This is a genomic window from Micromonospora sp. NPDC093244, from assembly GCF_040683695.1.
Classification (GTDB): Bacteria; Actinomycetota; Actinomycetes; order Mycobacteriales; family Micromonosporaceae; genus Micromonospora.
Genome location: NZ_JBFBEO010000001.1, coordinates 2,122,777 through 2,179,654 on the forward strand (window position 1 = coordinate 2,122,777; position 56,878 = coordinate 2,179,654).

51 protein-coding genes (2 of these 51 running past the window's edge) are annotated in these 56,878 nt (G+C 71.0%); 17 read left to right on the forward strand and 34 right to left on the reverse strand.

Translation table 11 applies throughout. The features are described from left to right. Window positions 1–231 carry the 3' portion of a hypothetical protein gene (locus tag AB0N27_RS09635; protein WP_364365725.1) on the forward strand. Its footprint begins 57 nt before the window's first position, so the window shows 231 of its 288 coding nt (coding positions 58–288); the start codon falls outside the window, past its left edge; its stop codon occupies window positions 229–231. Window positions 232–240: 9 nt separating this feature from the next. Here the strand turns inward: AB0N27_RS09635 and AB0N27_RS09640 are convergent, their stop codons facing one another. Next, on the reverse strand, window positions 241–621 hold the full coding sequence (locus AB0N27_RS09640; RefSeq protein ID WP_364365728.1) for a hypothetical protein: 381 nt from the start codon (window positions 619–621) through the stop codon (window positions 241–243). 177 nt (window positions 622–798) lie between these two features. Next, the gene (locus AB0N27_RS09645) at window positions 799–1,365 is read right to left on the reverse strand and encodes a TetR family transcriptional regulator (RefSeq protein WP_364365731.1); all 567 of its coding nucleotides are present in this window, start codon (window positions 1,363–1,365) and stop codon (window positions 799–801) included. A gap of 98 nt (window positions 1,366–1,463) precedes the next feature. On the opposite strand from AB0N27_RS09645, the gene AB0N27_RS09650 reads away from it, so the two are divergent. After that, window positions 1,464–2,237 carry an oxidoreductase gene (locus AB0N27_RS09650; protein WP_364365734.1) on the forward strand — a complete coding sequence of 258 codons (774 nt, stop codon included), beginning with the start codon at window positions 1,464–1,466 and terminating at the stop codon, window positions 2,235–2,237. Window position 2,238: 1 nt separating this feature from the next. Further along, complete coding sequence (locus AB0N27_RS09655) at window positions 2,239–2,607, forward strand: VOC family protein (RefSeq protein ID WP_364365737.1); 369 nt, start codon at window positions 2,239–2,241, stop codon at window positions 2,605–2,607. Window positions 2,608–2,656: 49 nt separating this feature from the next. Here the strand turns inward: AB0N27_RS09655 and AB0N27_RS09660 are convergent, their stop codons facing one another. Further along, window positions 2,657–3,124: a DUF3618 domain-containing protein gene (locus AB0N27_RS09660; RefSeq protein WP_364365739.1), complete on the reverse strand. Its 468-nt coding sequence runs from the start codon at window positions 3,122–3,124 to the stop codon at window positions 2,657–2,659. Next, window positions 3,121–3,552 (reverse strand): phage holin family protein, encoded by a 432-nt coding sequence (locus tag AB0N27_RS09665; RefSeq protein WP_364365742.1) that lies wholly within the window; start codon window positions 3,550–3,552, stop codon window positions 3,121–3,123. Before AB0N27_RS09665 ends, AB0N27_RS09660 begins: the two co-directional genes overlap by 4 nt. Before the next feature lie 564 nt (window positions 3,553–4,116). Between AB0N27_RS09665 and AB0N27_RS09670 the strand changes: the two genes are divergently transcribed. Beyond that, window positions 4,117–5,163, forward strand: a complete 1,047-nt coding sequence (locus tag AB0N27_RS09670) for an acyl-CoA desaturase (protein WP_364365745.1) — start codon at window positions 4,117–4,119, stop codon at window positions 5,161–5,163. A gap of 72 nt (window positions 5,164–5,235) precedes the next feature. On the opposite strand, the gene AB0N27_RS09675 is transcribed toward AB0N27_RS09670, so the two are convergent. Together AB0N27_RS09675 and AB0N27_RS09680 are read right to left on the reverse strand one after the other, a co-directional pair. After that, window positions 5,236–5,628 carry an ester cyclase gene (locus AB0N27_RS09675; RefSeq protein ID WP_364365749.1) on the reverse strand — a complete coding sequence of 131 codons (393 nt, stop codon included), beginning with the start codon at window positions 5,626–5,628 and terminating at the stop codon, window positions 5,236–5,238. A 24-nt stretch (window positions 5,629–5,652) separates the two neighbouring features. Next, window positions 5,653–6,339 carry an SDR family NAD(P)-dependent oxidoreductase gene (locus tag AB0N27_RS09680; RefSeq protein WP_364365752.1) on the reverse strand — a complete coding sequence of 229 codons (687 nt, stop codon included), beginning with the start codon at window positions 6,337–6,339 and terminating at the stop codon, window positions 5,653–5,655. Window positions 6,340–6,488: 149 nt separating this feature from the next. On the opposite strand from AB0N27_RS09680, the gene AB0N27_RS09685 reads away from it, so the two are divergent. Then, a complete protein-coding gene (locus AB0N27_RS09685) occupies window positions 6,489–7,097 on the forward strand; it encodes a TetR/AcrR family transcriptional regulator (protein WP_364365755.1) in 609 nt (202 codons plus the stop codon). 137 nt (window positions 7,098–7,234) lie between these two features. Then, on the forward strand, window positions 7,235–7,600 hold the full coding sequence (locus AB0N27_RS09690) for a nuclear transport factor 2 family protein (RefSeq protein WP_364365758.1): 366 nt from the start codon (window positions 7,235–7,237) through the stop codon (window positions 7,598–7,600). A 61-nt stretch (window positions 7,601–7,661) separates the two neighbouring features. On the opposite strand, the gene AB0N27_RS09695 is transcribed toward AB0N27_RS09690, so the two are convergent. From AB0N27_RS09695 to glgX, 6 genes are all read right to left on the reverse strand, one after another. Beyond that, a complete protein-coding gene (locus tag AB0N27_RS09695) occupies window positions 7,662–8,894 on the reverse strand; it encodes a helix-turn-helix domain-containing protein (RefSeq protein WP_364365761.1) in 1,233 nt (410 codons plus the stop codon). Window positions 8,895–9,156: 262 nt separating this feature from the next. Next, window positions 9,157–10,299, reverse strand: a complete 1,143-nt coding sequence (locus tag AB0N27_RS09700) for a helix-turn-helix domain-containing protein (RefSeq protein WP_364365764.1) — start codon at window positions 10,297–10,299, stop codon at window positions 9,157–9,159. Window positions 10,300–10,409: 110 nt separating this feature from the next. Next, window positions 10,410–13,571 carry an NACHT domain-containing protein gene (locus tag AB0N27_RS09705; protein WP_364365767.1) on the reverse strand — a complete coding sequence of 1,054 codons (3,162 nt, stop codon included), beginning with the start codon at window positions 13,569–13,571 and terminating at the stop codon, window positions 10,410–10,412. 522 nt (window positions 13,572–14,093) lie between these two features. Then, the gene (treZ, locus tag AB0N27_RS09710; protein WP_364365770.1) at window positions 14,094–15,818 is read right to left on the reverse strand and encodes a malto-oligosyltrehalose trehalohydrolase; all 1,725 of its coding nucleotides are present in this window, start codon (window positions 15,816–15,818) and stop codon (window positions 14,094–14,096) included. After that, on the reverse strand, window positions 15,815–18,118 hold the full coding sequence (gene treY, locus AB0N27_RS09715) for a malto-oligosyltrehalose synthase (RefSeq protein WP_364365773.1): 2,304 nt from the start codon (window positions 18,116–18,118) through the stop codon (window positions 15,815–15,817). The genes treZ and treY overlap by 4 nt, the downstream gene beginning before the upstream one ends. 1 nt (window position 18,119) lies before the next feature. After that, window positions 18,120–20,237, reverse strand: coding sequence for a glycogen debranching protein GlgX (glgX, locus tag AB0N27_RS09720; RefSeq protein WP_364365776.1), 2,118 nt, complete (start codon window positions 20,235–20,237; stop codon window positions 18,120–18,122). 290 nt (window positions 20,238–20,527) lie between these two features. Here glgX and AB0N27_RS09725 point away from each other — a divergent pair, with 290 nt between their 5' ends. Then, complete coding sequence (locus AB0N27_RS09725) at window positions 20,528–21,946, forward strand: glycosyltransferase family 4 protein (protein WP_364365779.1); 1,419 nt, start codon at window positions 20,528–20,530, stop codon at window positions 21,944–21,946. 26 nt (window positions 21,947–21,972) lie between these two features. Continuing rightward, on the forward strand, window positions 21,973–22,467 hold the full coding sequence (locus tag AB0N27_RS09730) for a hypothetical protein (RefSeq protein ID WP_364365782.1): 495 nt from the start codon (window positions 21,973–21,975) through the stop codon (window positions 22,465–22,467). Window positions 22,468–23,132: 665 nt separating this feature from the next. Here the strand turns inward: AB0N27_RS09730 and AB0N27_RS09735 are convergent. The 4 genes from AB0N27_RS09735 to AB0N27_RS09750 all read right to left on the reverse strand — a co-directional run bounded on the left by AB0N27_RS09735 (window position 23,133) and on the right by AB0N27_RS09750 (window position 28,188). Further along, the gene (locus AB0N27_RS09735) at window positions 23,133–24,416 is read right to left on the reverse strand and encodes a citrate synthase (protein WP_364365785.1); all 1,284 of its coding nucleotides are present in this window, start codon (window positions 24,414–24,416) and stop codon (window positions 23,133–23,135) included. Between the two features lie 175 nt (window positions 24,417–24,591). Next, on the reverse strand, window positions 24,592–26,604 hold the full coding sequence (locus AB0N27_RS09740) for a sulfatase-like hydrolase/transferase (RefSeq protein WP_364365788.1): 2,013 nt from the start codon (window positions 26,602–26,604) through the stop codon (window positions 24,592–24,594). After that, a complete protein-coding gene (locus tag AB0N27_RS09745) occupies window positions 26,597–28,000 on the reverse strand; it encodes a methyltransferase (protein WP_364366181.1) in 1,404 nt (467 codons plus the stop codon). Before AB0N27_RS09745 ends, AB0N27_RS09740 begins: the two co-directional genes overlap by 8 nt. A 38-nt stretch (window positions 28,001–28,038) precedes the next feature. Then, the gene (locus tag AB0N27_RS09750) at window positions 28,039–28,188 is read right to left on the reverse strand and encodes a hypothetical protein (RefSeq protein ID WP_167517342.1); all 150 of its coding nucleotides are present in this window, start codon (window positions 28,186–28,188) and stop codon (window positions 28,039–28,041) included. A 191-nt stretch (window positions 28,189–28,379) separates the two neighbouring features. Here AB0N27_RS09750 and AB0N27_RS09755 point away from each other — a divergent pair, with 191 nt between their 5' ends. Beyond that, entirely contained in the window at window positions 28,380–29,237 is an 858-nt protein-coding gene (locus AB0N27_RS09755) for an arginase family protein (RefSeq protein WP_364365792.1), read from the forward strand. Between the two features lie 12 nt (window positions 29,238–29,249). On the opposite strand, the gene AB0N27_RS09760 is transcribed toward AB0N27_RS09755, so the two are convergent. From AB0N27_RS09760 to AB0N27_RS09780, 5 genes are all read right to left on the reverse strand, one after another. Beyond that, complete coding sequence (locus AB0N27_RS09760) at window positions 29,250–30,479, reverse strand: glycosyltransferase (protein ID WP_364365795.1); 1,230 nt, start codon at window positions 30,477–30,479, stop codon at window positions 29,250–29,252. Beyond that, the gene (locus AB0N27_RS09765) at window positions 30,476–32,668 is read right to left on the reverse strand and encodes a glycosyltransferase family 39 protein (RefSeq protein ID WP_364365798.1); all 2,193 of its coding nucleotides are present in this window, start codon (window positions 32,666–32,668) and stop codon (window positions 30,476–30,478) included. The genes AB0N27_RS09760 and AB0N27_RS09765 overlap by 4 nt, the downstream gene beginning before the upstream one ends. A 44-nt stretch (window positions 32,669–32,712) precedes the next feature. Next, entirely contained in the window at window positions 32,713–34,164 is a 1,452-nt protein-coding gene (locus AB0N27_RS09770; protein WP_364366184.1) for a HAMP domain-containing sensor histidine kinase, read from the reverse strand. Window positions 34,165–34,195: 31 nt separating this feature from the next. Continuing rightward, window positions 34,196–34,942, reverse strand: coding sequence for a response regulator transcription factor (locus tag AB0N27_RS09775; protein ID WP_364365801.1), 747 nt, complete (start codon window positions 34,940–34,942; stop codon window positions 34,196–34,198). A gap of 84 nt (window positions 34,943–35,026) precedes the next feature. Beyond that, complete coding sequence (locus AB0N27_RS09780) at window positions 35,027–35,257, reverse strand: hypothetical protein (RefSeq protein WP_364365804.1); 231 nt, start codon at window positions 35,255–35,257, stop codon at window positions 35,027–35,029. 199 nt (window positions 35,258–35,456) lie between these two features. Between AB0N27_RS09780 and AB0N27_RS09785 the strand changes: the two genes are divergently transcribed. The 3 genes from AB0N27_RS09785 to AB0N27_RS09795 all read left to right on the forward strand — a co-directional run bounded on the left by AB0N27_RS09785 (window position 35,457) and on the right by AB0N27_RS09795 (window position 38,010). Next, window positions 35,457–36,395 (forward strand): serine/threonine-protein kinase, encoded by a 939-nt coding sequence (locus AB0N27_RS09785; protein WP_364365807.1) that lies wholly within the window; start codon window positions 35,457–35,459, stop codon window positions 36,393–36,395. Window positions 36,396–36,464: 69 nt separating this feature from the next. Continuing rightward, window positions 36,465–36,890 (forward strand): OsmC family protein, encoded by a 426-nt coding sequence (locus AB0N27_RS09790; protein ID WP_364365810.1) that lies wholly within the window; start codon window positions 36,465–36,467, stop codon window positions 36,888–36,890. A 271-nt stretch (window positions 36,891–37,161) separates the two neighbouring features. Then, window positions 37,162–38,010 carry a hypothetical protein gene (locus AB0N27_RS09795; RefSeq protein ID WP_364365812.1) on the forward strand — a complete coding sequence of 283 codons (849 nt, stop codon included), beginning with the start codon at window positions 37,162–37,164 and terminating at the stop codon, window positions 38,008–38,010. Between the two features lie 13 nt (window positions 38,011–38,023). Here AB0N27_RS09795 and AB0N27_RS09800 read toward each other — a convergent pair whose 3' ends face one another. The 5 genes from AB0N27_RS09800 to AB0N27_RS09820 form a co-directional block, all read right to left on the reverse strand. After that, complete coding sequence (locus AB0N27_RS09800; protein WP_364365815.1) at window positions 38,024–38,554, reverse strand: ATPase; 531 nt, start codon at window positions 38,552–38,554, stop codon at window positions 38,024–38,026. A 122-nt stretch (window positions 38,555–38,676) separates the two neighbouring features. Further along, a complete protein-coding gene (locus AB0N27_RS09805; protein WP_354823043.1) occupies window positions 38,677–39,123 on the reverse strand; it encodes a response regulator in 447 nt (148 codons plus the stop codon). 68 nt (window positions 39,124–39,191) lie between these two features. Then, entirely contained in the window at window positions 39,192–39,539 is a 348-nt protein-coding gene (locus AB0N27_RS09810) for an STAS domain-containing protein (protein WP_364365818.1), read from the reverse strand. 118 nt (window positions 39,540–39,657) lie between these two features. Beyond that, window positions 39,658–40,707: a cobalamin-dependent protein gene (locus AB0N27_RS09815; protein WP_364365821.1), complete on the reverse strand. Its 1,050-nt coding sequence runs from the start codon at window positions 40,705–40,707 to the stop codon at window positions 39,658–39,660. Beyond that, entirely contained in the window at window positions 40,704–42,467 is a 1,764-nt protein-coding gene (locus AB0N27_RS09820) for a SpoIIE family protein phosphatase (protein WP_364365824.1), read from the reverse strand. Before AB0N27_RS09820 ends, AB0N27_RS09815 begins: the two co-directional genes overlap by 4 nt. Window positions 42,468–42,677: 210 nt before the next feature. Here AB0N27_RS09820 and AB0N27_RS09825 point away from each other — a divergent pair, with 210 nt between their 5' ends. Together AB0N27_RS09825 and AB0N27_RS09830 are read left to right on the forward strand one after the other, a co-directional pair. Beyond that, window positions 42,678–43,061 (forward strand): STAS domain-containing protein, encoded by a 384-nt coding sequence (locus AB0N27_RS09825; RefSeq protein WP_364365827.1) that lies wholly within the window; start codon window positions 42,678–42,680, stop codon window positions 43,059–43,061. 83 nt (window positions 43,062–43,144) lie between these two features. Then, window positions 43,145–43,489, forward strand: coding sequence for an STAS domain-containing protein (locus AB0N27_RS09830; RefSeq protein ID WP_364365830.1), 345 nt, complete (start codon window positions 43,145–43,147; stop codon window positions 43,487–43,489). Window positions 43,490–43,556: 67 nt separating this feature from the next. Here the strand turns inward: AB0N27_RS09830 and AB0N27_RS09835 are convergent, their stop codons facing one another. After that, window positions 43,557–43,871, reverse strand: a complete 315-nt coding sequence (locus AB0N27_RS09835) for a hypothetical protein (RefSeq protein WP_364365833.1) — start codon at window positions 43,869–43,871, stop codon at window positions 43,557–43,559. 201 nt (window positions 43,872–44,072) lie between these two features. On the opposite strand from AB0N27_RS09835, the gene AB0N27_RS09840 reads away from it, so the two are divergent. From AB0N27_RS09840 to AB0N27_RS09850, 3 genes are all read left to right on the forward strand, one after another. Further along, on the forward strand, window positions 44,073–45,047 hold the full coding sequence (locus AB0N27_RS09840; RefSeq protein WP_364365836.1) for a DUF2267 domain-containing protein: 975 nt from the start codon (window positions 44,073–44,075) through the stop codon (window positions 45,045–45,047). A gap of 79 nt (window positions 45,048–45,126) precedes the next feature. Further along, the gene (locus AB0N27_RS09845; protein ID WP_364365839.1) at window positions 45,127–45,912 is read left to right on the forward strand and encodes a fused MFS/spermidine synthase; all 786 of its coding nucleotides are present in this window, start codon (window positions 45,127–45,129) and stop codon (window positions 45,910–45,912) included. A gap of 64 nt (window positions 45,913–45,976) precedes the next feature. Then, a complete protein-coding gene (locus tag AB0N27_RS09850; RefSeq protein ID WP_364365842.1) occupies window positions 45,977–47,101 on the forward strand; it encodes an AI-2E family transporter in 1,125 nt (374 codons plus the stop codon). Here AB0N27_RS09850 and AB0N27_RS09855 read toward each other — a convergent pair. The 7 genes in view from AB0N27_RS09855 to AB0N27_RS09885 are tightly spaced (at most 58 nt apart) and all read right to left on the reverse strand, a layout consistent with a single transcriptional unit that may run on beyond the window. Next, window positions 47,072–48,373, reverse strand: a complete 1,302-nt coding sequence (locus AB0N27_RS09855; protein ID WP_364365845.1) for an NAD(P)/FAD-dependent oxidoreductase — start codon at window positions 48,371–48,373, stop codon at window positions 47,072–47,074. The genes AB0N27_RS09850 and AB0N27_RS09855 overlap by 30 nt on opposite strands. Before the next feature lie 35 nt (window positions 48,374–48,408). Then, the gene (locus AB0N27_RS09860) at window positions 48,409–50,562 is read right to left on the reverse strand and encodes a glycogen debranching N-terminal domain-containing protein (RefSeq protein ID WP_364365848.1); all 2,154 of its coding nucleotides are present in this window, start codon (window positions 50,560–50,562) and stop codon (window positions 48,409–48,411) included. A 58-nt stretch (window positions 50,563–50,620) separates the two neighbouring features. Beyond that, a complete protein-coding gene (locus AB0N27_RS09865; protein ID WP_364365851.1) occupies window positions 50,621–50,953 on the reverse strand; it encodes a CU044_2847 family protein in 333 nt (110 codons plus the stop codon). A gap of 13 nt (window positions 50,954–50,966) precedes the next feature. Next, entirely contained in the window at window positions 50,967–52,310 is a 1,344-nt protein-coding gene (locus AB0N27_RS09870; RefSeq protein ID WP_364365854.1) for an ABC transporter substrate-binding protein, read from the reverse strand. Further along, complete coding sequence (locus AB0N27_RS09875) at window positions 52,307–53,404, reverse strand: hypothetical protein (protein ID WP_364365857.1); 1,098 nt, start codon at window positions 53,402–53,404, stop codon at window positions 52,307–52,309. Before AB0N27_RS09875 ends, AB0N27_RS09870 begins: the two co-directional genes overlap by 4 nt. Window positions 53,405–53,409: 5 nt before the next feature. After that, the gene (locus AB0N27_RS09880; RefSeq protein ID WP_364365859.1) at window positions 53,410–54,840 is read right to left on the reverse strand and encodes a VWA domain-containing protein; all 1,431 of its coding nucleotides are present in this window, start codon (window positions 54,838–54,840) and stop codon (window positions 53,410–53,412) included. Between the two features lie 45 nt (window positions 54,841–54,885). Further along, on the reverse strand, window positions 54,886–56,878 hold the 3' portion of the coding sequence (locus AB0N27_RS09885) for a tetratricopeptide repeat protein (protein ID WP_364365862.1). The gene runs 236 nt beyond the window's last position; 1,993 of the gene's 2,229 nt are visible here — the last part of the coding sequence; the start codon falls outside the window, past its right edge — the gene reads right to left on this strand; the stop codon is at window positions 54,886–54,888.

Consider the following 56,878-nt stretch of genomic DNA (forward strand, 5'->3'; position numbering starts at 1 on the left):
ACCCGGGCGATCGGCCTGTGGTTGGTCGGCGCAGGTCTCAACTACGCCCCGCTCGCCTGGTACGCGATCAGGCTGATGCGCCCGGGTGCCCTCGATGCCGAACTCGCCGACGTCGACACCGATCGGGAACTGCGTCGGTACACGGTCCTTCAGCTGTGGGTGTTCGTGCCGTTGTCGCTCGTCGTCTTCGACACGCTCATCCGGCGCAGGAGTCGGACGACCGCCAGCTGAAGAATCCCGCTAGCAGGAGCCGTGCCAATTCACCTTCGTCACGATCACCTCAAGGTAGAAGATGTTGCCGCGCGGGGTGGCGCAGTGGGTGATGACAGTCGACGGGTCCCACGTGTTGTGGTATTCCAATTCGACGTTTGCGCTCGTGTAGTTGTAGAACTGCTTCGTCGGAGCGCTGCCGACCCATGGGCCGGTGGTGACCAGGGACGGGGTCTCGGTGGGGCCGGTGTTCGGGGGAGCCCAGTTGGGCCAGGCGCAGAACGTGCCCGGCTGGCAGTTGCCGGGCGGCCACGGCTCGTCGGCCGGCGTGGCCGCAGAGGCCGACGCGGCCGGGACGGCAGCCAGCAGACCCGCGGTGGACAGGGCAAGCGCGAGGGATTTCAGTCGCATGAAAACTCTTTCCTCCCCAGTGGACTCGGTCGATGAAAGTTATCACCGGGAAAGTTGAAGGGTCAAGTATCTGATTCACTACCGTCTAAGCTTTGAATATTCTGTGAATCCGCTGAATGGCCGGTCGTCGTGCGACGCAGCCGATGGGGCGCATCGAGGGCAGCGACCGGGTGGCGTTCACGATGCGCGCGCCGTCGGCGCGACGTGGCGCAGGCCGTCGAAGAGGATCGCCGTGATCTGCCGGGCCTCCTCCTGCCAGCCACCGATGGGGCGCATCTCGCAGATGCCGCCCATCGCGCGCAGCAGGGTGCGCCCGGTGACGTCGTCGCGGATGGTTGCCGCCGCCACTCCCGCGGCGAGCAACTGGTCGAGCGACTGCGCCATCTTCGTGCGGGCGTCGTCGAAGACCGGGGAGTCCGTGATCATGATGCTCTCCAACGCCTCGGCCATGCCCTTGCCGATGGCGGCGTGGTCGACGAGCAGCAGCAGGAAACGACGCAGGGCTTCGTCCGGAGGGTGCTGGCCGAGGAGGTTTGCGGGGGCGGCGCACAGGTCGTCGACCTCCTGGCGGTAGACCGCCTCGACGAGGGCTTCGCGCGTGGCGAAGTGGCGGTAGAGCGTTCCCACCGAAACTCCCGCCCGCCGCGCGATCTCCTCCACGCCGGTGTCGGCCTCGCCGCCGAGGAACATCTCCCGTGCCGTGGTCAGCAGCGCCTCGCGGTTGCGGCGGGCGTCGGCGCGCATCGGCCGTGACGTTGACAAAAGATCCTCCACAAGCTGAGTCCGACTCCGCTTATGCTAGCTTTCCGGAGTCCGGTTCACTTTACCGCAGAGGGCGACACATGACCCACTCAGAAGACGGCCTGAACGACCTTCGCGTGCTGGTCACCGGCGGCAGCCGTGGCTTGGGCGAGGCGACCGTCCGCCGCTTCGCCGCCGCCGGAGCTACCGTTCTGACCGCATCGCGAGGTGCGCCCCCGGAGGATCTGCCGGCCACCCACTTCCCCGCCGACCTCGCGACCGAGGACGGGGTGGCCGAACTCGGCCGGCTGATCATCGACCGCGTCGGCGGGGTGGACGTGCTTGTCAACAACGCCGCTGGCGCGAGTGCACCCACGCCGACCCTGCAACGCTCCGACACGTCGTGGTACTCGGACCTGGAGATGAACCTGCTCAGCGCCGTCCGGCTCGACCGGGCGCTGGTCCCGGGCATGGTCGAACGAGGTTCCGGCGTCGTCGTACACGTCTCCTCGATCGCCAGCCGGCTGCCGCAGCGCACCGAGGCGTCCTACGCGGCGGCGAAGGCGGCACTGAATGTCTACAGCCGCGAGCTGGCCACCGAGGTGGGCCCGCACGGGGTCCGAGTGGTGTGCGTCCTGCCGGGCTTCGTGGCCACCGCCGGCGCCAACGAACATCTGACCCACATCGCCGAGCAGCAGGGCATCGGCCTCGACGAACTCAAGCGGCAGATCGTGGAGCACCTGAACGTGCCGATGGGCCGGCCCGGCGATCCGGAGGACGTGGCCGAGATGATCGCCTTCCTCGCGTCCCGGCGCGCGAAGTGGCTCACCGGCGCGGAGTTCCGCGTCGACGGCGGAATCATCCCGGTGGTGTGACATGACCTTCAACCTTGCCGCCATCATCATCGACGCAGCCGACGTGGACACCGAGAGCGCCTTCTGGCACCGGTTACTCGGCGGCTCGATCACAAGAACCGGGAACCATCACTTCCTGGCCGTCGACGGGTTCCCCGCAGTCGTGATCCAGCGGGCTCCGGGGCACGTTCCGCCGGACTGGCCGCAGGACGGCGCCCAGCAGTTGCACGTGGACCTGGCCACCGATGACATCGTCTCAGCGGACAGATCGGCGCTCGAAGCCGGCGCGCGTCGGCTGCGTCCCACCGACGACGCCGACCTCGCCACCCACCGGGGCGGTCGTGTCTACGCCAGTCCCGCCGGGCACCCTTTCTGCCTGCGGCCCGCCTGACACCTCTGATGGTCCGCTGGTTCGGTGCGTGTCGTCGTACCGAATCGTCTTATCGGGACCGGCGGCGTCGGTAGCTGATGACCGCCAGGGTCGCGGCGGTGCCGGTGACGGCGAGGACCGGTAGGGGTTTCGCGCGCACCGAGCTGCCGATCCTGGTGGTCATGGCGCGAGCGGAGGTGACCAGGGACGACTCCGCCTTGCCGGCGGTCTGCGCGCCGGCTTCTGCCGAACCTCGTACCGCGCTGATGGTGTGCTGTGACTTCTGCCTGACGGACGTGGCACGCTGGGAGGCCTTCTGGCTCATCGTGCGGGCGAGCTGCGTCGCTCTGGCCTTTGCCGACTGCCCGGCCCCGGTGACTCGCCCTCGGAGTCCGCCGACGGCGGTGGTGGCTTTCGTGCGTGCACGGGTCTTGACGTCGGCCTTGGCGGTCAGTGCGGCTACGGTCTCGCCGAGTTGCGCGCGGGTCTGCTGAATGTCCCGCCGGGTCTGGTCGCTGCTTTCGGATGGCGTGCTCATGGCTGCCTCCGACCCGCTGCGCCACGTATCGTCTCGGCGTCGGCTCGCACACTGTCCAGGGTGGCTGCGGGCGTGGCGGGCATCGCCTGGCTGACCTGCCTCTTACCGCGTTGGGCGGCGATGGCGGCGGCGATGGCCAGGATCACGGTGACGATCAGGGTGGCCAGAGCGTCGGGCATGATCGCGGCCAGGAGCACCACGACCGTGGCGACGGCGGTCCCGCCGGCGAAGATGCCGAGTATCGCGCCGCCGCCGAGCAGTCCCGCGCCGGCGCCCGCGCGTTTGCCCTTGGCGGTCATCTCCGCCCGTGCCATTGTCAGCTCGTCGCGCACCAGGCGCGTGATCTGCTCCGTGGCCCGCTGCACCAACTCTGCGACCGGCGTGTCAGCAGACGCGGCGCCGGGATTTCCGCTAGGCCGTTCCGACATCGGTACTCTCATCTCTCTCGCACACCGCAGTGGTCCCAGGGCTGCCCGGGTCAGCCGTGCTGCGCCGCAGGCATGCTCGCAGGCCCCTGAGGGGAGGCGTCGAAACGCCCGCCAAGCGGCGGAGCGACGCTCTCGTCGAGCTGCCCAGCGTCAGCACCTCCCGGGAGGTAGCCATCCTGCCGGGAACGCCGCAGAGTCAGCATGCCCGCCGCTCCGGTCAGCGTCCCGGCCGCGAAGGCAAGGATGAGCGCCCGCCTCCCGGTGGACTTTCTCTTGCGTGCCATGACTACCCCCTGAATCCAACGTGGCTGCATAGTGCTGATTGTCGGACTCGACGGATGACACCGCAGCAGATCGTCAGAGTTGCACGAAAGCGTGTATTGCTCGCGTATCGGTTGTCGTTAGCTGCCGGTTTCCGCGTGCGAAGGCACGGCCGTGAGGGAGACTGGGCGCATCAGCGGCGGTTTGCTCGTTCGATCCCTGTCGGACCACTGATGAACGTCGCGAGTGCCTGGTCATGGCCGACGGCGGAGCCGGCGAGCTGATCGGCGTGGCTGACAAGGAGTGGCGACGGTGAGTGACACCGATCTGGGCGCCCGCAGCGACCGGGGTAGTGAGTACGCCGACCTTTCCCGCCTGGTCCGAAACGCCGGTCTCCTCGACCGACGACCCCGCCGCTACGCGGTGCGGGTGACGGTGGTGCTGGGTGGTCTCGTACTGCTGGGCGTGCTGTTCGTGCGCCTCGGGTCGTCGTGGTGGCAGACTGCCACCGCGGCCGGCGTTGCGGTGCTCCTCGCGCAGCTGGCGTTTCTCGGTCACGACGCCGGGCATCAGCAGATCTTCCGCTCCCGCCGGGCGAACGACGTGGTCGGCCTGGTGTGCGCCAACCTGGTGACCGGAATCAGTTACGGGTGGTGGGTCGACAAGCACAACCGCCACCATGCGCATCCGAACACCGAAGGCCGCGACCCCGACCTCGCGGTGAGGCCGCTGTCCTTCACCCCCGGTCAGGCTGCGGCGCAGCGCGGCCTGCGGGCGCTGTTCGTCAGGCACCAGGCGGCGCTGTTCTTTCCTCTACTGCTGGCGGAGGGTCTGCACCTGCACGCCGCCAGCGTCCGGGCGATCGTCACCCGTGGTGGACTCAGGCGCCGACGAACCGAGGCTGGCCTGCTCCTCCTGCATTTCGCCGGCTACCTCGGGACCGTGTTCCTGGTCCTGAGCGTTCCGCAGGCGATCGTGTTCATCCTGGTCAACCAGGCCCTCTTCGGGCTCTACCTGGGCAGTTCCTTCGCCCCGAACCACAAGGGCATGCCCATCCTGACCGAGGCCGACAACCTTGACTACCTCCGCCGGCAGGTCCTCACCTCCCGCAACGTGCGCGGCGGCCCGCTCATCGACGCACTACTGGGTGGGCTCAACTACCAGATCGAACACCACCTCTTCCCCAGCATGCCCCGACCCAACCTTCACCACGCCCAACCGCTGATCCGCCAGTTCTGCGCGGAACACGGCGTCGCCTACCGCGAAACCACACTCATTCAGTCCTGGGCGCAAGGGCTGGCACACCTACGGGCAATGGGCACCGGATCGGCCCGACGGGGCAACGGCTGAAACGGTGACGGCGGAGCTCGCCGCGTCCGCTCGGGGGAGCGAGCGGACGCGGCGAACAGTGGATTCCTGCTGTCAGGCGGTCAGTTGCCGAAGCATCTCGGCCGAATCGTGCAGGGCCGTCATCTGGACGAATCGACCATCGCTGACCTTGTAGATGGCAAATTCGACGATCTCGAACGAGGCGCCGGTCGGAGGCACACCGAGCCACTCCTTCACGGGAGTGCCGGTGTTGATTGCGCGTACGGCGATGCGGTCGCGGTCGAACAGCAGCTCCTTGACCTCCCAGTGCAGGTCCGGAACGGCGTCGACGTCGTGCTTCTGGACGGCGAGGACGTCGTCCCGGGTGCCCGGCTCGCCGTTGAGCATCACCGTGTCGTTGATGAACTCGTCCATGCCGTCGAACTTGTGGGCGTTGAGGTCGGCGACGTAGCGCAGGTACCAGTCACGCAGGTTGTTGTCAGTCATCAGATTTTCTCCTGTTTCTCCGCGTCACCAGTTCAAGGGGCCGAACTCGTCGGTGAAGGTGCCGGTCGGGCCGTCGGGGCCGAGCGTGGCCAGGCGTACGACCGTTTTGGCGCTCTCCGCCACCGGCCGTCCGATTCCGAGGGCGGCGGTCATGTCGGTGGCGGTGGGGCCGGGCTCCAGCGCGTTGAACTTGATGCCCGGATTTGCCTTGGCGTACTGGATCGTCAGCATGGTGGCCGCCGACTTGGAAGCCGCGTAGAGCGCCGCCGGAAGGTTGTATTCGGGCCGTTCCGGGTTGGTGACCGCCCAGAAGGACCCCATGCTGCTGGACACGGTGACCACCGTCGGGTTCGACGACCGTCGGAGCAGGGGTAGTGCCGCCTCGGTGACGCGGACGATCCCCACCGCGTTGGTGTCGAACACCCGCAGGGCGGTGGGGCCGTCGACGGGGCCGTCGCCGAGGATGCCCGCGTTGTTCACGAGGACGTCGAGTCGACCCTCCGCCGAGTCGACAGTCGCCAGCGCGCCGCTCACCGACGCGTCGTCGGTGACGTCGAGCTGCACGAACCGTGCGCCCAACTCGGCTGCGGCCTTCTCGCCCCGCTCGACGTCGCGGGCACCGATGTAGACGGTGTGGCCCAGTTCGAGAAGCTGCCTGGCGGTCTCGAATCCGATGCCCTTGTTGCCACCGGTGATGAGCGTGACGGTCATTCGTATCTCCTACGTGTGCAGCCAAGGGGCGTCCTGCGAGCGACCACCCCTGGTTTTGTACCGCTCGGTTGTCCATCACCGTAACAGGGTTTTGTACTGGTCGGTTGGTGAGCCGGGTCACGATCTGTACCAAGCGGTAGACTGGCGCCATGAGCACTGAGACGCCGGCCGTCGGACGCCCCCGGGCCTTCGACGAGGAGACCGTCCTCGACCGGGCAACCGAGGCCTTCTGGCGGCACGGCTACGAGGGCGCGTCCCTGAGCGTCCTCACCAGCGCGATGGGCATCAACCGGCCGAGCCTGTACGCCGCCTTCGGCAGCAAGGAACAGCTGTTCCAGCGCGCCTTCGCCCGCTACCACGACACCCAGGTGGCCAACGCCCGCGCCGCACTCGACCAACCCACCGCGTACGCCTCGATCGAAGCCTTCCTGCGCGCCAGCGCCGACGGCCTCACCGACCGTGACCACCCGGCGGGCTGCCTCTCCATCCAGGGAGGCCTGGCCTGCTCCCCGGATAACGCCCGCATCTCCGAGATCCTGGCCGCCGGCCGCGCCGCCACCGAGGCGGCCGTGGAAGAGCGACTGTCCCGCGCCGCGAAGGAGGGAGACCTCCCGGACGGCGTGGATCCCGGCGCGCTGGCGCGGTTCGTGATGGCCCTCAGCGAAGGGCACGCCGTCCACGCCGCGTCCGGCGCGAGCCGCGAAGACCTGCACGCCTCGGTCGACATCGCCCTGCGAGCCCTCGCGCTGCGTCAGTGAGCCGCGCCGCGTCGGCGGCGCTCGCCGCACCCGGCGGCGACCGGGCGGCCTGGAGCAGCAGCTCCCACCCACCGCCCGCATTCTGCTGACCGCGAAGTGGCTTCCACGAGGTCTGGTCCACCAACCATGCTGGCTCGATGGACTCGGCGGAACTCGCAACGTCGGAGAGGCTGCTCACGAACCTCTACGCGGCATTCAACGAGCGTGACATCCCCGCGCTGCTAGCCGCGATGACGCCGGATGTGTCGTGGCCAAACGGCTGGGAGGGGGGCCTCGTTCACGGCCGCGACGAGGTGAGTGCCTACTGGCGCAGGCAATGGGACCAGATCGAACCGACAGTCACGCCGACCGCGTTCGCCGCGGAGGCCGACGGGCGAATCGCCGTCACCGTCCACCAGGTCGTCCGCGACAAAACCGGAGCGACAATCGCGGATCACACCGTCACGCATGTCTACCGATTCGACGACGGGTTGGTGGCAGAAATGGAAATCCGAGCTCAGTGATCTTTTGGCATCCGCAGTCGGCGGGCGCTGCGCCCCTGAGCCGTCACAGTGCCAGCGGTGGTCAGCGGGTGAGGCCGACCAGCGTCGCCAGTCGCGCCACGCCGGCCGGCGCCGGGTGACCCCGGGCGACCTCGGCGATGAGGGTACGCGCCAGAGGCCGACACCGAACCTCGGCGGGCGCGACGCTGTCCGCGTCGACGAGGGCGCGGGCAGCCCCGCGAAGGTCACCCACCTGGAGGTACGCCCGAGCGACGTCCACGAGGTACGCGCCCCGATACTCGGCCGGCAGCCGCCGCCACGCCTCCCGCCGCATGATCGCCGGATGTCGAAGCACCGCCTCGGCGGCGTCACCTCGGGCCACCGCCACCAGCACCCGGGCCAGCTCGACGGTGATCGGGGCGAAGCTGGTGCGGTGCGTGTCGTCGTACCCCCGAAGGGTTGTGGCGACGCCCGCGGCCCGGTCGGTCAGCTCGTCGGCGCGGCGGTGCTCGCCGCAGCCGGCGGCTGCGAGGGCGGCCTGGAGCAGCAGCGTCCCACCCACCGCCCACTCCCCCGCCGGCCGCAGCCCCACTCCCCGTTGATCATGAGGTTGCCGGGCGCTTTGATCTCCACCAAACCCGCCAACCTCATGATCACCGGGGCGGGATGGGGGTGGGAGGAGGCGGTTGGCTGCAGTTTGGGCTGCTGTCAGGGCCAGGGGGTCGCGGTTGGCGGCACGCAGTGCTTGGGCTACCGCGATCGTCGCTGTTGCCGCTAACGTCGGGTCGTCGCTGGCGGCGGCCATCGCGCGGTCGGCGGCCAGCCAGGCGAGGTCAGCCTCACCGAGTTTCACCAGCAGCGACGAGGTGATCCGGTACGCCTGAACGAGCGGCTCCGCTTTTCGCGCGCCCTGGGCGGCGTCGAGCAGCCCCGGCACCAGGCGCACCAACTGCCCGTAGTGTGCGTGCTGGTAGGCCAACCACGCGTGCCCGACCTGCCGTCGCAGCTCGTCCGTCTGCGGTGGAGCGTGCGGGATGTCGTAACGGGCTAGCGCGGCACGGATGTCATCCACCCCGTCCGGCGCGCCCGCCGGAGTGCTCCGCGGCTGGCCGAGCAGCACCTCCGGATCGACCCGCAGGACGTGGGCCAGTTCCTGGATCACCGAGTACCGGTCCAGCGGGCGGGCACCCCGCTCGATCTTGTCGACCCAGCTCTTGGACCTGCGTAGCCGGTCGGCGAGCATCTGCTGGGTCATCTGCCGCCGTACCCGCCAGCTCGCCACCCGGCGACCGATCGGGATGTCATCGCTGGTCACGCCGCCACCGCCGGTCCGGGACCGCGCGGGTCGTGTCATCAACGGGTACACGCTCCGCCTCGGCCTGGGCCAGGAGGCGCTGTTTGGCGGCCTCCCGCTCGGCCGCCTCTGACTGTTCACCTTTGCCCGACGCCTCGTCTTCTTGCACGCCCACCTCCGTCGAACAGCGGGCGCGACCTCAGTCTCCGAGTAGCCACCAGCGCCGTCACCCACCGTCATCGTCGGCCTAGCGATCGGTGGCGGGCCAGGCGAAACGCGTCCGTTACGGCATAGCGGACAGTCGAAGGTGGTGGACAGCCTCGGTCACCTGGCGAGCAAGCTCTCGGGATGCCGTGGCCAGCGCGATGCCATCCGCCGCCGCCAGCGTTTCGCGGGCCGCCACCGCGTCCCCGGCCTGGACCTGAGCGACGGCGAGATGCACGAGGTTGCGGCCGTGCCACTCTGCGCCACCGGCGTCCTCGCTGACGCCAGCGACGCCGGCTGTCAGCAGTTCAAGCGCACGATCGTTCGCACGACTGTCCTCGGCACCCAGATAGCGCCAGACACTGCCCTGCTGGACCGCGAAGAACGATGGTGTGTACCAGTAGCCCCAAGGGGGCAATGGCTCCTCTGCCGCTTGAGCAGTAAGGTCCGACGCCTCGGAGAGGCGCGCGAGCACAGTAGCGCTAGCTGCTCCGGCCATAGCTAGACCTCTGGCCTCTTGCCCTGCGCAGTAGGCGCGTAGGGCCGCGTTCACCGACTGGTCCCGCCTTGACTCATGAGACAGCTCGATCATGGTGGGGTGGTCGTTCCGCAACTCTGCCTGGTGCCCCTGAAAGGACATTACGGTGGCGACCAAATCCGTGTTGCCGGCCTCAGTTGCCCATTGCAAGGCCCTCGCATTCCAGACTGTGGCAGCTCGTTCCTCATCCCGCGCGATGCTCAGCCAGCCCGCGAACTGTGCCCACTGTCCAGCGACATCGACAATACGCGACCGCAAGTCATAAGGAGCGTGACGTAGCAAGCCGGTGACAGTGTCGAGGTGAACATGGACCGGCCCCATGATGTGGCCGGACCCGATCGCATCCTCCAATCGGCGGTAGCCAGCGAGAAGGTCGCAGAGGGCGTCGGCGGCTGCACGATCGACCCTGCGGGGATGCGCCGCCACGTACGCCAGGCGGTCGTCTGCAGTTGGGGCGTTAACGACCATAGCCGCAAGGGCACCATCCGCCTCAAGGGCGTCGTCGAGCCGGATCGCCACGTCCAAGGTTGGCTTCGTCTGGCCCGTTTCCAACTGGCGGATAAGGCTCTTGCCATAGCTGACTGCGACGGCGAGTCGTCTCAAGGACAGGCCCCGGTCTCTTCGAAGTCTCCGCAACTCTGCAGCGAAACGTACATCTACGATTGTGGCTGCGCGCGGGGGCATAACAACACTCCTGCCTCGTTACGTGGTCAGCGACGAGCCTTGCAGACGGCGGTCCTGCAACACCGACGGTACAAACAGATCACACCAATTGCACTCGGACCCCTCCGCCGCTACCGCTCCACTCTTCCGTCAGAGGGTAACTGGCTCTCCGACGCTTGCCGGCCGATTCGGACTCCAACCGTCTGAGCAGCGTAACGACGTATCGCGACATCTGCAACAATCTTTCCCACCTCGTCCAAAACCGCCTGGCTGACATGCCTACGGCCGGAGATCCAGCGGGTGGCAAATTCTTGGGCAATCGACACTTCATCCGGCATCACTCGGGTGCGAAATTTGGCGAATTGCACCGAACGCTCAACTCTTAACTCACCGAGTTCGGCAAACAAGCACAAAGCGCGAACCGCGCCATCCCCGTCATTACGCATGCGATTGCGCTTGACGATCTGAATGAATGTAAGGACGGCTCGGTCTGTCTGAAATTCGCTCAGAACCGACAATAATTCGTAGAATCCTTCATATGAGCGACTTCCGGCTCGAACTAGAGCCAAAAGTCTTTTATCGTGCCACCACCTAAATATGTTCCTGGAGACAACGACCAGGGTGCCAATTACACCAACTCCAAACATTACTACGCCGAGCGCGTTGAGAACCACGCTCGATAGCTGATAGAGCGCGAACCCGAATGCACCGACGATTGCCGTCGAACTTCCTGCTATCAGCAGCATCCTGACCCGCACCAACGAAAGCAGCCGGGGGAGGCGGGCCATATACAGCATCGGCATGGCCACGATTCTCCAAATTCTGGGGTTTTCAATAACTCCACCTCCCCGGACAGCAAGCATGCCCCATCCACACACGTATGCCGCCACGACCGAGAGCGCTAAGGACTCAGGCAGCGACCTAGGCAATGGGGCCAGAGAGGCCTTGCCTACAAGCATGAGAGCAATTGAAGGAGCGAAAGCGAAACGCACTTGCTTGGATAGCTTTGCAAGTGTCTGCGGTCTTTGCAGCCCGGCAACTTCCGCCACGGTCATGTAAAACCATCGCAACGGACCAACCGAGTAGCGCTGCTCCCAGTCGAGACGATAACAGTCTCTATAGAGATGGAAGCAACCAATTGTTAGCAGCATAATCGCAAAAGCAAATCCCCAGGTCGCCGACTCGGCCGCACCACGTACGATCGTGATACCGAGGATAAGTCCGAGCAGCATAAAATCTATAAGGGGCGCGGCAATGAAAAGTTTCATGAGTAGACGCTCGGGCTGAGGGTCGACGAGTCTCCGCAGTTGGGCATCGACCATCAGACGATGGCGACGCAGGTACCCGCCTGCAGCCAGGCTAGCGAGTACGAGTCGCATCTCCATACGCAAGTCTCTCGGAATTGCAGGAAGATGGCCAGCCTGAGAGAAGGCACCCTCCCTAAGCCAGCTACTACCACTGGCAAACGCCTTCCTGAGCAATCTTGTCGTTGATTCGTCGTCGGCCGCTAGGCATACATCGATAGCCCATCTCCGATCATGGAGTTGCCCATTGAGGTAAGCTGCGTCCAAGATACGCCCGGCGATTCGACGAATTTCGGCGGGCACAGAGCGCCCCGTGTAAGAGAGACCGGCCTGCAGAAGGCTAAGGAGATGGAGTGAGCCAGCGGGCCACTCGAAAGGTCCAGCGGCGCCCAACGTCGATCTTTCCTCCATTGACAATTCCAGTTGGGCAAGCATGCTCACCAGAAGCTTCTCGGCTTCCTGGAGCAGCTTACTGATGGAGCCGTCCGGCTGGGTATTCATCAGAGTCACGGCGGTCTCGCGCCACTTTCCGTCCGTGAGCATCGTCAGAGGTTCGACTCGTTCGCCTTCTCGCAGAACAAGACACGTGGCAAAGTATTCTTGGAACCGACGATGGCTGAACGTGAAGCCCGTCTCTGCACCATCCGGGCCAGGAACCGCCCTCGCTAGTCTAAGATATTCTAACGCGTCGAGCGCTTTATAAACGACACGCTCACTGCTTTCGGAACCTTGACGATACAATCCTTCCACAATTTCGCGCCGAGGCGGACTGAGCCCTAACGACGGTTCTGCAGCCATCGCGAATGCTATTTTTTCCGCCATTATTCGCACGGTCTCATGAGTGATTCCGAAGCGGCTAATGAGGCGAGATTTGTCGTTCATTAACCTCTTGGCTATGTACGCCTCGAAAACTTTGTGGGAGCTGCGTGGAAAACCGTCCCCGTCTCGCTGATTCTCACATAACAAGGCGAGGAACAGAGGATTACCTGCGAGTTGCTTGATTGCTGGGTCCGCTACAAACAGGTTGGACATGAATTGGCGCTCGACTGCGGTAGGTAAATCTAGCTTCCGTATCAGATCACGTTGCTGCCGATCACCGAGTTGCAGCACCTTGAAGCGTGGCCAAGCAATCCGCTTCGGTCCTCGGAACTCACGACTTGCGATGATGCCCCGACACTTGCCCATTCCCGAAAGAAAGTCGTAAAGCGCCGTAGCATATAAATCTATCAGCTCACCCGCCTCTGTCGCTCCAAGTATGTCAGGAATCTCGTCGAACGAATCGAACAGAAATAACCAGGATCCATCGATCAAGCCTCGGTCGAATTCGTCGTCAAAAAACTTCTCTATAAGGTGGTCGTTCGCCCGATTCACCGTGTCCTTCACGAATGCACGAATCGCTTGAACATCCACAGGCCCCTGAGGCCGAAATTCTTTCAAGTTGATGTATATTGGAATGGCCTGGGGCCGCGAGGTTGAGTCTTTAACTGCAGTAGCAAGTTGTATGGCGAGGTGGCGCATAGCCACACTTTTACCTGCCCCAGGCTCGCCCTCAAGTAAAATAATCGAGTCAGGGCTACTATTCAAAGCAACAGATAGAGAGGATACTCTCCGAATAGTTTCGCGCTGCCGCAGAGACGGCCACCGACCTTGGCGACCGTGAACTTCGACTTCGGCCTCCAGTTCTGCAAATCGGTCGTCCTGCCAATCCTCCTTGGCGCTGATGTCTGACACGCGGGCCGCCATTGCAGCAGCGAATCGCGCTTTTCGTTTCGCACGTCGCGCGTCCTCCTTGTCGGTTGTAGGACGAGCGCGCTTTACGAACCAACGAAGACCCCCTACGATTTGTTGCGGCAGCACAAGCCACGCAACAATCGGAAGCATCACGAGCCAGATCGGTTGAGTCCACTCAGGCAACAGCCCTGTGATCGATCTGAGAAACTCGCCGACAGGATCGGTCGCAGGACTTGGCGAAGGGATGGGCGTGGGCATGTGCCCTCCGATACCGGTAGCAGCGGGTGTCCTTCCTGCCTATTGCAGGGCCACTCATGTCTTGGCCGACAGGGCAGACATCCTGATCTTCCACAGCTTCAGCCAAGGTCCGGCCAACTCTACCGGCGACCTGCCTCGTCGGACCGACAATCAACGGCAGTCGCGTGTCGTCCGAATACAGCCCGGAGGAAAGTGGTCGCTTGTTACATAAAGGACAGCAGGCCTCGGCCAGTTGCCTCATGTTAAGCGGTGTCCACCGAGCCGAGCTTGGCAGTTCCGACTCGGCCCTCTACCTGTCTTGCGTCTTCCGACGTGACAACGGTCCCGACACCCGCATTTAGACCATTGCGCCCGAATCGCGCTTAGTTCTCGTAGGAAGCCTAAGTAGATTGCTGGCGAACGACAAGCTCCGCCATAGGCGATCAATCGTCGGTAAGACGAGTCGAATATAACTCGACCCTCATTGTGGCCAGCACGGCAGAGCAGCACGGGTTGATCAGGACTTGAGAGGCTGTAGTACTACTACAAGGCCACGATCGCCGCAGTCTCCGCCGGCAGTTCGATCCGGTCCCGCATCACGGTGACGCCCTCCCCCGTAGCAAGGAGCACCCGCCGAGCCACCCCAGGCAACGACACCCCCTGCCCCCGGCCAGCAAAGTTGGCCACCACAAGCGTGTCCCCCCGCCGCATCAGCAGGAACTGGTCCCCGTGCTGCACAGACACCGCGCTCATCCGAGGATCCGACAGGTCCGGCACCGACCGCCGCAGCGAGATCAACCGCTGGTAGAACGACAGCATCGAAGCATGTTCAGGCTTGTCCAGCTCCGCCCAGTCCAACCGCGACCGAGTGAACGTCTCCGGGTCCTGCGGGTCCGGCACGTCCCCCTCCGGCCACCCGTGCCTGGCGAACTCCCGCCGCCGCCCGGTCCGCACCGCAGAGGCCAACTCCGGCTCCGGGTGCGACGTGAAGAACTGCCACGGTGTGGAGGCAGCCCACTCCTCCCCCATGAACAACATCGGAGTAAAGGGCGCGGTCAGCAGCAACACAGCGCCGACCCGCAGCAGTGAAGACGACAGCGAGGCCGAGATCCGATCCCCGGTAGCCCGGTTCCCGATCTGATCATGGTTCTGCAGGTAGGCGACGAGCCGATGCCCAGGCACCCGCGAATCCAAAGGCCGCCCATGGTGCCGGTTGCGGAAGCTCGACCAGGTCCCCGCGTGGAAGAACCCACCCGTCAGCACATCCGACAGGGTCTCCAAAGAGCCAAAATCGCCGTAGTAGCCCTGCCGCTCCCCCGTCAGCAACGTGTGCAGCGCGTGGTGGGCGTCGTCGTTCCACTGGGCGTGCAGCCCGAACCCGCCGGCCTCCCGGGGCGTGATCAGCCGCGGGTCGTTGAGGTCCGATTCGGCGATCAGCGACAACGGCCGCCCCAGGTGCGTCGACAGCGACTCGACCTCGATCGCAAGCTCTTCGAGCAGAGGCACCGCCCGCGAATCCGGCAGGGCGTGCACGGCGTCCAGGCGCAGCCCGTCCACGTGGTAGTCGCGCAGCCACATGAGCACGCTGTCGATGATGTAGCGGCGTACCTCGTCGGAGTGCGGGCCGTCCAGGTTGACCGAGCGGCCCCAACTGTTCGATTGCTCCGCGAGGTAGGGGCCGAACCGTGGCGCGTAGGCCCCGGAGGGCCCGAAATGGTTGTAGACGACGTCGAGGATCACCCCCAGACCGCGAGCGTGCGCGGCGTCGACGAACCGTTTCAGGCCGTCCGGGCCGCCGTAGGGCTGGTGCGGGGCGTACCAGCAGACGCCGTCGTACCCCCAGTTGTGTTCGCCGTTGAAGGCGTTGACCGGGAGCAGTTCGATCAGGTCGACACCGAGCGACACGAGGTGGTCGAGGCGGTCGATTGCCGCGTCGAAGGTGCCGTCGGGGGTGAACGTGCCGATGTGCAGCTCGTAGAGGATGCTGCCGGGCAGTTGCCGCCCGGTCCACGCACTGTCGGACCAGTCGAAGGCGGAATGGTCGTAGAGGCGGCTCGGCCCGTGCACGCCCTCGGGCTGCCACGCCGAGCGGGGGTCGGGCAGCGGGGTGTCGTCGTCGTCGAGCACGAACGCGTAGTCGGGGCCGCCGTTGGGCACCTCGACCCGCCACCAGCCGTCGGCGGCGGCGCGCATCTCGTGGTCGGCGTCGCCGGGCAGGTGCAGTCGCACCCGAGTGGCGTCCGGCGCCCAGACGGAGAATTCGGTCATGACGCAGCCTCCACGGAAGCGGTGGGAGCCAGCAGAGCGACGGGATAGTCCGACAGGAGGTCGTCCAGAGGAGTCTCACCGCCACTGTAGACCCGGCCGGTGAACAGGTCCTTCACCTCGTTAACGGGAAGCGACAGGGCTGTGTCGCACCAGCCGCCGGCGCGCGCCAGACCCAGTGGCAGGCGGGTCGCCACGGTGATCGCGCCGCCCCTGTCGAACGCCACCACGTGCCGGCCGACCGGCCCGTGCGCGGGCACCGGCCGGTAGCCGGTGAACAGCTCCGGGTGCGCCCGCCGCAGGCGCAGCGTCCGCGACACGACGAGCAGCTTCGCCGCGCCGTCGGTGTCGACCGGGGGACGCCAGCCGTCGTCGAGCCGCGCCAGCATCTCCCGGCGTACGTCGAAGTCGACGGGCCGCCGATTGTCCGGGTCGACGAGGGAGTTGTCCCACAGCTCGGTGCCCTGGTAGGTGTCCGGCACCCCGGGCATGGTGAGTTGGATGAGCTTCTGACCGAGCGAGTTGCACCAGCCGGCGGGGGTGATGGCGGCGGCGAGTTCGGTCAGCTCGTCGTGCAGGCTCGGGTCGTCGTACATCATGTCGATGACCGCGTGCATGGCCTGCTCGAACGCCGGGTCCGGGTCCGCCCAACTGGTCGAGGCCGCGGCCTCCCGGGCGGCCTTCTCGGCGTACGCGTGCAGCCGCTCCCGCTCGATCGGCCACGCGCCGACGGCGGTCTGCCAGAGCAGGTGAGCGAACGCCGGGTCGGGCAGCGGCGCGTACTCCATCCAGGTCGTGACCTGCTCGGCCCAGCGCTGCGGCAGCTCGCTGAGCACGGCGAGCCTGGCGCGCACGTCCTCGCCGCGCTTCGTGTCGTGGGTGGAGGTGGTGGTCATGCTCGCCGGCCAGCGGACCTGCTGGGCGGAGGCGAAACGGTGGAACTCCGCGGGCGGCACCCCGAAGTGCGCCGGGCTGCCGCCGACCTCGTTGAGCGCCACGAACCGGGTCCACCTGTAGAACGCGGTGTCCTCCACACCCTTGGCCATCACGGCGCCGGTGAGCTGCGGGAACCGCTGGGCCAGCTCGTCTCCGGGGTCGCGCAGCCGGCGGGTGATCGCGTCCAGGGCGGTCGCCAGGTCGGGGCGTCGTCGGCCCGCCTCGGAGCGGGCGGCGGCCAGGTGCCGGGCGCCGTGCGGCGGGTAGCCCCGGTACACCGGGAAGGCGGCGGCCAGCTCGGCGAGCGCCGCCCGCGCCGCCTCGGTCGGCACCTCGGGGGCCAGCGCGGCGAGCCGGGTCAGCTCGGCGGCGAGCAGCTGGGTGGCGGCGGCCAACTTCGTGGCGTGGGTCAGGTCCTCCCACGAGGTGTGCTTCCCGGTGAGTCGGGTGTCCAGCACCGTGAAGTCACCCTCGGCGTCGGTGTCGACGAACAACCCGTTCACCGCGGCGAGGGCGTCGTACCCGGTGGTGCCGTCGACAGGCCAGTCCGGCAGCTCCTCGCCGTACTCCAGGATCTTCTCCACCACGAGCCAGGCGTCCGGCGCGGCCTCGCGCAGCCGGGCCAGGTAGCCGGCCGGGTCGCGCAGGCCGTCCGGGTGGTCCACGCGGATGCCGTCGACCTCCCCGTCGGCGGCCCAGCGCAGGACCAGCTCGTGGGTGGCGGCGAACACCGCCGCGTCCTCCACCCGCAGGCCCGCCAGGCCCGCGATGGCGAAGAACCTGCGGTACGTCAGCTCGGCGTCCCCCCGACGCCACGAGATCAGCTCGTAGTGCTGCCTGTCGTGCACCTCCCGGACGGTGCCGTCGCCGGTGCCGTCGGCGACCGGAAAGCGGTGCTCGTGGTAGCGCAGCTCGCCGTCGACGAGCTTGAGGTCGTCCAGGGCTGACTCGTCGTCCGCGAGCACCGGCAGCAGCAGCCGCCCCCGGTCCCAGTCGATGTCGAACCAGTCGGCGTACGACGAGTCGCGCCCCCGACGCAGCACGTCCCACCACGCCGGGTTGGCCGGCGGTACGGCGACACCCGCGTGGTTGGGCACGATGTCGACGACCAGGCCGAGCCGCTTGTCGCGCAGCGCCCGCAGCAGCCGCTGCCGGGCGGCCTCACCGCCCAGCTCCGGGTTGACCGCCCGGTGGTCGACCACGTCGTAGCCGTGCTGAGAGCCGGGCGTCGCGGCCAGCAGGGGTGCGGTGTAGAGGTGGCTGACGCCCAGATCGGCGAGGTAGTCGAGGATGCCGGCGGTGGCGTCCAGGTCGAAGCCGGGGCGGACCTGGATGCGGTAGGTGGCCTTAACAGGGGTGGCCGGCATGTCAGATCGTCCTCTCCAGCACGACGAGGGAACGGTCCGGCACCCGGATGGTGCCGCCCGCGCTGATCACCGTGACGTCGTCCGGTTCGGGTTCGGCGGTGCTGATCACCCGTTCCCACTTCTGGCCGTACTCGCTGCCCGGCATGGTGAAGTCGAGCGGCGCGTCGTGGGCGTTGAAGCAGAGCAGGAACGAGGCGTCGTGGTGGCGCTGGCCGTACTGGCCGCGCTCGCGGATGCCCTCCCCGTTGACGAACAGCGCCACCGAGCGGCCGAAGTCGTTGCCCCAGTCCTCGCCTGTCATCTCCCGCCCGTCCGGGGTGTACCAGGCCAGGTCGGGCAGCGGCTCGTCGATGCCGCGCCCGCCGACGGGCAGGCCGGTGAAGAACCGGCGGCGGCGGAACACCTGGTGCCGTTTGCGGAACGCGGTGAGCGTACGGACGAACTCCAGCAGATGCTCGTCGGCGTTGTCCCAGTCCACCCAGGCCAGCTCGCTGTCCTGGCAGTAGACGTTGTTGTTGCCGTGCTGCGTGCGGCCCAACTCGTCGCCGTGGCCGATCATCGGCACGCCCTGCGACAGCATGAGGGTGGCCAGGAAGTTACGGCGCTGCTTGGCCCGCAGCGCGAGCACCGCCTCGTCGTCGGTCTCGCCCTCCACGCCGCAGTTCCACGACCGGTTGTGGCTCTCGCCGTCCCGGTTGTCCTCGCCGTTGGCCTCGTTGTGCTTGTCGTTGTACGACACCAGGTCGTTGAGGGTGAACCCGTCGTGCACGGTGACGAAGTTGATGCTGTGGAACGGCCGCCGCCCGTCGTCCTGGTAGAGGTCGGCCGAGCCGGAGATGCGGGACGCGAACTCGGCGAGGGTGGCCGGCTCGCCGCGCCAGAAGTCCCGCACCGTGTCGCGGTACTTGCCGTTCCACTCCGTCCACAGCGGCGGGAAGTTGCCCACCTGGTAGCCGCCCGGGCCGACGTCCCACGGCTCGGCGATCAGCTTGACCTGGCTGACCACCGGGTCCTGCTGCACCACCTCGAAGAACGTCGACAGGCGGTCCACCTCGTAGAACTCCCGGGCCAGGGTCGCCGCCAGGTCGAACCGGAACCCGTCGACGTGCATCTCGGTCACCCAGTACCGCAACGAATCCATGATCAGTTGCAGGGAGTGCGGGCTGCGCACGTTCAGACTGTTGCCGGTCCCCGTGTAGTCGACGAAGTAGCGGCGGTCCTCCTCGCTGAGCCGGTAGTAGCTCGGGGCGTCCACGCCCTTGAAGCTCAACGTCGGCCCGAGGTGGTTGCCCTCGGCGGTGTGGTTGTAGACCACGTCGAGGATGACCTCGATGCCCGCCGCGTGCAGCGCCTTGACCATGCCCCGGAACTCCTGCACCTGCTGCCCGAGGTGCCCCAACGCCGAGTAGCCGTGGTGCGGGGCGAAGAACCCGATGGTGTTGTAGCCCCAGTAGTTGCGCAGGCCCAGGTCGCTCAGGCGGTGGTCGTGCACGAACTGGTGCACGGGCATCAGCTCGATCGCGGTCACCCCGAGCCGGGTCAGATAGTCGATCATCGGCGGGGAGGCGATGCCCGCGTACGTGCCGCGCAGCTCCTCCGGGATGTCCGGGTGCCGCATGGTCAACCCGCGTACGTGGGCCTCGTAGATCACCGAGTGGTGGTACGGGGTGCGCGGCGGCTTGTCGTTGCCCCAGTCGAAGTACGGGTTCACCACCACCGACTTGGGCATGAACGGCGCCGAGTCGGTCTCGTTCATCCGCTCGGGCTCGCCCATGTCGTAGTCGTAGACCGCCGGGTCCCACGTCACGTCACCGTCGATGGCCTTCGCGTACGGGTCGAGCAGCAGCTTGTGCGGATTGCAGCGCAGCCCGTTCGCCGGGTCGTACGGGCCGTACACCCGGTAGCCGTAGCGCTGCCCCGGCTCGATGCCCGGCAGGTACGCGTGCCAGACGTACGCGTCCACCTCCCGCAGCTCGACGCGACGCTCAGCGCCGGTGTCCCACTCGTCGAAGAGGCACAACTCGATTCGCTCGGCCACCTCCGAGAAGATGGCGAAGTTGGTGCCCATACCGTCGTACGTGGCGCCCAGGGGATACCGCTCGCCCGGCCAGACCTGCATGTCGCTCCCTTGAAGCACTGTCGTGTGCGCGCGGGTATTGCCCTGCGCCCCGACGCGCCAATCCATCCTTTCAGGCGATGGCCGAAATCCACCTGTCTGATGCGCGCTACACCCCTCAGGTGTCTTCCGTCACCATGGCGCCTCTCAGGGTGCGGTATCGCGCTCGATGCCCTTTGCTGGTTGGGGACACGCGCCCGCGCGCGCCCACTCGGCCCTCGGCCACCCCCGACACCTCACGCTTCGCCGCCATCGACGCCGGCGCGCACCACCATGCATGGACGGAGATTGATGTGACGACCCTGCGGGTCGGCGAGCAGATCGCTGGCGCCACGGACCGGGCCCACCGGCCCACCCTCACCTCCCGGCCCGCGCAGCCCGGCTCGGCCGTGCCGCCGCAGCCCGGCCCGGGAGTTCCGCCGCAGACCCGTCGCATCCTGATGCTGTCCTGGGAGTACCCGCCGGTGCTCGTCGGCGGTCTCGGCCGCCACGTGCACGCCCTCTCCGTCGCGCTCGCCGCCGCCGGCCACGAGGTCACAGTCGTCACCCGCCACACCGACGGCGCACCCCTGGAGGAGTACGCCGACGGCGTCCGCATCCTGCGCGCCCCCGAGGACCCGGTCACCTTCCCCCTGGCCACCAGCTCCCTACTGGCCTGGACGATGGCCTTCAACCACACCCTCACCCGCACCGCCCTGCGCGCCACCGAAGCCGGCACGTACGACGTCATCCACGCCCACGACTGGCTCGTCGCCCACACCGCGATGACCCTGCGCGACCACCTGGACATCCCGCTGGTCACGACCATCCACGCCACCGAGGCGGGGCGGCACCAGGGCTGGCTGCCCGAGGAGATGAACCGCACCATCCACGGCGTCGAGCAGTGGCTCAGCAGTGAGTCCGGCCGGGTGATCGTCTGCTCCGGGTACATGCGCGACGAGGTGAACGCGCTGTTCGGCGTACCGGCCGGACGGGTCGACGTGGTCGCCAACGGCGTGGAGCCGCACCGCTGGCGGGTGCCGGCGCGCGCCGTGGCCGCCGCCCGCGCCCGGTTCGCCGGAGACGGCAAGCTGGTCACGTTCGCCGGCCGCCTCGTGTACGAGAAGGGCGTGCAGCACCTGATCGCCGCCCTGCCCCGGCTGCGGGAGCGCCACCCCGGCCTGCGTGCCGTGATCGCCGGCGACGGCCCGTACCGCGCCGAACTGGAGGCCGAGGTGCACCGCCGTGGCCTCGGCGGCATGGTCACCATGCCGGGCTTCCTGGGCGGCATCGACCTGCCGGCGCTGATGGCCGCGTCCGACTGCTTCGCGGTGCCGAGCATCTACGAGCCGTTCGGCATGGTGGCCCTGGAGGGCGCCGCGGCCGGCGCGCCCCTCGCGGTGGCCGCGACAGGCGGCCTCGCGGAGATCATCGAGCCGGGGATGACGGGTACGACCTTCGCGCCGCACGACCCGGACGGGCTGAGCGACGCCGTGGACGCACTGCTGTCCGACCCCGACCACGCCCGCGTCATGGCCCGCCGCGCCCGTCGGATGGTCCACGACCAGTACGGCTGGTCGGCGATCGCCCAGCGCACCGCCGCCAGCTACGCCGCAGCGATCGCCACCGACGCGGCGTGCACCGCCGAGCGGGCCGAGCGGCGCATGTCCCAGGGGCGGACCCTTCCGGCGCTGCCCGAGGGCAACCTGCTCGCCGCCGCCGGCCTGCGCTGACCCGCTCTTTGCTCGACTCGGTTTCCGTGAAGTCGGGGTGTCCCTGTGCCGGGGACACCCCGACTTCCCGTAGACCGAGTCGATCAAGCCGCCCTAGCCACGCCTCGCTCCTCAGCGCCTGGGTCACCGAGGGCACTCCGGCCGCCGACGCGGTCGCCACGGGCTCGGACGAGGCCGACGCGCTGCGCGGCCCGGCAGACCTGCACGCCCGCTCCGGCGAGGCGCTGGCGCAGGTCAGCGACCTGCTGTCGCGGGGCGGCGCCCTCGACATCGTGCCGATCCCGTGGCAGGGCTGGTCCCTGCGCCGCGCCGACTTCCTGCTCACGCGCCAACTGGAGATCGTCGTGCACTCGGACGACCTCGCGGTCAGCGTCGGCGTACCCACGCCCGAGTTCCCGGCGGAGGTCTTCGACCCCGTACGCGACCTGCTGGTCCGCCTGGCCGTCCGCCGGCACGGCCAGTCGGCGCTGATCGGGGCGCTCAGCCGCAGCGAGCGAGCCCGGGACATCTCCGCCTTCTGATCCTCGACGTCCGACGCGTCCCACACGCCGCCCCGCCCCGGGACCAGTGTCCCCGGCCCCTCCGGGTCCCCTATTCTCGTCCTGTCGACCTGCCCCAAGAATGGGGCGGCCACCGGAAGCCAGACGCTCGCACGCGTCACCGCAGCGCCGATCAGCGTCACCGATAAGCCCCGCGGGCCGGGACCGCCCCTCGATCGACTCCAGTTCGCCGAAATCGACAGGGACCGACCTTGATCGACTCCAGTTCGCCGAGATTGTGGTGTACCGACGCCGTGGATACCGCGATATCGGCGGACTGGAGTCGATCATCGGTGTGGGTCCAGCCCGACCAACCCGCCAAGCCCTCCGTCAACGTGGCAGGCGGAATCGGGCGCTCGAAGCGCCCCGCCCGTCACGCCCCACCCCGCCACGCCTCGCCCCACCCCACCACGGAACGCCTCGCCCCATATCTGGGGCAGCTCGACAGGAGCCGAACCAGGGACTCGGGGTACCGGCGGGAGGGCCACGGGCGGCCACGCCGCGAGGCCCGGCGGAAACCCCACGGACCGCCACGCGAGAGGGCGGGCGGGTACGGCGCAGGCCGCCGGCCCGGATCGGGTCGGCGGCCTGCAGGCGGTGCGGGCGGTGCGGGCGGTGCGGAGGTGCGCGGTGCGGAAGAGCGGAGGTCAGCGCTCGGCGAAGGGGAGGTAGTCCCGCTCGGCGGCGCCGACGTAGACCTGCCGCGGACGGCCGATCTTGGTCTCCGGGTCGCTGATCATCTCGCGCCACTGGGCGATCCAGCCGGGCAGCCGGCCGAGCGCGAACAGCACCGTGAACATCTTCGTGGGGAAGCCCATGGCCTTGTAGATCAGGCCGGTGTAGAAGTCCACGTTCGGGTAGAGCCGACGCGACACGAAGAAGTCGTCGGCGAGGGCGATCTCCTCCAACTCCATGGCGATGTCCAGCAGCGGGTCCGGCTTGGCCATCCGGCCCAGCACGTCCTGCGCGGCCTTCTTGACGATCGCCGCCCGCGGGTCGTAGTTCTTGTAGACCCGGTGGCCGAAGCCCATCAGCTTGACGCCGTCCTCCTTGTTCTTGACCTTGCGGACAAAGGAGCGGACGTCGCCGTCACCGGCGTGGATCTGCTGGAGCATCTCCAGCACCGCCTGGTTGGCGCCACCGTGCAGCGGGCCGAACAGCGCGTTCACACCGGCGGACACCGAGGCGAACAGGTTGGCGTTGCTGGAACCCACAAGCCGCACGGTCGACGTGGAGCAGTTCTGCTCGTGGTCGGCGTGCAGGACGAACAGCATGTCCAGCACCTTCGACATCACCGGGTCGACCTCGTACGGCTCCGCCGGCACGCCGAAGGTCATCCGCAGCAGGTTGTCCACGTACCCCAGCGAGTTGTCCGGGTAGAGCAGCGGCTGCCCGATGGACTTCTTGTACGCGTACGAGGCGATGGTGGGGACCTTCGCCATCAGCCGGACCGTGGAGATCTCCACGTGCTCGGAGTCGAACGGGTCCAGGCTGTCCTGGTAGAAGGTCGACAGGGCGCTCACCGCCGAGGACAGCACCGCCATCGGGTGGGCGTCCCGGGGGAAGCCGTCGAAGAAGCGGCGCATCTCCTCGTGCAGCAGCGAGTGCCGCCGAATCCACTCGGTGAACTCGGTCAACTGCTGCTCGGTCGGCAGCTCACCGTAGATGAGCAGATACGAGACCTCCAGGAAGGAGGACTTCTCGGCCAGCTGCTCGATCGGGTATCCGCGGTAACGCAGGATCCCCGCGTCGCCGTCGATGTAGGTGATCGCGGATGAGGCAGCCGCGGTGTTGACGAAACCGGGGTCGTACGTCGTCATCCCGGTTTCCTTCAGCAGCTTGCTCACCCCGATACCGGCGGGGCCCTCGACCGCGGGATGTACCGGCATCGACAGCTGCCCACCGGGGTGATCGAGCTTGACTTCCGTCATGTGTTCCTCGCTTCGCCGGCAGATCTACGTTGAATTGCCTTCGCTTCTACCGTAATTGCGGCTCCGGGGACAACGCCCGCCGTGGTTCGGCGGTGAGGCCTGCGTCACCCGATTCCCGACCGAATGGTCGGGAAACCACCATCCCGGTACGCGGGACCGGGTGCGCGACACGCGTTCAGGACAGCGCGAGGCGTCGCAGCGTACCGTCCCGGGCGACCTGGTAGACGTCCAGCTGGTTGGTGCCGGCCCGGAACAGCCTGTCGTCGGTGAGCAACGCGGCGAACCGGCGGCCACCGGGGTCGGGCGGCACCACCGGGACGACCGCCCCGATCCTGCCGTTCACCGCCACCGCGAGCATCGTGCCGTCCGGTATCCGGTCGGGCACGTCGCCCCAGACGAGCGCCGGCAGGGTGCCGGTGTCCGGGTCCATCGACCGGAACGCGGCCAGGTCGGCGACGCGCGCGTTGCCCTCCGTCGCGCCGGCCCGGACCTCGGTGCCCACCAGGGGGTGCGGGGCCGGCAGCGAGGGCGGGGCGGGCACCCCGCCGGGGAAGGTGACCGGCTCACCGGGCCGGTCGTAGAAGTGCTTCGTACCGTCGGTGCGCGGGGCCTGCCGGGCGGAGCGGCCGTCGACCCGCCAGGGCAGCCGGACGCCTGCCTCGTCGGCGACCGTCGGCAGCAGGTCGACGTGTTCCCAGTTGCGGTCGTCCACCCGGCCGGCCTGCTGCCGGGGCTCCTTGACGAACATCGGCACCCACGCCACCTCGCCCGCCGCCGCCTTGATCGCGTCCATGCCCCGGCCCTGGGCGCCCGGACGGAAGCTCACCCCGTGGTCGGCGGTCACCACCACGAGAGCCTGGTCGTACAGGCCGCTGGCGCGCAGCGTCCGCAGCGTCTCGCCGATCAGCCGATCGGTGTAGCCGAGCTGCGCGAGGTGACGTTGCCGGGCCAGGTCGATCCAGCCGGCGCCGTCGTTGGGCAGGTCCTCCGGGGCGTCGTAGCGCGCGCCGGACGGCAGATACGCCCACGGCGAGTGCGGCATCAGCAGGTGCAGGAAATGCAGCACGGGCCGGGATTGGGGTTTCAGCCCGGCCAGGAAACTGGTGAAGCGGGCGGGCTGGTTGTCGTCGAGGCTGTCCCAGCGGAACTTCGGGTCGGCCGGCACCGGCTCGGCGGCGTCCAGGCCCGCCTCGGCGCGGGTCCTCTCCCGGTAGGAGTCCTCCGGGTCGACAGCGCTCTCCGACGGCCCGGCGACCTGCCCGAGCAGCTTGCCCGTCTCGCGGACCAGTACGCCGAGGCCCTGCTCCGGGGCGACCGGCTGCTCGCAGCGGCTGGGCGGGCAGAGCCGGGTGATGCTCTCCTCGGCGCGGATGTCGTACAGGCCGCCGAAGGCGGTGAAGATGTTGTCCGGGTACTGCGAGTAGTGCGGGGCGACAGGCCGCGCCGGGTACTTCCCGGTGAGCATCGCCGGCAGCGCGTTGGGCGTCCAGCCGCTGACGCCTGTGGCGTTGCGGTACCAGGTCGAGGCGCCGGCCAGCTCGGCGAAGTTCGGGTAGCGGGCCGCGTCGATCCGCCCGTCCGCGCCGAGCAGACTCACCAGCGGCAGCTCGTCGAGGATCAGCATGACCACTGGCGGGTGCACGCCCGTACCCTGCGCGGTGCCGGCCGCGCCGCCGTCGCCGCGCGGCAGCACCACAGCCGAGGCCGGTGAGACGAACAGGAACAGCGCCACGAAGGCCACCGGCCCGACGGCGGCCAGCCGCAGCACCCGGGCGGGCGCCCGCCACCGCCGGTGCGCGAGCGCGCCGGCCGCGCCGGCAAGCACGGCCACCACCAGCAGGGGTACGCCCCGAAGCGGTGTCAGGTGTCGGCCCACCTGTACGGCCAGGGCGGCCAGCAGCAGCCCGACCAGACCGGTGTGGGTGACCGCGCGGGCGGTGCGGCCGGCGAGTCGACTGAGTGCGCCGAGCAGCGCCACCGGCACGGTGGGCACCACCGCCACCAGGGCGACCAGCAGCAGGATCTGCCCGGTGTCCGCGCGGTGGAACAGGAAGAAGTCGGGGCTGCGGCCCAGCACGTCCAGCAACGGTTGGGTGACCACCAGCCCGACCAGCGCCACGACCTCCAGCAGGCGGCCCACCTCACCGCGCCAGCCCCGCTCCCACCGCCCGAGCGCCGGTTCAGCCACCCATCACCGCCCGGTAGAGGGTGCGGGTGCCCGAGGGCAGTTCCAGACGCTCGGTGATCCGGCCACGGGCGGCGAGCAGCGCCTCGAAGGCGTCCCGCCGGTAGTCGGGGAACAGACCCTCGGGCTTGTTGGCGAGCAGCCGCCGGGCCATCGGGTCCTCGGGATGGACGAACTCCACCACCACCGCCCCGCCCTGCGCGGTCAGCCCCGCCAGCCAGTCGACGATCTCCGGCAGCGGCACGTTGCGCCCGATCGCCAGGTGGTGCACCACCGCCAGGGCGAGCACCGCGTCGGCGTCGGCCCGTTCGGCGAAGCCGGCCCGCTCGACGCCCCGCCAGCCCCCGCCGGGTGACGGGTCGGCCAGGTCCAGCACCAGGGGCAGGACGCGCTGCTGCCCCTCGGCGCGCAGCGCCCGGTACAGGTCGTCGACGACGGCCGGGTCCTGCTCGACGGCGACCACGTAGTCGGCGTACGCGGCGGCCAGCCGGGCGTACCTGCCGTCGTTGGCACCCAGGTCGAGCACCAGGCGCGGCCGGGTGCCGGCGGTCAGCGCGGCGGTCACGAACTGTTCCTTGGCCGTCCGGTCCTGCGCCGAGTAGCCGCAGGTGCGCTGGTAGTCGGCCCAGTGACTGCCGGTCGGGCGGCGCTCCAGGCGGTGCAGCAGCTTCTCGATGCCGCGCACCGTGGACAGCAGCAGCTCGCGGGAGAAGCCGGCGGCGCGCAGCTGGGCGCGTACGTCGGTGGTGCTGGCGGCGGCGTTGCGGTGCTGCATGGCGCCGTGCAGGTGCAGGTGGGTCAGCACGCCCGGGCGCAGCCGACGGGTTCCGCCGAAGAGCGGGCGGAGCTGCTCGGCCTCGATGCCGTCGACCTGGGCGCGCAGCCACGGCTGGAAGTCCACGCCCAGGTGGGCGGTGAGCATCAGCGGGTAGAGCGCGGTCTGGCAGAACTGCCGGTAGCCGGCCCACGGTTCGCCGTCGCGTACCGGCTCGAACGAGCCGACGTCGATGAAGACCGGCTGCACGCCGTGCCACTGGAGGTTGTAGGCCGAGCCGTCCTTGGTGGTGAAGCCGTCGGCGAGCGCCGCGCCCAGGATCTCCGTGTGCAGCAGCGCCGCGTCACGCAGCATGGCGAAGGACCACTCGTACGGGTGGGAGACGAACGGGATCCGCTCGTGGCGCAGCACCGCCGCCCACGGCAGCCCGGCCGGCACCAGCGCCTGCGGGGCGTCCTCGGTGGCGCAGACCTTGCCCGCGGCGACGAGGGCGGGGAAGAACGCGCTGGCGGCGAGCGCACGCCAGTGGTCGGCGGCCCGGGTGTCCAGCCCGCGCAGCACCTCGTCGCCGACGTGGAAGACCCGGTTGGCCGGGTCGCGGAAGGAGGCCGGCTCGGCCCGCACCCGGGTGGGTACGGGCGGCGTCGCCGGTACGGAGCGGGTCACCGCTGGTCGGTGGGCTGTCGACGGAACCTGTCGACAAGTCTCCGCCAGTAGAGCTTGGCGGCGACCGCGACGCCGGCGACGCCGCCCACGACCGCCTGCACGATCAGGCTGCCGGACCCCGCGTCCAGGTAGGCCAGATGGATCACCGATCGCTCCTTGTCCTCGCCCCGTGTCGACACCGGCGTCCCGGGGCGTACAGCGGTGAGGCTTTTGACCCAGAAAGCCGGACTTCTGCCACCGTACGCCGATCGTCAGCACCGTCGCGGGCACATCGGCGTACTCCCAGCCTCAGCACAGAATGGGGTCGGACGCCGGTCCCCGCCGGTACGCTGCGGACGTGCGCTGGACGATCGTGGACGCGCCGCTGGACTCCTCGGGCGCGGGGCGCGGCGAGGAGCGGGCCCCTGCCGCACTGCGCGACGCCGGCCTGCTGGACGCCCTCGCCGCCGACGACGGCGGCCGGGTCGACGAGGCCTGGTTGCGCGACCCGGTCCGGGACGCGGCGAGCGGCGTGATCGGCGCGGCCGGCCTGGTCGCCGCAGGCGCGGCCATCACCTCCCGGATCGTGGCGTTGATCGCCGACGGGCGGCGGCCGCTGGTGCTCGGCGGGGACTGCGCCATCCTGCCCGGCATCTGCCGCGCCCTCCCGCCCGCGACCGAGCTGTGGTTCGTCGACGCCCATCCGGACTTCCTCGACGGCGGGACGTCGCCGACCGGCGAGGCCGCCGACATGGACCTGTCGGTCGTCACCGGGCACGGCCCGGCCGCCGCGATCGGGTACGACGGCCCGCTGCTCGACCCCGGGCGGGTCCACCTGCTCGGGCACCGCCCGGCGGACGACGACAGCGGGCGGGTCGAGTCGTCCCGGATCGACCAGGCCATCCACCAGCTGCCCGCCGCCGCACTGCTCGGCGAGGGTGCCGCGGCGGTGGGCGCCAGGCTGGCCGACGGCGGGGCCGGGCCGGCCTGGCTGCACCTCGACCTGGACGCGGTGGACCCGCGCGACCTGCCGGCGGTGACCTATCCCGAACCGGACGGGCTGCGCTGGCCCGACCTGATCGCGCTCGTCACTCCCCTGGCCCGCGCCGACCGGCTGCTCGGCATGAGCGTGACCGACCTGAACGTCGACGAGGACCCCGACGGGCGTCACACGCGACGCGTCGTCGGCGCCCTCGCCGAGATGCTGGGCGGGTGAGCGGCAGGCGTCTCAGCTCCTGCGGTGGTGCATGCCGAGGCGCAGCAGCACGAACCGCAGCACGGTGGCGGCCAGGTTCGCGGCCACCAGCACCGCCACCTCCACCGATCGGGCGGGCGAGACGGACACCGCGTGCAGCACGGCCAGCGAGCCGCTGGTCAGCGCGAGACCGAGCCCGAAGGCGAGCAGTCCCTGCGCGTGGTGCCGGCCGGCATGCCGGCGCCCGCTGATGCCGAACGTCACCCGCCGGTTCGCCGCCGTGTTCGCCACGGCGGTCACCAGCAGCGCCAGCAGGTTCGCCGGTTGCGCGCCGAGCGCGCCCCGGGTGGCCACGAAGAGCAGCAGGTACACGAGCGTGCTGGCCGCCCCGACGGCGGCGAACCGGGCCAGTTGCCGGGGCAGCCCGACCGGCACCCGAGCGGGCGGCGCGGCCAGCGGTGCCCGGCCGAGCTGCGCCCGCAGGTCGGTCAGCGGCAGCGCTCCGGTCAGCAACGCCCGCCCCAGCCGGCCGATGCCGCGCAGATCCGCCAGGGCGGTGGCGACGATGTCGACGCGGCTGTCCGGGTCGTCGACCCAGTCCACCGGCACCTCGTGGATGCGCAGTCCCGCCCGCTGGGCGAGCACCAGCAGTTCGGTGTCGAAGAACCAGCCGGTGTCGCGTACCAGCGGGAGCAGCCGAGCGGCCACGTCGGCGCGGATCGCCTTGAACCCGCACTGCGCGTCGGAGAACCGCGCCGCCAACGCCCCCCGCAACAGCAGGTTGTACGCCCGCGAGATGACCTCCCGCCTGGTCCCGCGCACCACCCGGGAGGTACGCGCCAGTCGGGTGCCGATCGCCAGGTCGGAGTGCCCGGAGATCAGCGGCGCGACAAGCGGCAGCAGCGCCGCCAGGTCGGTGGACAGGTCCACGTCCATGTACGCGAGCACCGGCGCGGACGACGCCGACCAGGCGGCCGACAGCGCCAGGCCCCGGCCCTTGGCGTCCAGGTGCAGCACCTCGACGCCGGGCAGTTCGCCGGCGAGACCGTCGGCGACGGTCAGGGTGCCGTCGACGCTTGCGTTGTCGGCGATGGTGATCTGGAACGGGTACGGGAAGTGCTCGCTCAGGTGGGCGTGCAGCCGCCGTACGCACGGCCCGAGGTCGGTCTCCTCGTTGTAGACCGGGATCACCACGTCCAGCACCGCGCCGGCGCCGGCGGGGCGGGTCCGGACGGCGGCGCGGGGACCGCTGACCGCGCTCACGACGCCGCCCCGCCGGTGCTCAGGTCGTAGACGGTGACCCCGTCCACGGTCTGCGGCGTGAAGGTCTCCTGGACCCAGGTGGAGATCTCCTGCGAGGCCGAGCTCCCGCCGTTGGCCCGGAAGCCACCGCCACCGACGAAGTAGTGGATCTTCCTGTCGGCGACGTGACGCTGGAACTGCGCGAGGGTCGGTGACGGGTCGCTGCCGTTGAATCCGCCGATCGGCATCACCGGCTCACCGGTGGCGAGCTGGTAGCCGGAGGCGTTGTTCGAGCCGATGGTCGCCGCCACCCAGGTGTAGGTGTCGCTGTCGCGCTCCAGCAGCTCACGCAGCGCGGCGCTGGGCTCGCGGGCGTCGAGCAGCCCGCCCATCCCCCCGGCTGCCTCGCGGCCCTGACCACCGCCGGGAGAGCCGGGCATCTGGCCGCCCCCGGGGAACCCGGGCATCTGACCGCCCCCGGGGAATCCGGGCATCTGACCACCGCCGGGGAAGCCGGGCATCCGGCCACCGTCGCGGCCCCCTGGGTCGCGGCCGCCGTCGTCCCGGCCCCCGCCGGGGAACTGGCCGCCGGCCGGTCGCCCGCCGGGGAAACCGCCGCGCCCGAAGGCGCCGGCCACGGACGGGCCGGCGCTCGGGATCGAGCCGGTGTGCGGGGTCGCGGCGGTCTGGAGCGCGTACGCCGCCGGACCGGCGAGGGCCGCCGCCACGCCCAGGCCCAGCACCACGGGCACGAACCGGCGGGGCAGCCGGGTGACGAGCAGGAGCAGCACCGCGCCGAGCAGGCCGGCGGCGAGCACCACGACCCGCAGCCACGGGTACCAGTCGGGGCTGCGCCCGAGCAGCACCCACGCCCACCAGACGGTGACCGCGAGGGTGCCGGCGAGCGTCACCGTGGCGGCGAGCGGACGCCACCGCTGTGCGCGTGACCCGGGCACCGTGGCGTCGTCCGGCGCGGGATGCGGGCGGCGTTGCCGCCAGAGCAGCGTCGCGCCGATGCCGACGAGCGCGCCGACGGCCGGGGCGAGCGCCACCGTGTAGTACGCGTGGAAGATGCCGGACATGAAGCTGAAGATCAGGCCGGTGACCAGCAGCCAGCCGCCCCAGAGCAGCAGCCCGGCCCGGGTCCGGTCGGTACGCGCCGCCCGCCCGGCCAGCACCAGCCCGGCGACGAGCAGGATCAACGCGGCCGGCAGCAGCCAGGAGACCTGACCGCCGATCTCGCCGTCGAACATCCGCAGCAGGCCGGTCTGCCCGGAGAACGGGCCACCGCCTCCCCCGCCCATCCGGGGACCTGCGCCGCCGACGCTGCCGACCTCGTCACCGGTGATCCGGCCGAGGCCGTTGTAGCCGAGGGTCAGCTCCAGGATGCTGTTGCCCTGCGACCCGCCGATGTACGGCCGGGCGCTGGCCGGGACCAGCTCGACGAGCGCCACCCACCAGCCTGCGGACACCAGCACCGCGAGGCCGGCCAGTAGCAGCTGCCGGACCCGCCGCCACAGCCCGGTCGGCGCGGCCAGCAGGTAGACCCCGGCGAAGACGGGCACCACGAGGAACGCCTGGAGCATCTTGGTCAGGAAGCCGAAGCCGACGAGCACGCCGACGAGCACGATCCACCGGGTGCTGGCCGTCTCCACCGCCCGCACGGTGGCGTACGCGCCGGCGACAAGCAGCAGGACCAGCAGCGCGTCGGGGTTGTTGAAGCGGAACATCAGCGTCGCCACCGGGGTGACGGCGAGGACCGCACCGGCGATCAGGCCGGCTACCGGCCCGTACCAGCGCTGCACAGTCGCGTACAGCACGCCCACCGAGGCGACCCCGCACAGCGCCTGCGGGACGAGCATGGCCCAGCTGTTGAGCCCGAACAGGCGTACCGACAGGGCCATCAGCCACAGCGACGCGGGTGTCTTGTCGACGGTGATGGAGTTGGCCGCGTCCGACGAGCCGTAGAGGAACGCCTTCGCGCTCACCGAGCCGGCCTGCACCGCCGCCGCGTAGAACGAGTTGGCCCAGCCGGAGGCGCCCAGGCCCCAGATGTAGAGCACGGCGGTGGCGAGCAGCAGGGTCGCCAGCGCGGGCCGGGTCCAGGCCGGTGAGCGGCGCGTCGGCGGCGGGGGCTCGGCGGGGCGCGTCGCCGTTGGCGGCGGACCCGGGTCGGCGGACGTCGTCGGTAGGGCCTCGGTTCTGTCCATGCGCCAAGCCTTGGGCGTCGGGCTGGCGCGATGCCGTGAGCCGCCTATGCGTCGGCTGTGGGATTGGGCAGCCGGACGGTGAAGACGGTACGTCCCGGGCGGCTGTGGACCGCGACAGTGCCGTGGTGGGCCTCCACGACCGCCGCGACGATCGCCAGGCCGAGGCCGGTGCTGCCGTGCTCCCGCGACCGGGAGCTGTCGCCCCTGGCGAACCGTTCGAACATGGCCGGTCGCAGCTCCGCCGGCACTCCTGGCCCGTCGTCGGCGACGGCGAGCACCGCGTCGTTGCCGTCGACGCTCAGCGTGGTCGTCACAGTGGTGCCGGGTGGGGTGTGCACGCGGGCGTTGGCCAGCAGGTTCGCCACCACCTGGTGCAGCCGGGCCGCGTCGCCGGGCACCCGGATCACCACGTCGGGCAGGTCGAGCTGCCAGCGGTGCTCCGGGCCCGCCACGTGGGCGTCGCTGACCGCGTCGATCACCAGCGCGGTCACGTCGACCGGTTCGACGGCGAGCGGACGGCCGGTGTCGAGGCGGGCCAGCAGCAGCAGGTCGTCGACGAGGCTCGTCATCCGGGTGCTCTCGGACTCGACGCGACGCAGCGCGTGCGCCACGTCGGCCGGAACCTCGTCGCGGCCACGCCGGGCCACCTCGGCGTACCCGCGAATGGCCGCGAGGGGGGTACGCAGCTCGTGGCTGGCGTCGGCGACGAACTGGCGTACCCGGGTCTCGCTGGCCTGCCGGGCGGCGAGGGCGTCGGCGACGTGGCCCAGCATCCGGTTCAGCGCCGCGCCGACCTGCCCGACCTCGGTACGCGCGTCGGTGTCCTCGGCCGGAACGCGGACCGCGAGGGCCACCTCGCCCCGGTCCAGCGGCAGCTCGGTGACCCGGGTCGCGGTGGTGGCCACCCGGTTCAGCGGACGCAGCGTGGCCCGCACGATCAACGCGCCGGCGGCACCGGCGATGACAAGCCCGACGGCGGCCACCCCGGCCTGCGCGGCGACAAGCGCCCAGACGGTCTCCTGGACGCCGGACAGCGGCATGGCGACGACGCGTACCCGGCCGTCCCAGTACTGCCGGGCCACGGCCCGGTAGTCACCGCGGGCGCCGAGGTCGACGGTGCGCGGCGTCGCCCCGACCGGCAGGTCCGCCAGGGCGGCGACCTCCCCGACCGGGACGGCCTGCTCGTCGGGGAACGGGTCGTCGCTGGACGGGCTGTTGGTGAGGGTCTGCGCGCTCGTCACCCGGCCGTCGGTGATCACCGCGACCACCGTTCCGGACGGCGAGCCGGGTGGGATGGCCGGACCGCTGCCCGGGAAGGCCGGCCGCCCCGGACGGTCACCCCGCATCGCCGTCGCGGGCGAGAGTTGCGCGTCGAGCCGGTCGACCAGGAAGTGCCGCAACGCCACAGTGGTCAGCCCGCCGATGGCGACGCTGACCACGGCGAGCAGGGCGACAAGGGCGAACACCAGTCGGGTACGCAGGGACCGGCCGGCCAGCCACCGGCGGGCGGCGCGCACCGGGCGGCGGCTACTCGGCGGGCTTGAGGACATAACCCGCGCCGCGCAACGTGTGGATCATCGGTGCGCGCCCGGCGTCGATCTTCTTGCGCAGGTACGAGATGTACAGCTCGACCACGTTGGCCTGGCCGCCGAAGTCGTAGTTCCACACCCGGTCGAGGATCTGCGCCTTGCTGAGCACCCGGCGCGGGTTACGCATCAGGTAACGCAGCAGCTCGAACTCGGTAGCGGTGAGGGTGATCAGCTGGCCGGCACGGCGTACCTCGTGACTGTCCTCGTCGAGGCTCAGGTCGCCGACGGTGAGCACCGCGTCCTCCCGGGCGGCGACCGCGACGCCGGAGCGGCGCAGCAGCGCGCGCAGCCGGGCGATCACCTCCTCCAGGCTGAACGGCTTGGTGACGTAGTCGTCGCCGCCGACGGTCAGGCCGGCGATGCGTTCCTCGACGGCGTCGCGCGCGGTCAGGAAGAGCACCGGCACGGTCGGGGCGTGCTCGCGAAGCCGGCGCAGCACCTGGAAGCCGTCCAGGTCGGGAAGCATCACGTCGAGCACCACGGCGTCCGGTTGGAACTGCCGCGCGGCGCTCAGCGCGGCCATGCCGTTGCCCGCGCTGCGTACCTGCCAGCCCTCGTACCGCAACGCCATCGACAGCAGGTCGGTGAGCGTCGCCTCGTCGTCGACCACCAGCACCCGGACCGGCTCGCCGTCGGGGCGACGCAGCTCGATCCGGCCCGGCGCGACCTGCCCGTCCATCACCATGCCCCCATCGTGGGCGGAGCACCTGTGCCGCGCCCCTGCGCCACCTGTGCGCCAGCTGTGCGGCAGGCGCGTCTCACTGCCGGTTCACTCGGACACCCCGAACGCGTCGGTACGGACGAACCGCATGGTCCAGCCGCCCAGGCCGTCCGGCCTGTCGCGTTCGTAGAGGTGGTCGGGGCCGGGCTGGTTCGGGCCGGTGCCGTCGGGATGGCGCATGATCCACCGTTGCGGCGGGGTGCCGTCCGGGCCGGCCGGCACCTGCCGCACCAGGCCGTCCGCGGGCCCGTCGACGAAGCGTACGGTGACCTCGCCCATCGCGGCGTCCCCTCGGTGACCGTGCCGGCACGCTCAGTGAGCCGGCCCTGGCTCGCAAGCTACCGCACCCGCCGTACGCCCGCAGCGAGGTACGGCGGGATCGACCCACCACGACTGCTGCGTCGGTTTGCCCAGCTCGGAGCCCGGGTATCGCGATCGGAGCACCCGCCGCCGGCGGGTCGGGGGCAAGGAGTGGTCGATGCGGACGCTGGGCGGGCGGTACCGGCTCGAACAGCGCATCGGCGTCGGCGGGATGTCGGAGGTGTGGCGGGCCCACGACGAGGTCCTGGACCGGCCGGTCGCGGTGAAGCTGATCCTGCCCGGCCCGGACGGGCAGCACGGTCCGGTGGAGCGGATCCGCGAGGAGGCCCGCTCGGCGGCCCGCCTGGTGCACCCCAACGTGGCGAGCGTGCACGACTTCGGCACCTCGTCCACACTGCCCGGTCGTCCGGTGCCGTACATCGTCATGGAACTCGCCGAGGGCGAGACGCTCGCCGCGCACCTGCGGGCCGGTCCGCTCGACTGGCGGATCTCCACCCGGGTGTGTGCCGAGGTCGCGGCGGCGCTGGCCGCCGCGCACGCCAGCGGCATCGTGCACCGGGACGTGAAACCGGCGAACGTCATGCTCACCCCGGCCGGAGTGAAGGTGCTCGACTTCGGCATCGCCACGCCCAGCGGCGCATCGGACCCGCTGCCGGCGGGAATGCTGATGGGCACGCCTGCGTACCTGGCGCCCGAGCAGCTCGACGGCGCGCCGGCCACCCCGGCGGCGGACATGTACGCGCTGGGGGTGCTGCTCTACTACTGCCTCACCAGCCGCCTGCCGTACCTGGCGGACAGCACGAGCGAGCTGCTCGGCGCGCGTCGGAGCCGCCCGCCGGACCGGTTGCCCGAGATCGACGGGCTGCCGCCGGAGGTGGTGGAGCTGTGCCACTCCTGCCTGGCCCACGACCCCGCGCGACGCCCGACCAGCCTGGTCGCCGCGCTGCTGCTCGCCGAGGCCGTGGACGCCCGGGTGTACGTGCCGATGCTGGTGCCGGCCCCCCGCGAACCGGCTCCGGTGTCGCCGTGGACCGAGCGCGCGGCGACGGAGGCCACCGAGGCCGTGGCGCTCACCGACGGGTGGGACGCGCGCTGACCGTCGCGCTCGCGGCGTTTCGGCGGGCCACTGCCGGGTAGCCGGGCGGTGAGCGACGGGAGAAACGCGATGCCGGATCAGAGTTCCTGGCTGCGTGAGGCCACCGCGACCGCCGAGGGCGGTCACGTACGCACCGACGATGGCGGGCTCTCCACCGCGCTGGCGTCACCGCTGGCACCGCACTGCACCGGGCTGACCCCGGAGCAGCTGCTGGCGGCCGCGTTCGCGTCCTGCCTGCACCACGCGGCGGTGGAGGTGGCCGGGGAGATCACCGACGAGGCGCACACGGTCCAGGTGCGGGCGGAGGCGAAGCTGGGACGCGACAACGACGGCCGCTACCGGGCCGACGTGCACGCCGAGATCTCGTCGGCCGGTCTCAGCCGGGACCAGCTCGCGGACCTGGTCGAGAACGCCGACCGGCTCTGGCCCTTCTCGAGCGGCGACAACACCAGGCATCGGCTGACCGTCACGCCTGCGGAGAACGGCCGCCACTGACCGTCCGGCTGGGCAGGTCGGCGCCAGACGTTCCGGCACGCCGCCCTCACCCGTACGGGTGATGCCGCAGTGCGGCCCGATCGGGCGCGCGGGCTCGACCGGATGACCGCCTTCATACGGCCATTCGGAAATAACCGTCTGGCCCGATCGGCGAGGTTCTGGGCTTTGCTATGGCCTTCGCCCCTTATTGCGTCCGCGATCCGGGCAAATTGTGGCGCATGCCACCGTAAGGGCCGATGGCATCGGGCCCTGAGCTATCTAGCCTCGGCGGGTGCATCCCGACGACCCCTCCGACCAGAAGCTGACCGACGCGCACCCGACCACCCTCTCGGGCGACGCCGCATCAACCGAACGGACGATCGGCCGTCACCGGGCCCCCGAACCGCCGCGCCGGAGCCTGCTGGGCTCCATGCCGGTCCGGGTCGCCCTGGCCACCGGTGTCACCTGCTGCCTCGGCCTGGCCGCCGTGGCCACCGCCCGCGGCGCCGAGGACGACAGCCGCCCCGTGGAGCCGCTCGCCGAGGCGGTCGCCGACCGCGCCGCCATCGCCGACGAACGCGCCTCCCGCTCGCTGGACCGGGACCTCGCCCCCGCCCGGGTCACCCCCAGCCCGGTGGCGACGCCCACCCCCAGCCGCGCCGCCGTCCGCAAGGCCGCGAAGAAGCCGGTCAAGCCCCGCCGGCCCCGCCCGGTCGCCGGCCTCGACCAAGCCCAGATGGACAACGCCAAAATCATCGTGGACGTCGGCCTGGAGATGAAGATGCCACGCCGCGCCCTCGTGGTCGCGCTGGCCACGGCGATGCAGGAGAGCAACCTCTACAACCTGGCCAGCGACGTGCTGCCCGAGTCGGCGCAGTACCCGAACCAGGGCAGCGGCTCCGACCACGACTCGGTCGGCCTGTTCCAGCAGCGGCCCAGCAGCGGCTGGGGCACGGTGGCCGAGCTGATGCGCCCGTCGTACGCCGCCCGGGCCTTCTACTCGGCGCTCAACGAGATCCCCGGCTGGCAGGACATGAGCGTCACCGCCGCCGCCCAGTCGGTGCAGATCTCCGCCTACCCCGACGCGTACGCCCAGCACGAGGAGCGGGCCACCACCGTCGCGGCGGCCCTCACCGCGTGACCTGAGGGGCGCGCTACCGGGTCTGCTCCGCGCCCACGCCACCGGCGGCCAACCGGGTCGCCGGCACGCCCGTGCCGGCCGCCGCCGTCGCCGTGTCGGCGGGCACCGCCTCGGCGTCCATCTCACCGTCGACAGTCACCCCGCTGAGGATCTCGTCGGCCCGCGCCACGCGCCGCCGTCGGGCGTGCAACGCCGCCTCGAACTCCCGGCGGGCCTGCACGGCCTCGGCGTACGCCCGCTCGCGCACCTGCCGCGCCTCCGCGCGTGCCTCGTCCAGCTCGGCGCGGGCCTGGCCCAGGATCTCGGCCGCCTCCCGACGCACCACGTCCTGGCTGCGCCTGGTCACCGCGGCGTCGCCCAGATCGAGCCGCTGGAGCAGGCCACTGAGAAACGCCGCCTCCTCGCGGATCTCGTCCCACTCCCGGGCGGCCCCGGCGGCGCACTCGGCCCGCGCGGCGAGCCGGGCCAACCGGACCCCCAGCTCGTCCAGGCAGGCATCCACCTGCCGCATGTCGTAACCGGTCTCAACGACGGAGAACCTCATCCTGTCGCCCCCCAGGCAGCTGCTGTTACTTCCCCACTGGATCCTCGACGGCGCCGGCAGCGGCCGAGGAGGTTCAGGAAAAATGTTCAGCATCCGAGGGCGCGGACGGCCCGACTCCGGTCTCAGGGGCGCTTGGGCAGGACCACCACCCGGCCAAAGAACTCGTCGATGCGGCGTACCACGTCGTTGAAGTCGTCCAGGTCGATCGGCTTCGTGACGTACGCGTTGGCCTGGAGCGTGTAGCTGCCGACGATGTCGGTGTCGGCGTTCGAGGTGGTCAGCACCACGATGGGGATGGTGCGCAGATCCTCGTCCTGCTTCACCGCGCCGAGCACCTGCCGCCCGTCCATCCGGGGCATGTTCAGGTCCAGCAGGATGACGTCGGGGCGTCGCGCCTGCTCGTGGCGACCCTCGGCGCGCAGGAACTCCATCGCCTCCTCGCCGTCGCTGACCACGTCGATGACCTTTTCGACGTCCGAGTCCGCCAGCGCTTCCTCGATCATCAGCACGTCACCCGGGTCGTCATCGACCACCAGGATGCGTACCGGCTGCGGGCTGTCTACGCCCATCACTACCTGCCTCGAGTCGACGGAGACGGGACCTGACGGTCACCGTGTTGGCGGGGAAATCTAGCCCATCAGGAGGCGCTGCGGGACGCCGGGTCGACAGTGTCCGGTTCGTAGCGCAACACGTCTGCCAGACCGGTGACCCGCAACACGCGCTCGACCCGACCGTGGGCGCCGGTGAGCCGCAACCAACCGCCCTGGGCGGCTGCCCGGTTGTCCCCCCTGACGAACACGGCCATGCCTGTGGAGTCGCAGAACGTGAGGTCGGCGAGGTCGAGCAGCACCCGACTCTCGCCCGCCTCGGTGAGCCGGTCGATCGCGGCGGTCAGCTCGGGGGCCGTGCTCAGGTCCAGTTCACCGGCGAGCCGCAGGCGAGCGCCACCGCCGTCGCGCCCGGCGTACCTGACGCTGAACGTCACCGTTCTCCCCCTCGCTCCACCCGCTCCGGTGGGACGTTTGCAGTGCGGCAAGTATACGCAGAGGTAGGTCCACGCCCGCAGGCCGCGGTGATCGACTCGGTTGTCGCCGGTAGGACGCTCAGCGCACGGCGTGCGAGTCCCGTGCGGCCGCGTCCGGCCGGCTCAGCGCCAGCGTGTGGGCCGCACGCGGGAAGTCCCGTAGGACAGCGGCGTAGTGCCCCAGGGTCAGGTCGACAGCGGCGGCCGGCACCCCCCGGCTCCCCAGGATCCCCACCAGCCACCCGACGAACTCGGTGAACAGCGACGGATCGTCCACGTACAGCGCGGCGGCCAGGAAGTCCACGATGTGGCCCAGGTCGCTGATCGTCGAGTCGAGCTGGGCGGCCGTGTAGCCCCCCACCGCCGGCACCCGCTCCCGCAGGTCGGCGAGTGCGCTGTCGATCAGCTCGCCCCGCCTGCGGACCAGACTCGCGTACTCGTCGTCGGCCAGGTGCGACAGCTGGGCCGGCGGGACCCGGCGCAGCGCGCGCTCGTCGGCGATCAGCTCGGCCGCCGCGGGCGCGCTCGGGGCCCACGCCGCGCCGAGCCGGGCGGCCCACCGCCCGTCCGGGCCGAAACCACGACCACCCACCACCACCGGTACGTCCGAGCGGCGGCACGCCTCGATCATCCGGTGGGCGTGCGGCAGCCGCATCGGCAGCGCGCACGCCAGGGCGACCGCGTGCGCGTCGTGCCGGTGCAGGTACGACACGAGGTGCGCCGCCGGCACGCTGGCGCCCAGGAAGGTCACCTGCCAGCCGCGCAGCCGCAGCACCTCGGCGACCAGCCGGGGTGGCAGGGCGTGCCACTCCCCGTCCATGCAGGCCACCACGACGCGCCCACCGGTGGGGCGGGGGTTGGCGTGCGCGGCCACCGCCGCCACCACCCGTTCGCTGATGTGCGTGGCGGCGTGCTCCTGCGCCACGCTCCACTCGTTGCGCGCCCACCGCTCGCCCACCTCGGCCTGGGCGGGCGCGACAAGGTCGAGCAGCACCCGTTCGGCGGGCACGCCCGCGTCGAGCAGGGCGACCGCCACGTCGATGGCGGCGTACTCGTCGGCGTCGCTGAGACAGTCCAGGTAGCCGCGGTACGCGTCGGTCGGGTCGACGGCAGCCGTCGGAGCGCTCACGAGTCGGTCTCCCTCCGTGGTTCGGCGCTTACCGGCTCGGGCACCGAGTGCAGGTGCCGGGCGCTACGGCCGCCCGGGCCGACCGCGCGCAACGCCAGCACCGCGATGTCGTCGTGGTCGCCGTGCCCCAGCCAGTCGCAGGTGACCTGCTCGACCCGCTCGGCCAGGGCGGGCGCCGGCATCCGCTGACAACCGGTCACGGCGGTGAGCAGCCGCTCCTGGCCGAACTGGTCGTCGCCCCGGCGACCACCACGGGCCTCGGTCACCCCGTCGCTGTAGAGCAGGCACGTTTCGCCGGGGGCCAGCCGGACGGTCACCTCGCCGACGCGCGGATCGGGCACCACCCCGATCAGCATGCCGCGCAGCGGCACGACCTCGACCTCGCCCGAGGCGCGCAGCAGCAGCGGCGGCAGGTGCCCACCGCCGGCCATGGTGAGAGTGAGGCCACCGTCGCGGTGCGGGCGGGCCACGCCGAGCACCATCGTGGCGAACCGGCCCTGACCGTGCGCCTGGGTCGTCTCCAGCAGGGCGTCGTTGAGCAGCCGCAGCAGCCGGCCCGGATTCGACTCCAACCGGTGCAGCGCCTGGAGGCACTGCCGCAACTGGCCGGTGAAGACAGCCGCCTCGACACCCTTGCCGGACACGTCGCCGAGAAAGAACACCGAACCGCCGTCGGGAAGCCGGTGCGACCCGTAGAAGTCGCCGCCGATGCGCAGCCCCGCCTGTGCCGGCCGGTATGCGGTGCCCCACTGCACGCCGGCGGCCTCGGCCGGCTCCACCGGCAGGAGACTGGCCTGGAGGGTGTCGGCCACCTCCGCCTGGTCGCGGTAGAGCAGCGCGGTGGTCAACGCGGCGCCCGCGCGGGCCGCGAAGGCGCGGACCAGCTGCACGTCGTCCTCGTCGTACCAGCGGGTGTTGCGACGGGCCACCAGCAGCACGCCGGCCGGGGCGTCCCGGCCCGGCAGCGGAACGACCCGGGCGGTGCTCTCGGCGCCGCTGAGCCCGGGCAGCCAGCCGGCGTCGACCGCCTGCTCCACCAGCCAGTCCACCGCGTGCGGCTCCACCCCGCTCAGCCCGTCGGCGATGGCCGCCGGCAGGTCGGCGCCGGGGAGCACGCCGCTGTCCACCAGTGGCGTCTCGTCGTCGCCGCGGGACGCGCGCCACCAGCGGGCCCGACCTGCCCGTGGCGCGAGCACCAGCACGGCCACCTCCGCCAGGGTCGGCACGGCGAGACGGACGACCGCGGCGGCGGCCCGATCCGGATGCAGCGGATTGCCCAGCTTGTCGCCCACCACGGCCAGAAAGGCCGACCGGGCCCGCTCGGCCAGCAGCGCGTCGGCGCGGCTCGCGCTCTCGGTGACGTCCTCCACGTACCAGCAGCACCGGCCGCCGGACAGGGACACCCGGCGGGCGGTGAGCTGACGGCCGCCGTGGATGAAACGCGCCGGGCTGTCCTCGCTCAGGCCGGTCACACCGGCGGCGGTGAGCTGCTCGCCGGGGACCACCTCGGGCAGCAGCCGCTCGGCCACCGGGCTGACGTGCCGCACGACGCCGTCGGCGTCACAGATCACCAGACCCTCGCGGAAGTACTCGACGACCTCGGACCAGTCGGGCTCGGCCCGATCCCGGTCGGGAGCCAGCGGCGGCAGAACCGCGGGCTGGGGCGCGGCGTCGGCGGAGAACACCAACGCCCGTGTGACACTCGGCGTGGAGATCCGTCCGTCGCCCGGGTCGAAGCCCCTGACGTCGGAAGCAGTCACCAGCTGAGCCTCACTCCTCGTGGTCCACCGGACCCGCGCGGGGACCGGCGTCTGGGATCACCTGTCTCCCGACCACCCTACGCCGGCATGCCGAAAGCGGCACCTCGCGGCAGCTCGGCGGGCCCGGACCGCGTACCCGGCGGACCTCACGGAGCGTTGTTACGATCCTCTCCGAACCGGCCCGAGCGGCACCGGTGAAAGGGCGTGAACGTGCTATCCCCAGGGCGACGACCCGAGGCCACACCGCTGACAACATCAGTCGATCTGTCCGACCCCGACGGGCCTCTGATCCGGGTCGTCGGCGAGCTGGCGTACGCGACGTGCGCGCCGTTGCGCGACGAGGTCGACCGGGTGCTCGCCGACGCGCCACCGACCCTGGTACTCGACTTCGGCGACCTGCACTTCATCGACAGCACCGGCCTCGCCGTGATCGTGCACGCCTGGCGGGAGGGCCGGGAGGTCGGCACCACGGTCCGGCTGCGGGCCGTCCCCGCCTTCCTGGCCTCCATCCTCGACATCACAGGGGTGGCGGGGCTGCTGACCCGGCCCGCCCAGGCGCGACCGGGCGAGCAACGACGCGCGGCGACCGGCTGAGCGTTCGCGGACGCACCGCGACGCGGGCCCCGTGTCGGTCCCCCCGGCTTTGCGTTCGGGCCCGGGACTGGGAACATGGTGGGATGCCCGACCAGCTGCTGACCATCGAGGTGACCCGGCCCGACGCCGGGCACGTCCAGCTGCGGCTGACCGGTGAGCTCGACTACGACACCGCACCCGAGCTGATCACGGCTGCCGCGCAGCTGAGCGACACGGGCGATGCGCGGCTGCTCATCGACCTGACCGGGGTCAGCCTCTGCGACTCCTCCGGGCTCAGCGCGCTGCTGGTGGTGCACCGCGCCGCCGGAACGATCCGGTTGACAGGGGTCAGCCCACAGCTGCGGCAGATGCTCGACCGCACCGGCCTGACCGAGCTGCTCGCCATCGACCACGTCACGACCGACGCCGACGTTCGCTCCATCGGCTGAACCGGCCGCCCCCGGTCGGGGGGTGGCCCCCGACCCTGGGACCTGGGGTCGGGGGCCGGAGGAATGTCTAGGGAGCCGTCATGGGCTGGAGCCGGGGTCCGTCCTCGCGGAGCGCGCCGGGCGGCGTCGCGTCGGCGTCCTCCGGAACACCCGAATCGGGCGTCTGGTACAGGTAGCGGACGAACTCCGCACCCGCCTTGTTGTCGTCCGCGCCGGGCCACTGGCCGATGCAGTCCATGCCGACCACCTCACGGCCGGAGCCGTCGGACTCCTCCACCAGCGCCCACAGGCTCACCGGGTAGCACCTGGTGCCATCGGGCGTGAGCTGCCAGCGCGCGTACCAGCCGGGTCGTGCGGGGACGATCTCGACGATCCGCTTCATGACGACCTTCCTTCCGCGTGCCTCGGAAGAACTCCGGTCCTGAGCCGATCGTGCGGGCCGTGCGGGTGAGCGCCCCTCACCCGTGGCGGATGAAGCCCGTCGAGGCCCGGCCGACCCACCCGGCGGCGTCCGTTTCGGCTCCCGGGACGGCGGGAAGGCGACGGGCGCAGTCACGATCCCCAGCGGAAGGGGTGTCACGCCATGCGCAAGCAGATGGAGGGCGACAACCAGCGGCGCCGGGCACTGGCCCGGCAGGCCCGCGAACAGGGTCGCCAGCCCAGCGAGTTCGGCGCCAGTCTGAGCGCCTCCAAGCAGGTCAGCAGTCTCGACCAGGGCAAGAGGGCAGGGCCACCGCCGGCCGGCCGGCACAAGCGGGACTCCACGCGCGGTGGGCCCGCCCCGCCGACGCTCGGAACCCCTGACAATCCGCGACCGCAACCGTCCCCGCCGACAGGTGGGGCCGGAGTGAGCAGCGTGGGTTACCAGGACCTCGTCGGTGAGGTCGGGCGCCGGGCCGGTGTGGACTTCCAGACGGCCAAGGTCGGCGCCGAGGCCACAGTGCTGGTCCTGGCCTTCGCACTGGAGGCCGCCGAGCGGCAGCGACTGCTCGCCGCGGTCCCGAACTCGCTGCACGACGTCCTGCCGGTCGACGGCATCGAGCGGCACCACGACCTGCCCGGCTTCCTGGCCGAGGTGGGCCGGATCAGCGGCCGTACGCCGGAGCAGGCCCGCTACCAGGCGGAGGCGACGCTCACGGCGCTCGCCGACCAGGACGGCGACCTCGTCGAGTCGCTGCACGTACCGGACGGGCTGCGCGAGCTGCTGAACCCGCCGGAGGCCGGCGGCGGTCTCGTGGGCGCCTCCACCACCACACCCACGCTGGACGCGGACCAGCTCCAGGCGGCGCTCGACGACCTGCCGTACTGGGCCGGTGACAGCGACGGCCTGTACCGCGTGGTCGCCTTGCCGCCGGACAACCTGGACCGGGTGCTCGACCGGCTGGACCGGCTGCGCCAGGAGACCGGGCGCGGCCCGAGCATCGGGCGCCCCGGCGGCACGGCTGCCCTGCTGACCGTACGGACCAGCCAGGCCGACGGGGTGACGGCACTCGACGTGGACCTCGCCCACCGGATCGACGACGCGATCGACGAGGTGGGCGCCGGGATGGCCGGCTGACCGGTCACCGGCGCGGACGACGGCCGGCGGACGCGGGGCACGACCCGCTCCGCCGGCCCGCTCGGCTAGCGTGCCGGTCATGAATCGCGCCGCCGACCGGCTGGAACTGGTGACCGATCCGGTCCGCCGGACCGGGCGGACGCTGCTCTCGGCAGGCGTCGAGCAGTCGTACGTGGACGTCGAGGACCCGCGGCACCTGCACTTCGAGTACGTCCGGCGGATCGCCGCCGCGGCGGAGTTGGCGGCCCCGCGCGGCGTCCCGCTGGACGTCCTGCACCTGGGTGGCGGCGCGTTGACGCTGCCCCGCTGGCTGGCGGCGACGCGGCCCGGCTCGGCGCAGCGGGTCGTCGAACGGGACGCGGCGGTGGTCGAGCTGGTCGCCCGGGAGCTGCCACCACTGCCGCCCGAGGTGCGGGTGGAGGTCGCCGACGCCAGGGAGGCGGTCACCGCGACCCCGGCCGGCAGCTACGACCTGGTGATCGCCGACATCTACCGGGCGGCCCGGATGCCCCGGCACGTCCGTACCGTCGAGTTCGCGGCCGAGGTGGCGCGGACCCTGCACCCGGACGGCCTCTACCTGGTGAACGTCACGGATCTGCCGCCGCTGGTCGGCACCCGCGTGCAGGTGGCGGTCCTGCGGGCGGTCTTCGGCGACGTGTGCGTGCTCGGGGACCGGCGGATGCTGCGTGGCCGCCGCTACGGCAACCTGGTGCTCGCCGCGACGCCCCGCCCCGGCGGGCTGCCGGTCGGCAGGCTCGCCGTGGCCGCCCTGCGCGATCCGGTGCCCGGCGGTCTGCTGCACGGCGCCGCGCTCGACACGTTCGTCGCGGGCGCCCGCCCCGTCGGCGACGACGACACGCGCTGACCGACCGTCCGCAATCAGGGGTGGTGCCGGGTTTCCGACGGCGTGCGCGGGGAAGGCCCGGCGGGTGAGCGACGCCGACGTACGGGTGACCGCCCGCCGGACCCTGATCGTGATCGGTCTGGTGCTGGCGACGGCGTTCGCGCTGGCCTTCGTGTACGCGACCCGCCGGGTGCTGGTGTGGGTCGTGGTGGCGGCCTTCTTCGCCGTCGCGCTCAAGCCCCTCGTCGACCGGGTGCAACGCCGACTCGTGCGGCGCCGGGCGCTCGCCACGCTGCTGGTGTTCCTCGCCGCGCTCGTTGTCGTGTCCGCCGTGGCCACTGTCATCCTGGTGCCGCTCGTGGACGAGTTGGGCCGGTTCGCCGACCGGGCTCCCGAGCTGCTGCGCGACGCCCGCGCCGGCCGGGGACCGCTGGGGCAACTGCTGGAGCGCACCGGTGCCCGCCGGTACGCCTCCGCGCACTCCGACCAGTTGCGCGACCTCGGCACCCGGCTGCGCCAACCCGCGGTCGGGGTGCTGCGCGGCATCGTGGAGACGGTCGCCGGGCTGGTCACCGTCGTCGTGCTGGCGTACCTCATGGTGTTGGAATCGCCGCGGATCACCGGCGGCGTGCTCGCGGCGGCCGGGGACGGTGAGGGCGAGCGGCTGCGTCGGGTGGGGCGCGCCGTGTCGCGGACCGTGACCGGCTACCTCACCGGCAACCTGCTGATCAGCGTGATCTGCGGCGGGTTGACCTACCTGGTGCTGGCCCTCACCGGCGTGCCGTTCGCCGCGGTGATCGCCCTGCTGGTGGCGGTGGCCGACCTGATCCCGCTGGTCGGCGCCACCCTCGGCGCGGTGATCGCGGCCGGCGCCGGGTTCCTGCACTCCCCCACCGCCGGCGTGGTCGTGCTTGTCTTCTTCGTGGTCTACCAACAGGTCGAGAACCACCTTCTCCAGCCGCTCATCCTGTCCCGCGCGGTCCGGCTCAACCCGCTGACCGTGCTGGTCAGCGTGCTGCTCGCGGCGGAGCTGGCCGGCCTGCTCGGCGCGTTGCTGGCCATCCCCGCAGCCGGCATCGCGCAGACCCTGCTGCGCGAGTACGGGCCGACCCGGCTGCGCCGGACCGCACCCCGTCCAGCCGTCCCGGAAGGACCGGACCGCCCGGGCCGCCCGGACCGCTCAGCGGCCCCGGGCCGCGACCTCGGGTGACGTGCTCTCCAACGGGACCGCGTTCGCCGGTACCAGGCCCAACTGGACCGCCGACCGGGTCAACGCGGCGTCCAGCACCCAGTCGGCGCCCACACGTGTGCGGTTTCCCGGCATCGCCATCAGGTGGTACGCCCGGGTCACCGCCTTGGCGGGTAACCCGGCCAGGTTGACGTGCAGCGGGTTCGCCGCCGCGTCCTTGCCGCCCAGGTCGACGACCCAACCCAGGTCGTGGTGCTTGTACGGCTTGCGCCTCCCGAAACCGTACGACGCGGCGATGTTGTGCGCGGCGAGCTTGCCCTGCCGCTGCGCGTGCTGGGCCGTCATCCCGCAGACCTGACCGGGGTTGGTGAGGTCCGGCACCGCGGCCGCGTCGCCGCAGGCGAACACCTCCGGGTAGCCGGGGACGTTGAGGAACTCGTCGGTGACCAACCGGCCCCGGTCGGTACGCAGACCCAGCTCGTTGACGAACGGGTCGGGACGCACCCCGACACACCAGACGAGGGTGCAGGTCGGCACGTACTCGCCGTCGGTGAGCTTCACCCCGTCGCAGGTCGCCTCCGCCACCGAGGTCCCCATCCGGACGTCCACGCCCCGCCGGTTGAGCACCTTGTGCGAGGTCTCCGACATCCGCCTGTCCAGCTCCGGCAGCACCCGGGGGGCGACGTCGAGCAGCATCCAGCGGGGGCGCACGGTCAGTCGGGGCCGCTGGGCGTGCAGCGCGTCGGTGAACAACTGCCCGTGCGCGGCGACCTCGGTGCCCGTGTAGCCCGCGCCGACCACCACGAACGTCGACCGGGCCAACTGCTCGGCCGGGTCCTCGGCCTGCTCGGCCAGCTCGACCTGCCGGACGATGTGGTCGTGCAGGTAGACCGCCTCGGGCAGCCCCCGGAAGCCGTGCGCGTACTCGGTGACCCCGGGGATGGGCAGCAGCTTGTTAACACTGCCCACGGCGAGCACCAGCCGGTCGTACGCCAGCCGGTTCTTCTCCCCCTCCGGCTGCGTGAAGCCCACCCACCGGTTCTGCAGGTCGACGTGGTCCGCCTCGCCGATCACCACCCGTACGCCCTTGAGCGTCCCGGTCAGGGGCACGGCGATCCGCCGGGGCTCGACCACCCCGGCGGCCACCTCCGGCAGCAGCGGCAGGTACAGGAAGTAGTCGGTGGAGTTCAGCACCACGATCTCGGCCCGGTCCCGGGCGATCCGGCTCAACGTCTTCGCCGCGTGGTAACCGGCGAACCCGGCCCCCACGATCACCACACGAGGTTTCGTCATTGCGGGCCGTTTCCCGTCGAGGCCCCGGACAAACGTCAGCTCGCCTGGAGGCGTACGTGGCCGCGGCGGCCCACCGCCTCCACCGCCCACTCTTCGCCGAACGCGCGCACCCGGTCGGCGGTGATCCGGCCGAGTTCCTCTGGGATGTCCGGGTCGAGCACCAGCCGCCCGTCGACCGGGTTGACGCCGAGCATGGCGCGGACCAGGGCGAGCGGGGTGCCCGCCGCCCACGCCTGCGGGCTACAGGCGGTGGGGAACGGCACGGCGAACAGCAACCGTTCCCGGTCGAACCCGCTGAGCGCCTCCGGCAGCCGGTGGCCGAACTGTTCAGCCGCCTCCAGCATCGCCAGGCTGATCCGGTTCGACTCCGTCCGGTAGCCGTAGCGGGCCAGACCGAGCGCGGCTATCGAGTTGTCGTGCGGCCAGACCGTGCCCAGGTGGTAGCCGAGGGCGTTGTAGAGCCGCTCCTCCCGGGACAGCGTGCGGATGCCCCAACCGGAGAACATGTCGGGCGACATGAGCTGGCGCACCACCGCGTCGGCCCGCTCCGGCGGCACGATCCCGCTCCACAGCAGGTGGCCCATGTTCGACGTCTTGGCGTCGACCCGGTTCTTGTCGCCGTCCAGCGCGACAGCGTAGTAGCCGCCCCGCCCGTCGATCCAGAAGTCACGGTTGAACCGCTCATGCAGGGCGGCGGCCTCGTCGCGCAGGCGGCGCGCCAAGGTGGAATCGCCCAACGGCCCGTCGAACAACTCGGCCAGTCGCAGTTTGGCGTCGTAGGTGTACCCCTGGAGGTCACAGGTGGCCAGCGGCAGCACGGGGATCCTGCCGTCGGCGAAGCAGACCCCGTCCGGGGAGTCCCGCCAACACTGGTTGCCCAGGCCCTCCGGCGAGCGGGTGGCGTACTCGACGTAGCCGTCGCCGTCCCGGTCGCCGTACTCGTCGATCCACCGCAACGCGGCGAGCGCGTTGCCCCGCAGGTGCTTGACGGTCTCGTCGTCGCCCGTCCAGCGCCAGTACTCGGAGAGCAGGATCAGCCAGAGCTGGGTGGCGTCGGCGCTGCCGTAGTTCGGCCCGTACGGCTTCTCGCCACTGCGGGTCAGCTCGCCACTGCGTACCTCGTGCAGGATCTTGCCGGGCTCCTCGTCGGTGAAGTCGTCGCACGTCTCGCCCTGAAGGCGGGCCAGGGCCAGCAGCGCGCCCTTCGCCAGCGCGGGCCCCGCGACGAGCGTCTGGTACGCGGTGATCAACGTGTCCCGCCCGAAGACTGTGAGGAACCAGGGCAGTCCCGCACCGGGCAGCAGAATCCGCTGGCCCTTGACCTCCAGGTCGAGCCGCAGCGCCGCCAGGTCGTCGCGGGACTGGCGTACGGTGCGCTCCAACGCCTGGTTGTCGCTGCGCAGGACGGCCCGGTCCTCGGTCCACCGACGCAACGGATCGTCGGCCCGGCCGTGAAAGACGTCGGCGATGTCACCCCGGACCGGCTCCACCACCCCCAAGCCGGGCGGCAGCGGCACGCGCAGGTCGACCTGCCACTCCTCGCGGGGGCCCAGCTCCAGCTCCCAGACCAGCTCGTCGCCCTCGACGCGGTCCGCGGGCGTCGCGCAGCACACCCGGGTCTCGGCGGAGAAGTCGCCGCGCCGATAGGAGAAGTGCAGCTCAGACCCGTCGGCGGCGTGCTTCCGAGTGATCTCGGCGGAGCGGTCCCTGACCACCGACTTGACCTCGAACAGGTCCGCGAAGTCGACGTCGACGGCCAGACGCAGCTCCACCCGGACCGGCTCCAGCCGGAACGAGACCAACCCCACCCGCTCGTGGAAGCCGTCGCCGACGTACCGCAGCCGACGCAGACCCAGACTGTTCGGCGGCAGTCCGGGCAGCTCAGGGTTGGTGAGCACGTACTGCGCGGAGTAGTGGTCGACGGTCTCGGCGCGCAGCACCAGCAACTCGCCGCCGTTGACGGTCAGGCTCCAACCGCTGATCAGACGGGTGTCCAGGTGGACCAGCCCGCCGATGCTGCCCGGCGGCACGTCCCCGCACGCGTTCGAATACATGAACGTCGGGCCGCTGAGCACCGCGAGGGAGTCGGGGCCCAGCTCCGGCGGTATGGCGCGCTGATCACCCCCGTCCCGGTCGGCGACGAACAGGCCGGGGGTGGGATCGGCAGGGGTCGCACGCACGGCAGCCATGAACCCACCGTAGGAGGATGACTCCGGAGCGTCATCACCCGGTCCGGGTGAAGCCCGTTCAGGAACCCTTGGCGTCCGGTGGACGCTGCCACCGCACCGTAACCGTCAGCTGGCCCTGAACGCCGGTCCGGGCGATGACCGCGCCGGCCTCGGCGGTCAACTGCACCCCGAAAGAAATCTCGACCTCGTCGGGTCGGTGCGCCATCGACTGAAACTGACCCAGGGCGACGGAGGCGGCGTCGCGGACCTCGGTGAGCGCCCGGTCGAACGTTTCGCGTGCCTCCCGGACGACCTTGCCGGCGGCGCCGGCGTGCGTCACACCGGGCCGGCCGTCGACCTCCACCACCACCGAGCCGCCACCGTCGAGGTCGAACCTGCGCAGTTCGGTCATCGTGTCATCCCTGTCAGTCGGTCGAGGGCGCTGCGGGTTCGCAGCCCAGATCCATGTACTCAGTCGGAGGCACCGAGCGTCGGACGGCGTCGAGTTCGGCCAGCAGCGCGTCCAGGCGGCCCGGGTCCTGGAGATAGACCAGGACTGCCCGCTCGAAGGCGGTGGCCATCGCCGTCGGCAGCAGATCCGATCCGTCCCGGCACAGCGTCCCGGTGCCCAGCCGGCCCGCGACCCTGGCGGCGACCGGGTCGGCGTCGTCGCCCGCCTGCGCGCGCCGGCTGAAGAACAACCCGTCGCTGGACTCCCGCCAGATCCGCTGCGCCGGCTCGGACGCCAGGTACGCCATGAGATCCCGGGCGGGCCCGGTGTCCCGGAACATGGCCGCGATGTCGTCGGACACCTCCTGCAGCGACGACGTGTCCGACGGACCGACCGGCGGCGTCGGGAAGAAGTCGACCCGGCCACCCCCGTCGGGCATCGCGTCGCGGTAGGTACGCAGCACGAACGAGGCCTGGTGGTCGAGGTAGCACGCCGGCGGCGCGGTGAGCAGGCCGCTGCCCGCGTCCGCCCACGTGGTGAAGAGACTCGCCCGCGCCGTCCCCGGTGACGACGACACGCCCAGCAGGTCACCCCACGCCGCCCAGGCGTCGCGCACCGGCCCCGTACGCCAGGACAGCTCACCCCGGGTCCACCGCTCGTACGCCTCCTGCCCCGACTGGTGCAGCAGGATGTCCTCGATCCAGTCGGTGCCCGGCCAGCCGGACACCGGCGGTGAACTCATCCCCAGGCACCACGGCACCCGGCCCCCGGCCGCCACCTTCCGACTCTGGGTGACCAGCTCGGCCCAGGTCACCGGCGGCTGCCGGTAGCCCGCAGCGGTCAGCGCACCCGGCTCGTACCAGAAGATGCTCTTGAGATGGGTGGCGACGGCGACCGCGTAGGCCCGTTGCGGGCCGACCGGTTCGGTCTTGCGGGCGAGACGGATCACCTGCGCGGCGGCGCCCGCGTCGCCCTCGACGATCTCGTCGAGCGGACGCAGCTGGTCCTCGTTGACGTAGCGCTGCACGTCGTTGAGGCGGGGCAGGACGGCGATGTCGGGCGGGCGGCCACGCTCGATGCCGGCCTGGAGCACCTGGCTGACGTCGCGGTGACCCTGGTAGTCGACGTGGATGCCGCTCTCGGCTTCGAAGCCGCGCAGGACGGCGTCGAAGGCGGCCCGCTCCGCGCCGGTCCACGAGGCGAGGACTGTCACCTCGCCGGCCGGCCCGTCGCCGGAGCACCCACTCAGGCCGGTGCCGGCCAGCAGCACGGTGACCAGCGCCAGCGCCGTCCACATGCGGCGTCTGCGATGTCTCATGTCGACCGGTATCCGTATTCGGCCAGGCGGGGCTGGAACCCCGCGAGAATGAGCACCCCGATGCCGAGCGCCAGCAGGGGCAGGACGAACTCGACGGAGTTGCTGTCCGCGGCGCGGGCGGCGTGGGTCAGTGTGGTCTGCGCGGCGCGCGGCGGCGCGGGGGCCGCCGACGCGGACGGCGGCTGGGGCGCGGCGCTGGCGCGCAGACCCGCCACCGTACGGTCGCACCCGTCCGGGCACTGCCTGCGCACCTCCTCGGCGAGCCCGTCGGCGGCCTCCCGACGCACCTGGAGGAGCTGCCCCTGCCGGCTCTCCTGCACCGCCGCCACGTCGCGGCGGACCTGGTCGAGGTCCGCCGCCGAGCGCAGGCTCAGCGAGGTGAGCGCGACCATCCCCAGCGTCGCCACGCTGGCCAGCAGGAGAGGCACGTTCACCGCCCGGCGGAAGCGGCGCGACAGGTAGATCTGCGTCGGCACCAGCAACGCGCCGAGGACGAGGAGCGGCACCAGCCACACGGCCGGGGTCAGCCGGTGCGTCCAGCCGTTGTCCCGCTGCTCGTCCAGGACCGACACCTGCTTGGCCAGCAGGTCGTCGAGCAGACTCAGGATGTCGTCCATGAGGCTCGCCGCGTCCCGCAGCCACGCGGCGCCGCCGGCCGGCAGGCTGGCGTCGCGGTAGCTGGCGTCGGCCCGCCCGATCAGACCTGTGTACGTGACAAGCAGCGCCTCGACCGTCTGGATGTCGCGGGTGCCGTCGTCCCCGGCGGCGTTGTTCTCGGCCACCAGGGTCAGGTACTGCCCGGCGCCGGCGATCTGGCGTTGGTAGTCCACCCCCGGGCCGCCGAGGAGCAGCCCACCGTCGGTCAGGTTGCGTACCGCCGCCGCGTGCGCGCTGCGCAGCGCGTGCTGCGCGTCGTGGACGGCGAGGATCGCCGGCACCGACCCCTCGGCCGCCGCGTCGGCGGTGCGGGCCACACCGAGGAACACCGCCAGGCAGGCGGCCAGGGCGACGGCCGTGGCCGCGAGCAGCGCCGCCCGCAGCCGCAGCAGGGTACGACGGGTGGTGCTGACCCGCCGCTGTCCGAGAGGGCTCACGACTGTCACGTCACCTTCTCGCCGTCCCGGCCCGGGTCGTCCAGGACTGCGTCGCACTGCTCGCAGTACACCGCGTCCGGCGGCGACAGGTGGCCACACGCGGCGCACAGCCGGTCCTCACCCACCGGTGCCACCGGGACCGGCTCGGGTGTGCCCGTCGCGTGCACGGTCTGGCTGGAGAACAGCAGGCTGACGTTGACGTCGACCCTGCTCAGGTTGGGTTTGAGCCGGACCAGACCGTCGGGCTCCAGGTCCACCAGGTACCGCAGCTGCTCCAGCGCCTTCTCGTCGTGGGCCAGCCGGGCCAGTTCCACCGCCCGCGTCCACTGGGCGTGCGCCTCGACCCGGTCCCCCCGGTCGTACGCGTCGCAGCCCGCGTTGATGGCCTGACGCACCTCCTCCTGCCCGGTCACGTGGGAGACACGGGGATCGAGGCGGGACGACTTGACCAGGTCGTCGGTCCAGTGCACGAGGACGGGGGCGGGGCCGGCCCGGACCTCCCCCTCGACGAGCAGGGTGACCCGGGCTGCCATCTGATCCTCCTCCAGGTGCGCCGCCGAGGGGTCGACGGTGAGACAGAGGTGGTAGTCCCGCCGCTCCGCACCCCAGGAACCGGTGGCGACCTCGACCGTCCGGCCGTCGACCGTGTCGGCGTACCCGGTGAGGTCGGTGAGGGTGGGGCTGGCCTGTTTGACGAAAACAACAGTCGAGTACGGCATGGTCTGCACCCGGATCCGCAGGTCGGGCAGCAGCTTGCCCAGCGCGGCGTCGATGGTCGCCCGGAACCCCGCCTCCAGCTCGGCCGGGCGGCGCACCGCCTCGGCGGTGCCGCGCAGCACGCCGGCGATCCGCAACAGGTCCCGGGGATGCCACCCGTCGCCGATGCCCCTGGCGTCGCAGACGAACCGGCCGGCGCACGTGTCGAGCACCCGCTCCAGCTCCTGCGGTGTCTCGTGCTGGTTGATGCCGTCGGTCAGCAGCAGCACGTGGCAGATCGCCGACGGGTCGTCCGGCAACAGGTCCCGGGCGGCGGCCAGCCAACTGCCCATCGCCGTGCCACCTCCCGGGCTGAGCCGGGACACCGCCGCCCGGGCCTGCGCCCTGGTCTCCGCCGACGCGGTCATCAGCCTGGACTCCGAGGGGAAGACCATCCGGGCCCGCTCGGTCCCCTCGACCACCGCGAACCGGACGCCGTCGGGCAGCACGTCGATGGCGGCGGCGGTGGCCCGCCGCGCCGCCGCGATCTTCGTCGGCGGGTTCGCCATCGAGCCGGAGCAGTCGATCACCAGCACCTCGACGAGCCGGCGCGGGTCCGCCCGGGCCGGCCCGACCGCCTCCGCACCCGACGACTCCCCGACCACCGAGAGGATGGCGTGCATCTCGCGGCCGTTCGCCGGCAGGTACTTGTTCTGGCTGACCTGAAGACTGAACTCCATGCCGGCGTCCACCGATTCACGCTCCGTTCCGGGTCGTCGTCTCGGTCACCATCGGGTGCGGGGCCGGACCGCGTTCGCCCGGTCGATGAGCACGTCGTGGTCGTCGGGGCGGTGCGCCTGCTGCCCCAACGCCCGGTACGAGCGCTCCAGCAGGACGCGTACCGCGCGTTCGGTAGGCGGCTCGCCCAGCACCGGGCTCGCGGCCAGCGCACCGGCGGCGCCCGAGCGCAGCAACTCCAACGCCGTCTCCCGGATCGCCGTGGTCAGTCGGTCCCGGGACTCGCCCTGCCGTTCCCCGCCGTCCAGGTGCAGCGTCGCCAGCCGCCCGACGGCCTGCTCCAGCTCGGCCGCGGTGGGCGGCCCACCGGCCAGCCGGGAGGACAGCACGCGCACCGCTGCGACCCCTGCCGCGTCGTGGTGTCGGGACAGCGGCGGGACCTCGTCGAGGATGGCGACAGCCCCGACGCGGTCGGTCGCCGCGAGCCGCAGCCGCGCCAACCCGAACGCGGCACTGGCCTGGAACGGGTCGCGCCGCCACACCGCCGCGTAGAAGCGGGAGGCCAGCACGGCGTCGCCGGCCCGCTCCGCGCAGTAGCCCAGCCCGAGTTTCGGGGCGATCTCACCAGGGATGTCGCCGTACACCGCGTCGAACTGCCGCCGCGCCTCGGCGATCCGGTCGTCGGTGAGCGCCAGCAGCGCCTGGTGCCAGGCGATCCGCCAGTCCGCCTCGGCCCGCTCGCCGAGGATCATCCCCGCCTCGGCCAACGCCTCGGCCGCCGACCGGCGGTCGTCCAACGCCAGGTACGCCCGGCAGCGACCGAGTTCGACCTCCACCGACACCCGGCCCACCGTGGCGAGTTTGGCGAGCAGGCTGCGGGCGTCCGGTGCGCCGACGGCGGCGAGGTCGTCGGCGGCCGGATCATCCGGGTCGGGCCGGGGCGTGGGCAGGCCGAGGGCCACCACGTGGGCGGCGGGACGGCCGTCGTCGAGCAGCGTGGTGTCGGGGCCGTCGACCCAGGTGTGCAACGGCGGCACCAACCCGAGGCCGGCGTCGAGCAGTTGCGCGGACGGCTGGAACAGCGACACCGGCTCGGGTTGCCGCCGGTCCGGCTGGCCGGCCAGGATCTCGCGCAGCACCCCGAGCAGCTGCTCCGACATCTCGGCCGCCGAGGCGAACCGCCTGTCCCACTGCGGGTGCACGGCCCGGGCGACGAGCCGGCGGAACGACTCGACGCCGAGCGCGTCGGCCGCCGCCCCCGGGGTGTCCGGTCCGGGCGTACGGTGCTCGAACAGCTCCGCAAGCGTGCGGCCGAGCGCGAACAGGTCGGAGCGGGGTGTGGCGCCCCGTGCCCGGAGTTCCTCGATGCTGACCAGGAAGTCGGCGGACCCGACGAGGTTGTCGTACGTGCCGTCGCTGCGGCGGACCCCACCCAGGTCGATCACCTTGAGGCGGTCGGCCGTGCGCATCACGTTGTCGGGCTTCATGTCGGTGTAGAGCAGCCCGCGCCGGTGCAGGTAGTCCAGTGCGGCGAGGATCTCGTGGCCGTACGCGAGGATGTGGTCCAGTGGGAGCGCGACGTCGGGCTGCCGGGGGTCCCCCGCGGCCACCAGCAGCCGGCGCAGCGACATGCCGTCGAGATAGTCCATCACGATGTAGCCGGTCGGCCCGGCGACCGGGTCGTCGTGGGTGGCGAAGTCGGTGCTGCGCACGATGTTCGGGTGGTCAAGCGTGTTGAGGAACTGCCGCTCCTGGATGGCGGCGGCGAGGGCTGCCTCGTCGTTGGCGTGCAGCACCCCCTTCAGCGCGACCTCCAGATTGTCCTGGTGGGTGTCGCGGGCCAGGTAGACCCACCCCTGGCCGCCGCGCGCCAGGCAGCGGACCACCTCGTAGCGGTCGGCGACGAGGTCACCGGGGCCCAGGCTGGGCAGGAAGCTGAACGGTGTCCGGCAGCGCGGGCAGAAGCCCCTGTCCAGACCGGGCCGGCCGCCCCGGCTGCGACCGACCGGGTGCCGACCCGGGCCGGGGCAGAAACGGGCC

Bases quoted from the DNA above. Each gene is read 5' to 3' on its own strand.
- AB0N27_RS09640 (WP_364365728.1), bottom strand. From the start codon at position 621: ATGCGACTGAAATCCCTCGCGCTTGCCCTGTCCACCGCGGGTCTGCTG.
- AB0N27_RS09645 (WP_364365731.1), bottom strand. From the start codon at position 1,365: ATGCGCGCCGACGCCCGCCGCAACCGCGAGGCGCTGCTGACCACGGCA.
- AB0N27_RS09650 (WP_364365734.1), top strand. From the start codon at position 1,464: ATGACCCACTCAGAAGACGGCCTGAACGACCTTCGCGTGCTGGTCACC.
- AB0N27_RS09655 (WP_364365737.1), top strand. From the start codon at position 2,239: ATGACCTTCAACCTTGCCGCCATCATCATCGACGCAGCCGACGTGGAC.
- AB0N27_RS09660 (WP_364365739.1), bottom strand. From the start codon at position 3,124: ATGAGCACGCCATCCGAAAGCAGCGACCAGACCCGGCGGGACATTCAG.
- AB0N27_RS09665 (WP_364365742.1), bottom strand. From the start codon at position 3,552: ATGTCGGAACGGCCTAGCGGAAATCCCGGCGCCGCGTCTGCTGACACG.
- AB0N27_RS09675 (WP_364365749.1), bottom strand. From the start codon at position 5,628: ATGACTGACAACAACCTGCGTGACTGGTACCTGCGCTACGTCGCCGAC.
- AB0N27_RS09680 (WP_364365752.1), bottom strand. From the start codon at position 6,339: ATGACCGTCACGCTCATCACCGGTGGCAACAAGGGCATCGGATTCGAG.
- AB0N27_RS09685 (WP_364365755.1), top strand. From the start codon at position 6,489: ATGAGCACTGAGACGCCGGCCGTCGGACGCCCCCGGGCCTTCGACGAG.
- AB0N27_RS09690 (WP_364365758.1), top strand. From the start codon at position 7,235: ATGGACTCGGCGGAACTCGCAACGTCGGAGAGGCTGCTCACGAACCTC.
- AB0N27_RS09700 (WP_364365764.1), bottom strand. From the start codon at position 10,299: ATGCCCCCGCGCGCAGCCACAATCGTAGATGTACGTTTCGCTGCAGAG.
- AB0N27_RS09705 (WP_364365767.1), bottom strand. From the start codon at position 13,571: ATGCCCACGCCCATCCCTTCGCCAAGTCCTGCGACCGATCCTGTCGGC.
- treZ (WP_364365770.1), bottom strand. From the start codon at position 15,818: ATGACCGAATTCTCCGTCTGGGCGCCGGACGCCACTCGGGTGCGACTG.
- treY (WP_364365773.1), bottom strand. From the start codon at position 18,118: ATGCCGGCCACCCCTGTTAAGGCCACCTACCGCATCCAGGTCCGCCCC.
- glgX (WP_364365776.1), bottom strand. From the start codon at position 20,237: ATGCAGGTCTGGCCGGGCGAGCGGTATCCCCTGGGCGCCACGTACGAC.
- AB0N27_RS09735 (WP_364365785.1), bottom strand. From the start codon at position 24,416: ATGACGGAAGTCAAGCTCGATCACCCCGGTGGGCAGCTGTCGATGCCG.
- AB0N27_RS09765 (WP_364365798.1), bottom strand. From the start codon at position 32,668: ATGGACAGAACCGAGGCCCTACCGACGACGTCCGCCGACCCGGGTCCG.
- AB0N27_RS09775 (WP_364365801.1), bottom strand. From the start codon at position 34,942: ATGGTGATGGACGGGCAGGTCGCGCCGGGCCGGATCGAGCTGCGTCGC.
- AB0N27_RS09780 (WP_364365804.1), bottom strand. From the start codon at position 35,257: ATGGGCGAGGTCACCGTACGCTTCGTCGACGGGCCCGCGGACGGCCTG.
- AB0N27_RS09785 (WP_364365807.1), top strand. From the start codon at position 35,457: ATGCGGACGCTGGGCGGGCGGTACCGGCTCGAACAGCGCATCGGCGTC.
- AB0N27_RS09790 (WP_364365810.1), top strand. From the start codon at position 36,465: ATGCCGGATCAGAGTTCCTGGCTGCGTGAGGCCACCGCGACCGCCGAG.
- AB0N27_RS09800 (WP_364365815.1), bottom strand. From the start codon at position 38,554: ATGAGGTTCTCCGTCGTTGAGACCGGTTACGACATGCGGCAGGTGGAT.
- AB0N27_RS09805 (WP_354823043.1), bottom strand. From the start codon at position 39,123: ATGGGCGTAGACAGCCCGCAGCCGGTACGCATCCTGGTGGTCGATGAC.
- AB0N27_RS09830 (WP_364365830.1), top strand. From the start codon at position 43,145: ATGCCCGACCAGCTGCTGACCATCGAGGTGACCCGGCCCGACGCCGGG.
- AB0N27_RS09835 (WP_364365833.1), bottom strand. From the start codon at position 43,871: ATGAAGCGGATCGTCGAGATCGTCCCCGCACGACCCGGCTGGTACGCG.
- AB0N27_RS09840 (WP_364365836.1), top strand. From the start codon at position 44,073: ATGCGCAAGCAGATGGAGGGCGACAACCAGCGGCGCCGGGCACTGGCC.
- AB0N27_RS09845 (WP_364365839.1), top strand. From the start codon at position 45,127: ATGAATCGCGCCGCCGACCGGCTGGAACTGGTGACCGATCCGGTCCGC.
- AB0N27_RS09855 (WP_364365845.1), bottom strand. From the start codon at position 48,373: ATGACGAAACCTCGTGTGGTGATCGTGGGGGCCGGGTTCGCCGGTTAC.
- AB0N27_RS09860 (WP_364365848.1), bottom strand. From the start codon at position 50,562: ATGGCTGCCGTGCGTGCGACCCCTGCCGATCCCACCCCCGGCCTGTTC.
- AB0N27_RS09865 (WP_364365851.1), bottom strand. From the start codon at position 50,953: ATGACCGAACTGCGCAGGTTCGACCTCGACGGTGGCGGCTCGGTGGTG.
- AB0N27_RS09870 (WP_364365854.1), bottom strand. From the start codon at position 52,310: ATGAGACATCGCAGACGCCGCATGTGGACGGCGCTGGCGCTGGTCACC.
- AB0N27_RS09880 (WP_364365859.1), bottom strand. From the start codon at position 54,840: ATGGAGTTCAGTCTTCAGGTCAGCCAGAACAAGTACCTGCCGGCGAAC.